Source organism: Formosa agariphila KMM 3901, from assembly GCF_000723205.1.
Classification (GTDB): Bacteria; Bacteroidota; Bacteroidia; order Flavobacteriales; family Flavobacteriaceae; genus Formosa; species Formosa agariphila.
This window is the reverse complement of the sequence record NZ_HG315671.1, coordinates 1-57,671: the sequence shown is the minus strand read 5'-3', so window position 1 is coordinate 57,671 and position 57,671 is coordinate 1. Positions and strand designations below refer to the sequence as shown.

Here is a 57,671-nt window from a genome sequence, read left to right as displayed (position 1 = left end):
CCCTTCGACTTGGCTCAGGACAGGAAAAATCTAGGCTTACGAAACTTTATCTAAATTTTAGATAATTATAAAATCTTCACTTCAAATCATTTATAAAATCAAGATTCCGATATTTTCTTTCCTTCTCATTTCTTCAATAAAATCAACACATTCAGCTAAGAATCAGTACTCAAAAGTAGATTTCCAAACATTTATTTTTCTATTATATTTGATTAAATGTAAAGTATTATATACTTTTATATAAAAATAATAGAATATGAACATTCAAATACTTCCCAATTGGTATAAAAAAATAGGCATCTTAATTTTTATCACATTTGCAATATTAGCTGGTAGCGATGACTTTAGAGCGGGATGGAATAGCGTAGAATACACTAGTCCGTACAAAAGCCCTCTTAATAATCACGAAGACACAACTCAAGGAGAGACTAAACCCGAGACACATCATTTTTATTTTGGAAAAGAAACAACTCACTTATTTAGTATTTTAAGTATTGCGGGACTATTTATCTATATGCTATCTAAAGAAAAAATTGAAGACGATTATATCAATAAATTGCGAGCAGATTCATTTCAGCTTTCTATCTTAATTTTTCTATTGGTTTCACTTGGAATTTATGCGTTCCAAGGCAATTTAAATATGCCTTTGGATTATTTTCTATTCCTTTATATGATGCTATTCCTCATTATTTTTTCAATTAAAAAACGAGTCTATTAATCGCATACTTTATAGTAAAAGCAAACATTCAACCTTTATTGCAACACACTAAATACAACTAATAAAAATTCACTAGAAATGACAATACAACTACTTCCAATATTAGTTTCATTCGTAAATTATTCATTACACGAAACCTTAAATATGCCGTTATACTGTTTAGTACTGCTTAATATCCCTATGCTACTCATTCTTTTTTATTTAAAAAAAACTTTCATTTAAGCAGCCTTCAAACCTTTTCAATAAGCAGGTTTATAACTAACTTTAAAATTCATAACATATGAACATTCAAATACTTCCCAACTGGTGTAAAAAAATAGGTATCTTAATTTTTATCACATTTGCAATATTAGCTGGTAGCGATGGATTTATTGACGGCTACAATGAAGGTAAAAACAGCAGCCCTTTAGACCAAATAGAATTAGCACCAGATGAACGAAAATACACCTCTCAACCACATGAAACTTCTGAAGTATTTTCAGATTATTTTGGAAACGAACTCATGCATGTGTTTAATATTTTAAGCATTATTGGATTGATTATTTATATGATTTCTAAGGAACAAATTGAAGACGATTACATCAATAAATTGAGAGCAGATTCATTTCAGCTTTCCATCTTAATTTTTCTATTGGTTTCACTTGGAATTTATGCGTTCCAAGGCAATTTAAATATGCCTTTGGATTATTTTCTATTCCTTTATATGATGCTATTCCTCATTATATTTTCAATTAAAAAACGAGTGTATTAATGAAAAACCTTATAAAAGTAGAACGCGCCAGACATAGTTTAACACAGGCACAATTGGCAGATAAATTAAAGGTGTCTCGACAAACTATTCACGCTATTGAAAATAACAAATTCAATCCGTCGGTAACCCTTGCGATTAAAATGGCTCGGTTTTTCGAAGTTACCGTTGAATATTTATTTGATATCGAAGAATAAAAGTTTAAAATATTAACCAAAACTCTAAAGAAAATGAACATTCAAATACTACCAAATTGGTGTAAAAAATTAGGCGCTCTGGCCTTTATAGTATTTACTTTTATAAGTGCAGCTTATTATACTGTGGACTGTAATGAATACTGTATCAACACACCACAAATAGAAAGCTCGCAAGATAATCATCCAAACACAACACAATCGGAAACGAAACCCGAAAGCCTTGATCATTCAGAAAATAATCTTTCTCATTTATTTTCTATTTTAAGCTATGTGGGGTTATTTATTTATATGCTGTCTAGAGAAAAAGTCGAAGATGATTATATCAATAAATTACGCTTAGAATCGTACCAACTTACTATAATACTATTATTGATAATTTCTATTATAACCTATGCTTTCTTTAAAGAATTAAGAATGTCTTTTGATTACTTCCTGGAAACTTTTATGATCCTATATCTCATCATCTTTTTCTTTAAAAAACGTATTTATGTATAAAGAAGAAGAAAAAAGGCTCATGATATAATCTACCTAAGAACCTAATTTTAAAGTATAGTTTTAATTAGCTTCTGTAATTCAGGCACAACTGATGCTTCGAACCACGGATTTTTAGACATCCAAAAACGGTTCCGTGGTGACGGGTGTGGAATCGGGAAATAGGTTGGTAAATACGACTCGAAGTTGGAAACGGTTTCTGTTAAATTCGATCCAGCCTCTGCTTTGAGATAATATTTCTGAGCATAATTCCCAATTAAAATCACAAGCTTTACATTCGGCATTTTATCAAATAACGCGGCATGCCATTGAGGCGCACATTCGGGTCTTGGCGGTAAATCGCCACTTTTACCTTTACCAGGATAACAAAATCCCATAGGTATAATGGCAAAATTCTTAGTATTGTAAAACTGGTCTTCGGTAACATTTAGCCAGGTTCTTAATCGCTTTCCGCTAGCGTCGTTCCAAGGAATTCCGGAATTATGCACTTTAAGTCCTGGCGCCTGACCAACAATTATAATCTTAGAATCTGGATGTGCTGTTGCAATAGGATGCAGACCTAAAGGCAAATGGTCTGCACAAATGGTGCATTGCTTAATCTCATGTAAAAGCGCATCCATAATTGCTTATTTCAGCTTTAAAGGTTCACCTTCAAACTTTAAACCTTCAAAACCCGTCTTCATAAAGTTTCTAATGTTTTGGTGGCCATCACCTTCTGGATCGCCTAAAACATCTATATAATAAAACTGACCGAAACATGATAAGGTTTCTTCTTTTGTAAACCCTTGAAGTTTTGCAAAAGCAAACAATTTACAAGAGCCTGAGTTTTCTCCTGCTTTATTTTTTAGATTACCATTTGTAAAGGCTGTTTTAGTGAATTCGTATAAAGATTCTATAGTATCTACAGTATCGGAAAACACGATAGATTTTGGTGTATTTTTTAATTTTTGTTTAAAAGCTTCTAATGTCATTATATATTTTGTTTTAATTTTTTTTCCTTCAAAATTTCTAATTTTTTAAATAATGATGCTACTTGATTTCAGTACTAAAGATTAGAAAAAAGATTTTCCGAAAGATAATCATCCCATAAATATTAATTAATACTTTTTATAATATTTACCTAAAACTTAAAGATTATAAAAAAAATTTGTACATTTTCAACAGAATTAACAATTAACCTGGTAAATATTAAATTTATGACAAAACTACTAACTAAAACCTATCAACTAACAGCCGTATGTTTAATCTTATTATTAGTAACTTCCTGTGGAAGCGACGACGACTCTCCCATCGCACCATCTAATGAAATTAAAATTTCAGCTGGGTCAGGTGCTGCAGACGAAGCTCAAGCTGCATTTATTGAAGTAAAGCCCAATGAAATTATTGTATTTGATGCTGGTGAATTCACCTTTACAAACACACTCTCTATGGATGGAAAACAAGAAGTTATTATTCGTGGAGCGGGAAGAGACAAGACATTCTTAGATTTTAGTAGTCAAACTTCTGGAGGAGAAGGTGTTTTAGTAGCTAATTCTACTAAAATTAGATTTGAAGACCTTACTATTAGAGACAGTAAAGGAGATGCATTAAAAACTAGAGATTGCGAATATATTAGTTTCGTAAATGTTGGAACCGTATGGTCTGGAGAACCAAGTGAGTCTAATGGTGCTTATGGACTTTATCCTGTGCTATGTAAATATGTGTATATCGATAATTGTTATGCCTATGGTGCATCTGATGCTGGTATTTATGTAGGACAATCGGATCAAGTTATTGTAAAAAATAGTCTTGCAGAAGGTAATGTTGCTGGAATAGAAATTGAAAACACAACCAATGCCGATGTGTATGATAACATTGCAACAGATAACACAGGAGGAATTTTAGTATTCGATTTACCTGGTTTATCCCAAACTGGTTTAAATACTAGAGTATTCAATAACAATTCATATGAAAATAACAGAACCAATTTTGCTCCAGCGGGTAACATTGTTGGTAATGTTCCTGCAGGTGTTGGTATTATGGTATTGAGCACAAAAAATGTTGAAATTTTCGAAAACACGTTAACAAATAACAATTACGCGACACTACTTGTAATGAATTATTTAGCATTAAATCCAGAGCCGCCTGCTGGTTTTAATCCTTTTCCTTCTGGCGTAAACATCCATGATAATGATATTACGATGACAGGAACTGTAAACCCAGACCAACCAGATTCTATTTCAGACATCGGATTTTTATTAGGTCAGTACGGGTTAGACCAACCTGAAATTTTAACAGACGGGATATTTATATCTCAAGGAGATTTATGTATTCAAGAAAATCCTGCTACAACATTTGTTAATATGATGCTTACAGACCCAACTGGCGGATCTTTAACTACAGACATTTCTGCTCACGACTGTACTCCTACATCGTTGCCAGCCATATCTTTTGATGCATACTAAAAACCTACACGATTAGATGAAATTAATAAAAAACATATGTTCTAGCGTATTGGTACTTTTTTTACTAATAAGCTGTGGAAGTGATGACTCTACAATTGATGTTCCTGTAGAAAATAACGAATTAGACATCCCTACAGGCGTTGGACATGAATTGCTATCTGAATACAATTTTTTTGAGGGCGACCTTAAAAATTTAACTCCAAATACAGAAGCAGGAGTTATCCCTTACGATTTAAACACCAAATTGTTTAGTGACTACGCTTTTAAAAAACGTTTTCTATATGTACCAGAAGGACAAAGCATTCCTATGGATACCACTCAAGTATTGAGTTTCCCTGTAGGGTCTGTGCTTATTAAAAACTTCTATTATACAGATAATGGTGTAGATAATATTATAGAAACGCGATTACTAATTAAAAGAACTAACGAATGGCAACCAGAAACGTATAAATGGAATGAAGGGCAAACCGATGCCGTTAAAACAATTATTGGTGCAACAGTTCCTCTAACTGTTTCTGTAAACGGACAAGAAGAATCTTTTAATTACTTAATTCCTAATCAGAATCAATGCATTAATTGTCATGCTTTAAAAGGAAAAATTGAACCTATTGGTCCTAAAATTCAAAATTTAAACAGAGACTATGCGTACCATACAGGAACAGACAATCAGTTAGATATGTGGATGGATTTAGGAATTTTAGATACGCCTAGTTTTTCTGAACCGTTACCGAAATGGCATGATATAGACGATACTAGTGCAAGTGTAAATGATCGTGCTAGAGCATATCTTGATGTTAATTGTGCCTCTTGCCATAGATTGGGAGGATCGGCCTATAACTCTGGTTTGTTTTTAGGATATTATAATGAAGACCCTAATAGTTTAGGAGTTTATAAATCTCCTATTGCTGCAGGAAATGGATCAGGCGGATTTAAGTATGTTATAGACCCTGGAAATGCAGACGAATCGATACTGCTTTATAGAATGAAATCTTCTGAAGTGGATGTTAGAATGCCAGAAATTGGAAGAGAATTAGTGCACGAAGAAGGCACAGATTTAATTGAAGCTTGGATTAACAGTTTATAAATCTAACATTCATACCTAAAAAAAATAGTGCCTGTTTTATTTAACAGTCGCTATTTTTTTTAATCTATTTTTTTCCACCAACTACAACTACTATTTCTCCTTTAGGCGGTTTATTGGTGTAATGTTCCAGTACTTCTTTTGCTGTTCCTCTAATGGTTTCCTCGTATAATTTAGTCAATTCCCGAGACACAGAAACCGGACGGTCCTCACCAAAATACTCACAAAAATGAGTCAGTGTTTTTATAAGTTTGTGTGGCGACTCGTAAAATATAATGGTACGCGTTTCTTCGGCTAAAAGTAATAATCGGGTCTGTCTTCCTTTTTTTACGGGCAAAAAACCTTCGAATACAAATTTATCGTTTGGCAATCCAGAATTTACTAATGCGGGAACAAAAGCTGTTGCTCCTGGTAAACAATCGACTTCTATACCGTGTTCTACACAAGCACGAGTTAATAAAAATCCAGGATCAGAAATAGCTGGTGTACCTGCATCACTAATTAATGCAATTACGGTTCCTCCCTTTAATTTTTGTATTAACCCTTCAACCGTTTTATGCTCGTTATGCATATGGTGCGATTGCGAATGTGTGCTAATCTCGAAATGTTTTAGAAGTTTTCCCGACGTTCTTGTGTCTTCTGCCAAAATTAAATCGGCTTCTTTAAGAACGCGTATGGCTCTAAAAGTCATGTCTTCTAAATTACCAATGGGCGTAGGTACAATATATAATTTACTCATGTTCTGAAAATTAACCACGTGTTTGTAAAACTTCTTCCCAAAGCGAAACACGAATAAAAATTAAAGGTGCAAATCTCAATAAAATTAATTGAATTTCCCTTCTATTATTTGCATAAAACGCTCTTCGAAGACTTCTTTACCTTCCCAGTTATTATAATCGGATTTAACGACATTTTGAATTAAATTCTGAGCTTCATCAAAATTACTACTCGTATTTATTTGAGAAATAACACGCTCGTAATCTTCGGCACTACCACCAAATAATTGTTTTATAAATGCAATTTTATCATTTAAACCAATATTTAATCCGCCACTTTTTAATTTATCGTTTAAAGATTTTTTAGCATTGGTAATGGTAGAATTTGTTACAGGTTCAAAAACAGGCGTTTCTTTAAAATCGGCAGTAATATCTTCAAAGTCATTTTTCTCGTAGTGCGGTTTTGGCGTAATCGCTTCAAATAAATCATCTACAGCATTGGCTTCGTGAGGCATTTGTGCAACAATATCCTTTATCTTTTCCATCACAGGTTCTGCGATATCTTCGGCATCTTCATCGGGTTGTTGCTGATCTTCTCGCAAAGAAATGGTGTCGTCTTCTTCTATTTGGTGTTCCGTTTTTTTAGTAAACGCACTATCTATCATATCGAAAAAAGAAACCTCGCTTGCATCTGATTGTTGTACATCCTGAGGATTTTCTTGAAGAAATTTTAAAACTGAAAGTTTTTCAAATAGTAGCGCTGTTTCAGCATGTAATTTACTCACATCATCCTTTCCCTCAAGCCTTAAAATTCTTAGCGCAACACTCATTAATTCTGATTCCAATTTCTTCTTCATAACTTTTAAATTTAAACTATTTTCGCCTTTTTATTTTTAATAAATTTACATCGCCTATAAACAAACGAGAGTTTGCCTAATATTAGTGTTAAAATTACAAAATGTTTCTCGAAAATACAGTAAATCATAAAGAACAATTTGGTTGGATAGAAGTTATCTGCGGTTCTATGTTCTCTGGAAAGACAGAAGAATTAATCCGAAGACTTAAACGTGCACAATTCGCCAAACAGAAAGTTGAAATTTTTAAACCTTCGGTAGATATCCGCTATAACGAAGATATGGTCGTCTCTCACGATGCTAACGAAATTCGTTCTACGCCAGTTCCTGCAGCGGCTAATATTCCTATTTTAGCCGATGGTTGCGATGTGGTTGGTATTGATGAAGCTCAGTTTTTCGATGACGAAATTGTACGTGTTTGTAACGATTTAGCCAACAAAGGTATTCGTGTTATTGTCGCTGGATTAGATATGGATTTTAAAGGTAATCCGTTTGGTCCGATGCCTAATTTAATGGCGACTGCAGAGTATGTAACAAAAGTTCATGCCATTTGTACTAGGACTGGAAATTTAGCTCAGTTTAGTTATAGAAAAGCAGCAAGCGATGCATTGGTTTTGCTTGGTGAAACCGAAAATTATGAGCCTCTTAGTCGTGCAGCTTATTACAAAGCTATGCGTAGTGAAAAATCGCAAAGCACCAACACGAACAAAATGGAGCAGTTAGATTTTAATTCTGAAGATAGCAATGCCTAAAGCTCAGGAAACCCTATTAGAAATAGATTTAAAAGCTTTAGAACACAACGTTACCTATCTTAAATCTAGATTACAACCTGCTACCAAATTTATGGCTGTTGTAAAATCGTATGCTTATGGAAATGCTGCGGTAGATATTGCTAAACATTTAGAAACACAACATGCCGATTACTTTGCTGTGGCCTATACTTACGAAGGAGAACAGCTAAGAACGTCTGGCATTACCAAACCCATTTTAGTACTTCACCCACAAGCTATAAGTTTTAACATTCTTATAGAACACTGCTTAGAACCAAACCTATACAGTTTAAAAGTACTGAAAGAATTTGTGGCTACAGCCGAAAATTTAAATCAGAAAAACTATCCTGTTCATTTAAAATTTAATACTGGATTAAATCGTTTAGGATTTTCGGAAGCAGATATTCCAGAGATACTTTCACTATTAAAAAATACTGAAGCTATTAAAGTCACCTCGCTATTTTCGCATATGGGAGCTAGTGAAGACTTAAATGAAAAGGAATTTACTGTAAAACAAATTAAAACTTTTAAACACGTTACCCATCTCCTTTTAAAGCAATTGCCTTACACGCCCATGCTTCATATGTGTAACACCTCTGGAATTCTAAATTACCCAGGAGCGCATTTCGATATGGTAAGAAGCGGAATTGGAATGTATGGTTTTGGAAATTCAGAAAAAGAAAACAGTCATTTTAAACCTATTACGACATTAAAAACTGTTATATCTCAAATTCACCAGATTCCTATTGGGGATAGTGTTGGGTATAACCGCGGCCACATTAGTAATGCGCCGTTAACTACTGCAACGCTACCATTAGGACATGCCGATGGCATTGGAAGAGAATATGGAAATGGTAAAGGATTTGTTGCTATAAACGGACAAAAAGCACCAATTGTTGGTAACACCTGCATGGACATGATTATGGTAGACATTACAACTATTGACTGTAATGAAGGTGACGAGGTTATAGTTTTTGGAGATTATCCTACAGCAGAAGAATTTGCTGCCACCGCAAATACCATTTCATACGAACTCCTTACAGGACTTTCACAGCGCATTAAACGCATCGTTTTAAAATAGATACATCTTTTTATTAATTTTTTTTACATACTTTAGTGATTATTAATTAATCCTAAACTATATGGCATTTTTCAAAGATTTCAAGTCCTTTCTCCTAAAAGGCGATATTATAAACCTTGCAACAGCAGTAATTGTTGGGGGTGCATTTGGTAAAATAGTAACATCGTTTACTAAAGACATTTTAATGCCTCCAATTGGCATGCTCCTTGGCGATGTTAATTTTACAGACCTAAAGTATGTTTTGAAAGAAGCAACCACGAATGCCGCTGGCGCAGAGGTACCTGCAGTAGCAATTAATTACGGTAACTTTATACAAATGGTTATCGATTTCATTATTATCGGTTTCTGTATTTTCATGGTATTAAAAGCTTACGAAAATTCTAAAAAGAAAGAAGAAGCTGCTCCAGCACCACCTACAGGACCAACTCAAGAAGAACTTTTAGCTGAAATAAGAGATTTACTTAAGAAGTAATAATTGTTAAATAATTAACATTTTGTTATTTGTTGTTAAATAGCCTTAGTTTGAAGAAACTAAGGCTGTTTTTTTAATTATTAATACTTAGTTTTGCCATAAATAATTAAAGACACACTTAAACTAATTGATATAATGAAAGTAGCTGTAGTTGGTGCCACGGGTATGGTTGGCGAAGTAATGCTAAAAGTTCTTGCAGAACGTAATTTTCCATTAACAGAATTAATTCCAGTAGCGTCGGAGCGCTCTGTAGGTAAAACAATTTCTTACAAGGGACAAGATTATAAGGTTGTAGGCTTAGCAGATGCAGTAGCAATGAAACCAGATGTTGCTTTATTTTCTGCTGGTGGAGATACGTCTTTAGAATGGGCGCCTAAATTTGCTGAAGCAGGAACAACAGTAGTAGATAATTCTTCGGCTTGGAGAATGGATCCTACTAAAAAGTTAGTCGTTCCAGAAATTAACGCGAACGAATTAACAAAAGACGATAAAATTATTGCAAACCCAAACTGTTCAACTATTCAATTAGTTATGGCTTTGGCTCCGCTTCATAAAAAATATAAAATGAAACGCGTTGTTGTTTCAACATACCAATCGGTTTCTGGTACCGGTGTAAAAGCTGTAAAACAACTAGAAAACGAAATTGCTGGAATTGAAGGCGAAATGGCTTATCCTTATCCAATTGGAAGAAATGCATTACCACATTGTGATGTATTTTTAGACAACGGATACACAAAAGAGGAAATGAAATTAGCCAAAGAACCTCAAAAAATCTTAAACGACACGTCTTTTTCTGTTTCTGCAACTGCAGTAAGAATCCCTACTGCTGGTGGACATTCTGAATCTGTAAACGTAGAATTTGAAAATGATTTCGATTTAGCCGATGTTCGTAAATTATTAAGCGAAACTCCAGGTGTTGTTGTTCAAGATAATACAGATACAAATACGTATCCAATGCCAATTTATGCACACGATAAAGACGATGTATTTGTTGGACGTATTAGAAGAGACGAAACACAACAGAATACAATTAATATGTGGATTGTAGCAGACAACTTAAGAAAAGGAGCTGCAACGAACACCATTCAAATTGCTGAGTATTTAATTAAAGAAAATCTTATCTAAGGTAATTTTTATCAAATAAATCATAAAAAAAGCTCTTAAGCCCTACGCTTAGGAGCTTTTTAGTTATTTTTGGCTCTCAAAAACTTGCATGTTATGAGAAAGCTACCAATCCTCCTATTTGTTTTAACCCTATTCAATTCGTGTAAAAACGAACAAGAACTTAAAAAAAATAATAATCAAATAGTGCACTATCCTATTACAAAAACAGCAGATACTGTAGACACTTATTTTGGTGTTGAGGTTAACGATCCATATCGCTGGCTGGAAGACGACAGAAGTCCGGAAACAGAAGCTTGGGTTAAGGAGGAAAATAAAGTAACGTTCGGGTATTTAGAAAACATCCCATATCGTAACGAGATTAAAGACCGTTTAACAACACTGTGGAATTACGAAAAAATTGGAGCACCTTTTAAGGAAGGCGATTACAACTATTTCTATAAAAACAACGGCCTACAAAATCAAAACGTTATTTATAGAACTAAAGGTGACGATAAAACAGAAGAAGTTTTTCTTGATCCAAATACCTTTAGCAGTGAAGGCACAACATCTTTAGGCGGATTATCTTTTTCTAAAGATGGAAGTATTGCTGCCTATTCAATTTCTGAAGGAGGAAGCGATTGGAGAAAGATTATTATTATTGATACAGAAACTAAAGCCGTTATAGAAGACACCATTATTGATGTTAAATTTAGTGGAATGTCTTGGAAAGGAAACGACGGTTTTTACTACTCGAGTTACGACAAACCTAAAGGAAGTGAATTATCTGCTAAAACAGATCAGCACAAAGTATATTACCACAAACTAGGTACTAAACAAGAAAACGACAAGCTTATCTATGGTGGTACAGACCAAGAAAAGCACCGTTACATATATGCTTCGGTTACAGAAGACGACCATTATTTAATTATTACGCCACGTACATCTACATCAGGAAACAAATTATACATTAAAGACCTTACTAAAACCAACAGTAAGCTTGTTCCAGTTTTAGTACATACAGACAGCGACACGCAATTAATAGACAATATTGGTAGTAAATTATTTTTTGTTACCAATTTAAATGCACCAAACAGACGCATTGTTACAGTAGATGCATCAAATCCGAGTCCAGAACATTGGGTAGATTTTATTCCTGAAACAAAAAATGTATTATCGCCATCTACAGGGAGTAATTTTATATTTGCTCACTATATGGTTGATGCTGTCTCTCAGGTTAAACAATATGACTATGAAGGCAATTTAATTAGAGAAGTTGAACTTCCTGGTATTGGAACAGTAAGTGGATTTTCAGGAAAAAAAGAAAATGAAACTCTATATTATTCATTTTCAAACTACACCACTCCAAGTACAAGTTTTGCTTACAACCCTAATACAGGGACTTCTGAAGTGTATGTAAAACCTAAAGTAGATTTTGATCCAAGTCAATTTGAAAGTAAACAAGTATTCTATAATTCTAAAGACGGTACTAAGGTTCCAATGATTATTTCTTATAAAAAAGGGACAGAGTTAAACGGAAAAAACCCAACAATTCTTTATGCGTATGGCGGATTCAATATTAGCTTAACACCTGCTTTTAGTATTGCCAATGCTGTGTGGATGGAAGAAGGCGGAATTTATGCTGTACCTAACCTAAGAGGTGGTGGTGAATACGGAAAAGCATGGCACGATGCTGGAACTAAGATGCAAAAACAAAATGTATTTGATGATTTTATAGCAGCAGCAGAATATTTAATAGAAAACAATTATACATCTCCTAAATACTTAGCAATTAGAGGAGGTTCTAATGGCGGATTATTAGTTGGAGCAACAATGACGCAACGCCCAGATTTAATGCAAGTGGCTTTACCTGCTGTTGGTGTTTTAGATATGTTACGTTATCACACATTTACAGCTGGAGCTGGATGGGCATACGATTACGGAACTGCAGAAGACAGTAAAGAGATGTTTGAATATTTAAAAGCCTATTCTCCTGTGCATAATGTAAAATCTGACGTAAATTACCCTGCAACCTTAATTACAACTGGTGATCATGATGACCGTGTGGTTCCTGCACATAGTTTTAAATTTGCTGCAGAATTACAAAAGCATCAAAACAACGGTAATCCTGTTTTAATTCGTATTGAAACAGATGCAGGTCACGGAGCAGGAACTCCTGTAAGCAAGACAATCGAGCAATATGCCGATATATTTGGATTTACGTTATACAATATGGGTTTTAACGAACTTCCAAAACACAAAAACACAAAAGGTTAACCTTATAATATTTCAGTAAGAGTCATTTAAATGCTTTATTTGCAATTAAATGACTCTTTTGCTTTTTACACTATTTTTGCGAATCAAAAACAAGTTATGCTTAACGTCCAAAACATATCATTTGGTTACAATACAGAAACCATTCTTCACAACATTTCTTTTTCTGTTGCACAAGGTCAGCATGTATCCATAATTGGTGAAAGTGGCTCTGGAAAAAGCACACTCATAAAACTCCTTTACGGTACTTATGATTTACCTGAAGGTGAAATTTTTTGGAACGACACTCCTATTTTAGGACCAAAATTCAACTTAGTTATTGGTTACGATTTCATGAAATATGTGGCCCAAGAATTCGACTTAATGCCATTTATTACAGTAGAAGAAAACATCGGAAAATTTTTATCTAATTTTTTTCCTGAAGAAAAGCACAAACGCACAACAGAACTTATAAAATTAGTCGATTTAGAGGCGTTTACACATGTTAAAGTAAAACAGTTAAGCGGTGGGCAAAAACAACGTGTGGCGCTTGCTAGAGCTATTGCTAGACAACCAGAAATAATCATATTAGACGAACCTTTTAGTCATATTGATAACTTCCAGAAACAAACATTACGCCGTAACTTATTTAAATATTTAAAAGACAATAATATTTCTTGTGTGGTAGCCACTCACGACCGTGAAGATGTTTTACCTTATTCTGATCACATGATTGTTTTAAATAACGGTAGAATCATAGCAAACGACACGCCCAAACAATTATACAACAATCCTGAACAGCCATTAATCGCATCATTTTTCGACGAATTCAATACGTTTCAAGAGTTTCAACTGGGGTTATCTAATTCAGATTCTAATGTATTTGTGTATGCTCACGAATTAGAAGTGTGTTCGAAATCGGAGTTAGAAGTTAAAGTTGTTCAGAATTACTTTAGAGGAAATACGTATCTCGTTGAAGTAGAATTTGAATTAAAGTCTCTGTTTTTCTATAACAAACAACCGCTAGTTTTAAACGAAACTATATACTTAAAACTTACAGAATCAGCAGAACAACGATTAGCATTAAAATAAATCTGTTATAGTAAATTCTTGATCTCTAAAACGAATACTATCGCCTACTTTTTTAGAGATTAGCAACTGACCAATAGGCGTATTAGGAGCAATGGCAAAATACTTTGTGGTGTCTATTTCAATTTCTCCAGCACTAATAGCTATAAAATAATTCGATTTATTTGTTAAAACAGCACTTCCTAAGCAAACCGTCTCAGACCGTTTTGTAACATTAATTTTAGACAACGCTTTTTTAACCAAATTAATTTCGGCCAATTGTGCACCAAACTTTTCGCGCTCCAATTGTAACATGGCTCTACCGGTTTCGTGCTTATCTCCTGCAGTACTTTTGGTTTCAGAAGTTAAAGCATGTTGCACTTCAGCAATATTATGCTGTACGTTAGCCAAACGCTTATCGATAAACGCTTCACAACTTGTTAAAAGCTCTTGTTTAATTTCAGAATTAGTTTTCATGGGTTTCAAATCGTAAAGGTCCAAAATAGTTCATTTGCTTTACAATCCAAGCTTTTCTTTTCTGAATATAGGCTGAAGCTGGATTTGCTTTATACACTCTTGGATTTGGTAAGATTGAAGCAATTGCTGCTGCTTCGTAATTTGATAATTTTTTTGCCGATGTATTAAACCAAAACTGAGCGGCAGCTTCGCAGCCATATATATTATTTCCCATTTCTATGCTATTCAAGTATACTTCCAGAATACGCGATTTACTCCAAATTACTTCTATTAATACTGTAAAATAAACCTCTAAACCTTTTCGAAACCAACTCCGACCAGGCCATAAAAAAACGTTCTTTGCCGTTTGCTGAGAAATCGTACTTCCACCACGGAGACGCTTACCTTTTTGGTTACTACTAATAGCTTTTTCAATAGCTTTAAAATCGAATCCATTATGGTTTAAAAAATTCTGATCTTCACTACAAATAACAGCCTTTTGCATGGCAATAGAAATAGTATCTAAATCTACCCATTCATGACTCCAAGTTTTTGGAACATTAGTTTCTGAGGTTTCAAAACTACGGATAAGCATTAATGGTGTTATAGGCACTGGAATAAACTTATAAATTACCACTATTAATGTAGACACAAGAATAAACCAAATTAGTATTTTAAATAAAAATCTGAATATTTTTTTCATAAGTGATCGTAGCCTCTAATTAGTGACTCACGTCTTTTTCTTCAAAATCGTTTTCAGTATTAAAAATATCTAATACCAAAACTTTTAGCTGTTCTTCAAACAATTGAATAGTCTCCTTATCTATAGCAGTAATTTTAGTCGCTTTTGGTCCGGTTTTGACTTTTTTTGTGAATTTTAGAAAACCTCCATTTAAATTTTTAAACGATATAATTCCTGCCTCTAAAGGGAACTTCAACTTCCCATCAGAAAGCATCATATAAGCATAACATAAAATCTGGAAGGGCTTACTGTATTTCTTATAATCGGTAGTAAGTTCATCCCAATCTATAATCTCTACTTGCGACTGTTCTACCTTTCCTGTTTTATAATCGATGATTCGCGTGGTACCATCGTATTCATCTACACGATCTACTTTTCCTCCAATAGTGACTGGAAAATCCAATTCAGGTATATTAATTTTAACTCTTTCAAAGTCGGCTTCTATGGCAATAATTTTAATAATTCTACCTGCCTTAACTTCTTTTAATTCTGAATTAATAAAATTAGAAACATAACGTTTAGCAATTTCAAAACTTATTAAATTTTTTCCTGTACTAATATCGCCGTCGTTATAAGTTAATTTAAAATGATGCAAAACAGTACTTGAAATTTTAGATTTCATTTCCGTTAAATGCGCTTCAGTTAACTGTTTTTTGATTAATGGTTTATAAAAATCTTCAAGGGTATTATGCACTACAGTTCCTAAAGTATTAGCGGCAACTGTTTCTTCGACCTCATCATATTCTTGAATTTTAAGGACTTTTTGATAATAGAAATCTATTGGATTACGAACATAGTTAGTTAAAGACGACGGAGAAAATCCATATTTAGCAATCTCTTTTAAACGGTCTACAACTAAACTTGTCTTGGGTACTGTTTTCAATTTTTGTTCTACCAAATTCACAACTGGAGCGGCCATTATGTATTTTGGTTTATGAATTTTTTCTAACTCGAGCTGAGTTAAAAAACGACTTTTCTCACCACCTTTCAAAGCATCTACCTCTGTATTGTAGATAATATATACATTCTTAGCGCGTTGCAATAAACGATAAAAGTGATAGGTATACACGGCATCTTTTTCTTTAAAGGTTGGCAGACCATTCTCTAATTTAACATCTAAAGGTATAAAGGAGTTATTGCTTTTACCAGCTGGCAATACACCTTCATTTACAGACGATATAATAACCGTTTCAAAATCTAGAACACGCGATTCTAACATTCCCATAATTTGTAATCCTTGCAATGGTTCGCCTTGAAAATCTAAAGTTTCACTACTCAATAGCTCTTTATAAACTTGATGTAATGCACTTATAGATTGAAAAAAATTATAGGTTGTATTTAGGCGGTCTAACTCGTTAAAAAGCTCATGAAATCTATATGTATATTCTAAACTTAATATGTGTTCATCTTTATTAATACTTAAATGTTCTTTTAAAACATAAATATAATCTCTAGACTGTTTTAAAGCCTTTGTGGCATTATTACCCCACGAATCAAACAACAAGCTAAGCACATCTTTAAAAGGCTCGCATAAGTCAACTAAATGCTTATAAGAGATAAAGACAATGTTATTGGTTTGAATTCTCTCAATTAAATTAGTCGCAAAATCGTCTCCTTCTAAAACAAATAGAGGTCGCACAAATTGATGCGATAATATTGAAATGACATCTTTATAGTAAAATGATTGCGGCTTGTTTTTATGTAAATGAAATAGACTCTCGAACAGCGAAGCCAAGGGAATCGATTTTAAAGGAAACCCCATAGTCACGTTTAACGCATTTACAGTGTCTGGAATAGAATTTAGAACTGGAAGTAAAAGATCTTCGTTTCCTAAAACCACTGCAGTATTTTCTAAAGTACTATTTTGTTTTTTAAGGTCTTTTAAAATTCCGCCTATATATTTGGCTTGCCCAACATTTTTAGGAACACCTATTATATTTATAGATTTCTCTTTTGTATAATTTTCGGTAATCCAATTAAAAGGATGCGTATTAAAATACTTCCAATTTTTAGCATGTTGCCTTGTAAACAGCCCTGCATCATGAATAGGATTTTCATAGAACGTTTTGTCTATATCCCAATAAATTAAAGCATCTGTTTCTTCTAATATGTATTGAATAATAGATTCTTCTGCTGTATTTAAAGCATTAAAACCTAAAAACACATGTTGCACTTTATGCTGCTCGACATACGTTTTCACGTTTACATTAGCTTGTCTGTAAACTAACCCTTGATACCCCAAGTTATTAGTTAATAAATGTGTTGTAAAGTGAGTATAATATTCATGAAGTTTATTCCAAAATGCAAGATAATTGATTATAAAATCTGTTTTATCTTCTGCAACAGACCAATGATTTGTTTCCTGTATAGCTGCTAAATATTCGAATATTTTTTGCTGCGGAATTAAATATCTGTCGATTTCATTAAAATCCTGAAGTAGAATTTGTGCCCACTTAGAAAACACCTCGAAAGAATCTGGATTTTCGGTAGTGTTAAGAGTTATGTAGGTGTTGTAAAATTGAAATAGTAATTCTGTATTCGAAACCGTCTTTAAACCTGAAATAGATTCAACAAAGTCTTCGATACTTAATATTTCTGGAGCAAACATGGTTTGCTTGGTAGACCTAGAAAGCTGATGCTTTAAAAAAGTCCCCGCACGTTTACTTGGAAGAATAAATTTTAATTCTGAAAGGTCAAGACCTTTCTCTTGCAGGTTAGTAATAACCTCTTCTATAAAAGTTGTCATTGTATAAAAATAAAAAACGCCCCGAATAAACGGGGCGTTTTAGATAATTATATTTTAACAGATTTAGTCTTATTTAACTAAGTTAATTTCTACACGTCTGTTGTTAGCTCTACCAGCTCTTGTTTTGTTAGAGTCGATTGGCTTTTCTTCACCGTATCCTTTAGAGAATAATCTTGAAGAGTCAATACCTTTTCCAATTAAGTAATCTTTTACAGCTGCTGCTCTTTCGTCAGATAACTTCATGTTTAAAGCATCAGAACCAGAACTATCAGTGTGACCTTCTACATTGAATTTAGCATTAGGATATTCATTAATGATAGCCGTAATGTTTTCTAAAACTTCAGCAGAGTGAGATTTGATAGAAGATTTTCCTGTATCGAATAAGATAGTTTTAGCATATTCGTTAAGTGATTTTTGAACTGCTTCAGATAATTCTGGACAACCATCGTTTGCAACTGTACCAGGTACATCTACACACTTGTCATCTTTATCAGCAACACCGTCACCATCCATATCAGTCCAAGGACATCCTTTGTTTTCAGCAGGACCTGGGTTATTTGGACACTCATCATCAGGATCAGCTACACCGTCTCCGTCAGTATCAGGACAACCGTTTAATTCAACTAATCCAGCTACAGTAGGACATTTGTCATCAGGATCAGCTACTTTATCTCCGTCAGTATCAGGACATCCATTAAATTCAGCTGTACCAGCTTCGTTTGGACAAGAATCTTTAGAATCTTCGATACCATCACCATCAGTATCAGGACAACCGTTAAAGATAGCTAAACCAAATACATCTGGACAAGCATCATCTTTATCGTATACACCATCTTGGTCAGAATCTTTTCCACCAAATTTGATAGCGATTCCAGCAGTATGTTGGAAGTGAGAACTTAAGTAATCTTCGAAAGCATGCTTATAAGCAGATTCGATTGTAAGTCCAATGTTTTCAGTAAACCAAATATTGAAACCTAATGAACCATTAACAGTACCAGCTCCAATTTCGTCTACCCAAGTGTAACCCCCACCAACTCCGATGAAAGGATTGAATACACTGTGTTGTAAGAAACCGTACTTAAATGTACCATCAATTCCGTAGTAAGACCAGTCAGAAACTTCTTGATCTCCGTAGTTTTCAATTTTGTTAATTGATCCTGTTACTCCAAAACTTAATGCATCTGTAATATTACGAGCTACAGTAATTGTAGATAAAGAAGGTAATACATTCCAGTGGTCACCAGCGTTAAAATATTCGTCTCCGAAACCTTCACCAAATGGAGAACCATCACCATTAGGATAGAAGTCTACCGCGTTTACCCCGAAACTAATCGCCCATGGGTTGTTGTCATCTTGCGCATAAGTGTTGCTAAAACCAAATACCAGCAACATTGCGAACAATAATCTGCTAAGATTTTTCATATTCAAAAGTTTAATTTTTAAGTGTTAATTGTAAACAAAAGTAAGTTGTTAAATATTATTAACAAAGACAAATATAGAAAAATATTGATAACTTCAATCAAACTTCTAAAGTTTAGAAAGGTTTTACATTACGCCAATCAAATTTCCATGAGTAGTAAATGCTTCAATAGTATTGTACGAATCCACTTAAATAAGGGATGACAAATGCTGTACGCTTATTCTTGCAATTTTATTTACCCTTCAAAGAAAATAGAATTGAAGGCTAAAAACACTCCTGTTTTCACTACAAAATAGCATCTATTTTAGTGTAAACGTGATAGATAAGTCATCATTAACGCCATTAAAAACACCTTTTTTGTTGTTTCTTTACTCCTATATATAAAGTATATGTCCTTTTTAGACCATTCTCCTATATATTATATTCTTATTATAAATTGAATAAACGTTTGCTAAACATATCTTACCTGAAGCTCTTCGTTAATATATACAAGAATTTTAGCAACAACTTTAAAATCCATTTCTTCTATACTATCTTGATAAAGCTGAAGTTGCATTTTGTGCTTATCTAATTCTGTTCCCGTTTTATAATCTATAATAGTAACTTCATTGTCTGAATTAATAATTAGTCGATCGGGCCTTAATATAGTACCATCTTTCTTTATAATGTCGCGCTCTGTATAAATAGTCTGGTCTGCATTGAAATATGCTTTAAGCTCGGGATGTTCTATAATCTGTAGAATCCGTTCTTGAAGTCCTGTAAATTGTTCGGCAGTAATAAGCCCCGATTGCTCTGCCTCTTTTAAAACAACATCGATATCTTGCTTTACCTTTATTTTAGCCATTAAATTATGGACTAAATTTCCTTTCTCGATAGCGTCTTGTTGTTTAGTATCCCATAAATAACCACTGCTAGCAACAATCTTAATATTGTGATCTTTTTTTGCTGTAGATATAAACTCTAAAACTTCCTGAATTTCCTTCTTATCTTCCTCGTCATTTTTCTTCGGTTTAGTAAGTCGCATTGGGTTCCCAAAACGATAATTAAAAGTATCGTCTTGCCACAATTGATTCTGCATAAGATAATCCATAAACAACCCACTATATTTTTTAAGGTTAATGTTCTTCCTTGCATCATAAGCTAAACTACTAATTATATGCAGTTGCTCTACAGGTCTGGTTAACGCTACATATAATAGGTTAAGACTGTCTAATTCTAATTCCGATTCGTGCTTTGTACTAATTGCAAGACCTTCGTCGCCAAATTCTTCAAAATTAGACTTATTGTAATCTAATAATGTATACGGGAAACCATTAAACTCTTCTGCATTTAAAGGGAACCACTCTTTTGGCTCTATATCTTCGTAAATATTTAAATCGGCAAACGGAAATATCACTACAGGAAACTCTAAACCTTTAGATTTATGAATGGTCATAATCTGCACTGCGTCTTGCCCATCGGGAGAAACAATACTAAGCTTATCTATTTTAGCTTCAAAATATTCTAAAAAACCAAATATGTCTGAATCTTTTTTGTGAGTGTATTCTAAAACAACATCTAAATAATACTGAATATAAGCATTAGAATATGTTACCAAATTAAATTCTCGAACCATGGTTTCAAACATATCAAACAATGGTAATTGTATTAATGCTTTGGCACTTGTAAAAATTCCAAATTGTTCGAAGCTTTTAAATAATGCATCATTGTCTAACGCAATGTGTTTAGCAAAAAAATGGTGTTTATCTTCAACCTTAAATTTTTCGGCTAAGAAGTATAAGATTTCAGATTTTATTTCTGCATTTTTAGGTTGAAATAATACTGTTGCAAGATGCGTAAGAAATAGTACTTCTGGAGCTTGCTTAATCAGTAGTAATTCTGATGATATTATTGGTACACCTTGTTTGCTTAGATAATCTGCAGTAACAACAGCATTCTTGGTTTTTCTAACAAGAATACAAATATCCTTTAACTGATAGCCATTCGTAATACATTCTTGAATTGTATTATACACTTGTTCCGGATAGAGCTCGTCTCGGTCTTCATCTTTTAAATCTAAAAACGAAATATTTACATACCCTTCATTTGGATTTTTTTGATTCTGATTGGCACGCTGATATAAGTTTCCATAGGCCTCTTCACTAAAAGCCATTCCAGAAATATGATTAAAAAACGTATTATTAAAATGAATAACCTCTTTGAAACTTCTGTAATTAGTGTCTAGAGACTGTATGTTTTTAGGAGTATTAAACGGATTATGATTAGAATTTAAATCGGATAATTCTATAAACTGTTCTGCTTCTCCGCCACGCCATCTGTAAATGGCTTGTTTTGCATCGCCCACAATCATAAGCGACCCAGAATCTTTTTCGACATCTTGTGCATCTATAGCTTCCGACACTAATGGAATTAAATTATTCCATTGCATTTTAGATGTATCCTGAAATTCATCTATAAAATAGTGATTGAACTTTTCTCCTAACCGTTCGTAAATAAAAGGTGTAGGTTGCGACGCAATTTGTTGACTTATTAAGGTATTAAATTCTGAAATCAACATTTTGTTTTCGTCTTCTTTAAGCGCTATCAACTCTTGATTGATGGCATTTAATACTGAAAGTTGTGTTAGATTTTTAGAAATTGTTTTTCTGAATTTAAATAAATAAACGGCTTGCTTAATTTTTAAATAAGTCGATTCTATTTCTGGTAAAAGGCCATCTATAAGCTCTTTTTTTGAAGCTTCAAGTGTCTTTGTATACACCTTAGCGTCTTTAATATTCGCCTCTAATTGATTCTTATAAAGTCCGTGTATTTTAAATTCTGAAGCATTTACAAAATGATTATATAACGTTCCTCTTGAAAAATCTTTAACGGTTAAATCGTTATTTTCGAATGTATTTAATATGTGTTTTGCAGCTTCAGTAATACTAGCCTCTAGAGTATTTAAATCGTTGTAGAGTTGTTTTTTAAGTGTATTAAAATCTGAAAGTTCCTTATCTTTTAAGGCTTCCAGATACGGAATATCATTTTCGTAAATAAGCAGTTTTGCAATTTTATAGAGATCTAAGGCAATATTCCAACTTTTATCATCGTCTGCTTTTTCTATAGCAAACCGCACCAAGACATCGGTAATTTCTTTATCGGTACCTGCTTTTGCAATTAATTGGTCTACCGCTTTATTTAGTAAACTTTCGGAATCTAAATCGACTTCGAAATTTAAAGGTAATTTTAAATCGTGAGCAAACGTTCTTATAATTCTATGCGTAAAACCATCGATTGTAGAAATCTCGAAAGCCGCATAATTATGAATAATTGTATGCAGCAACATTTTAGATTTACTATGTAAAGCTTCTGGTTGCATTTGCAACTCTTCGCATAACATATAAAACATATCATTTCCGTCTACTAGCACATTTTCATTAGAAAATTCTTTAAGCGTGTTAATAATACGCTCTTTCATTTCGAAAACAGCCTTATTTGTAAATGTTATAGCTAAAATATTTTTAAACTGAAAATGACTTTTAGATTTAAATAAGATTGTTAAGTATGCTTTTACAAGCGTGAATGTCTTTCCACTACCCGCAGAAGCATCGTAAATAGAAAAAGTCGCTTTACTCTCCATGTCTATTAAATAATTTTTGTAGACAAGATAAAAACTATCAATGGTTTGATAACAATTAATTATTTTTAATTGACACGTATTATCCTTAAATTTGAGGAAGAAATTTTTATTAATCTTAAAAAACACAATATTATGGCTTTCGAATTACCGAAATTACAATATGCTTACGATGCATTAGAACCAAACATCGATGCTCGTACAATGGAAATACATCATACTAAACATCACCAAGGATATACTACCAAATTAAACGGCGCTATTGAGGGTACTGAATTAGAAGGAAAATCTATTGAAGACATTCTTACTAGTTTAGACATGAGCAATGGAGCAGTTAGAAATAACGGTGGTGGATTTTATAACCACTCTTTATTTTGGGAAATAATGAACCCTGAAGGTAAAGGTCGTTTATCTGGAGATTTAAAAGCAGCTATTGAAGAGGCTTTCGAATCTGTTGATGCTTTTAAAGAAGCTTTTAGTAATGCTGCTGCAACACAGTTTGGTTCTGGTTGGGCTTGGTTATGTGTACATAAAGGAGGTAAAGTTTCTGTATGTTCTACACCAAACCAAGACAATCCATTAATGCCAGGTGTTAATTGTGACGGAACTCCTATTTTAGGATTAGATGTTTGGGAACACGCTTACTACTTAAACTACCAAAATAGAAGACCAGATTATATTAATGCATTTTTTGATGTAATTAACTGGAATGAAGTAGAACGTCGTTATGCTGAAGCAAAATAAAACGTTTTAAATTTTATATTGAAATCGGGCTATATTAATTTATAGTCCGATTTTTTTTAGAAACCATTTTAAAATGAAAAAGGTGAACTGTTAAGTTCACCTTTTTGCCCCAAATCTACCATGAACTTAACCTACTTATGTTATGGTGATACAAATATATACTGCGCTACTACTTCACTAAAAGAAAACTAGTTTAAATACCTAAAAATTAGTCTAACGGGAAAAAAGGGTGTTAAATGGCACCTTTTTTTGAACATCCTTGAATTATAAAACCATTTATTTACATAAATATCATTATAATACTAAAGTGATTGAAGCAACTAATTAGATATAAGATTAATGTTTACAAGAAGAGTTTTGATGTAAACTATGATGTTAATTTTTACCTATTGAAAGACACTTTTTGTGTTAAGGATAGAAACGGCATCCTTTTATTTTTTTAAAAATAAAAGATATAGTGGATAGCCTGACTTTTGCTTTTTTGCAAAAGTAACACCATAAAAAAACTCCGAAATAAATTCCGGAGTTGCTTTGTTTTAATCTTCTTTTGGAGGTTTTTCCATTACGAAATCTTCCATAAATTTTGTGGTATAGTTCCCAGCAATATAATCTGGGTGATCCATTAACTGTCTATGGAACGGAATTGTTGTCTTTATACCTTCTATTACGAATTCGTCTAAAGCACGTTTCATTTTACTGATGGCTTCTTCACGAGTTTGCGCTGTTGTAATTAACTTTGCAATCATAGAATCGTAATTTGGTGGAATACTATATCCTGCATAAACATGCGTATCTAGACGCACACCATGACCACCTGGCGCATGTAATGTTGTAATTAAACCTGGCGACGGACGGAATCCGTTGTAAGGATCTTCAGCATTAATACGACATTCGATAGAATGTAAGTTAGGGGTGTAGTTTTTACCAGTAATAGGCACTCCAGCAGCAACAATAATTTGCTCTCTTACTAAGTCGAAGTCTATAACTTGCTCTGTAATTGGGTGCTCTACTTGAATACGCGTATTCATTTCCATAAAGTAGAATTTACGGTGTTTGTCTACCAAAAATTCGATAGTTCCTACACCTTCATACTTTATATATTCTGCTGCCTGAACAGCTGCTTTACCCATTTCGTCTCGTAATTTCTTAGTCATAAACGGCGAAGGCACCTCTTCTGTTAGTTTTTGGTGACGACGCTGAATAGAACAATCACGTTCTGATAAATGACAAGCTCTTCCGGTAGAATCTCCTACGATTTGAATCTCGATATGGCGAGGTTCTTCTATAAGTTTCTCCATATACATACCATCATTTCCGAAGGCAGCTTTAGCTTCTTGACGTGCAGAATCCCACCCGTCTTTTAAGTCTTCTTCTTTCCAAATGGCACGCATTCCTTTACCACCACCACCTGCTGTTGCTTTAAGCATTACAGGATATCCGGTTTCTAGAGCTATTTTTTGACAAGTTTCAAAGTCTTCTATAATACCATCACTTCCTGGCACACATGGTACACCGGCAGCTTTCATGGTTTCTTTTGCAGTAGCTTTATCACCCATTTTAGAAATCATCTCGGCAGACGCCCCAATGAATTTAATATCGTGTTCCTCGCATATTTTAGAAAATTTAGCATTTTCTGAAAGAAACCCGTATCCTGGGTGAATAGCATCTGCATTTGTAATTTCTGCAGCTGCAATTATATTAGACATTTTTAAATAGGATTCACTACTTGGTGCTGGGCCAATACACACGGCCTCGTCTGCAAATTTTACATGCAAACTTTCTGCATCGGCTGTAGAATACACTGCAACCGTTTTAATTCCCATTTCTTTACAGGTTCTAATAACACGTAGTGCTATTTCTCCTCTATTGGCTATTAGTATTTTTTTAAACATAACATGTACAATTTAAAAATCTCAAATTCCAAATTCCAAGTCTATTGGGATTTGTTTTGGAATTTTAAAATTTGTTATGATGGATCTACCAAAAATAACGGTTGATCAAATTCTACTGGTGACGCATCGTCTACAAGAACTTTAACAATTTTACCAGATACCTCTGATTCAATTTCGTTAAAAAGTTTCATTGCTTCAATAATACAAAGTACATCGCCTTCGTTTATAGTTTGTCCAACTTCTACAAACAGTGGTTTGTCTGGAGAGGGTTTTCTATATAACGTTCCAATGATTGGAGATTTAATAGTAATGTATTTTGAATCTGGGTCTGCGACAGCTGGCGCTGCTGCAGCTTCAGGAGCGGCTGTTGCTACAGGTTGTGCAACAGGAGCCTGAGCCACGGGTGCGCCTACAGGTATTTGTTGTACATAAGTAGTAGTTTCACCTTTATCGTCACCACCTGTTTTAATGGTAATCTTTACATCGTCTGTTTCTAATTTAACCTCGCTTGCTCCAGATTTGGCAACGAATTTGATTAAATTTTGAATGTCTTTTAAATCCATAATAAATTAGATTTTAAATAAGTTATTACTAGTCAATTAAGAGTTGTATGCCCAAGTTAAATAAATAGATCCCCATGTAAAACCACCTCCAAAAGCTGCAAAAACTAATTTATCGCCTTTTTTAAGTTGTTTTTCATAATCGTTAAGCAATAATGGTAATGTAGCAGAAGTGGTGTTACCATACTTTTCTATATTAGTCATTACTTTTTTCGAATCTAAATCTATTCTATTAGCTGTAGCATCAATAATACGCTTATTTGCTTGGTGTGCTACTAGCCAAGAAATTTCGTCTTTAGTCAAATTATTTCGTTCTAATATTTTTACGGCAACATCTGCCATATTAGATACTGCATTCTTAAATACTGTTTTTCCATCTTGAAACACAAAGTGCTTTCCTTCTGCTACTGCTTCTGGAGTAATAGGAAAAGATGATCCGCCATATGTAGCTTGTAGAAAATCTCTACCACTACCATCGCTTCTTAAATACTCGTCGTGTAACCCGAAACCTTCTTCATTAGGTTCGAATAACACTGCACCGGCACCATCACCAAAAATAATACATGTTGCACGGTCTTTATAATTAATCATTGAAGAATTTTTATCTGCTCCAATAAGTAATATTTTTTTATAACGTCCAGATTCAATGTAACTAGACGCTGTTGACATTCCAAATAGAAAGCTTGAACATGCTGCTTCTAAATCGTAAGCAAATGCATTTACGGCTCCAATTGCTGTTGCAGTAAAAGATGCTGTTGCAGCGGCTTTCATGTCTGGTGTCGCTGTCGCTACAATTACTAAATCGATTTCCTTTGGATCTACTCCAGATTTGTCTATTAGGTCTTGAGCTGCATTTATTGCTAGAAAAGAAGTTCCTTTTCCAACTTCCTTTAAAATACGACGTTCTTTAATACCTGTTCTTGAGGTAATCCATTCATCATTTGTTTCAACCATAGACTCTAACATCTTATTAGTTAAAACGTGCTCTGGCACATATGCTCCTACAGCCGTAATAGCCGCTGTTATTTTACTCATAACGTATAAATTATTGAACCAAAACTTAGATAATTAGACCTGAAACATCAATTTTACGGCCAAATTACTTAATTTTTAGTTTAATTAGATGCAAATTAAGTTGTTTTTGACTTATAGAAAACTATATGACAAAAAAAACGCTCACAAATGGAGCGTTTTTTTATATGCGTGCATAATACTTATGCTAGATTTTCCTCTACCTCTGAGTTGTCAATTAATACTTGACCTCTGTAGTATAATTTACCTTCATGCCAGTGAGCTCTGTGATATAAGTGAGCTTCTCCTGTTGTAGGACAAGTAGCAATTTGTGGCGCAGTTGCTTTATAATGTGTTCTTCTTTTATCTCTTCTTGTTTTCGAGATTTTTCTTTTAGGATGTGCCATTTTCTATTTATTTATTATCCGTTAATAGTTGCTTTAATGTATTCCAACGAGGGTCTGACTCCTCCTGGTCTTTTTTTTCTTCCTTTATTTTAGGACTTAATTCTTCTAACTTATCGAGTATCTCTGACTTTAACGTTCCATCTTCAATTCCTGGATGAACACGTTTTGTTGGAATTGCCAATACTATTAGTTCGTAAATATACTGTTGTATATTTAACTCGTATTCCCCATGAGGAATAACTAGTAAGTCAATTTCTTCGTCATTATACTCGTCACCAAAATTCACTACCAAATCAAATTCATTTTGAATAGGTTGATCGTAAGGTTCATTTGTGACATCACAATAGACATTTACAATTCCCGAAATTTCAAAATGCAATTCTAATAAGGTGGTCTTTTTTTCGAAAAGCACATTTACTTGAATGTTAGCATCATTAAAATCTTCATACCCAAAATGTGTAAAGAACTCTTGTCCAATTTGATATTCGAATTGATGTTTTCCTAATTTTAATCCAACGAATTGAATTGTAAATTCTTTCAACAGCTTCATTTCTATATCTAATTTGAGCCTGCAAATATATGAATTTTTATTTTACACAAGCTTACTTATAAACATTTTTTTGTTTATATCTTTTTTATTTAATATTTTACACTCTTTTTACTAGTTTATCGTATTCCAAACGGTGCTTATAAATCTGAATTCCAGAATATAAGGCTTCTTTAAATGAAGACTCATTTGCAATACCTTTTCCTGCTATTTCAAAAGCTGTACCATGATCAGGTGATGTTCTTACCTTATTTAAACCCGCAGTGTAATTTACACCTTCACCAAATGATAAGGTTTTAAACGGAATTAATCCTTGATCGTGATATGATGCAATTATAGCATCGAAATTCTTATAATTATTAGATCCAAAAAAGCTATCTGCTGCATATGGCCCAAATACCAGCTTCCCACTTTCTTTAATTTTATTTAAAGTTGGACGTAAAACAACATCATCTTCAGTACCAATAACCCCATTATCTCCTGTATGCGGATTAATACCTAAAACAGCAATTTTTGGTTTAGAAATTTGAAAATCTTGTTGTAACGATTTGTAAACAGTATTAATTTTCTTCTCGATTAATTCAGGAGTAATATGGTTTGCAATTTCACTAACTGGAACATGATCAGTTAAAAGTCCGACTTTTAAAGTGTCAGTAATCATAAACATTAAACTTTCTCCTTCCAATTCTTGTGCTAAATAATCTGTATGTCCAGGGAATTTAAATTTTTCTGACTGAATATTATGTTTATTAATAGGTGCTGTTACTAACAAATCTACTCCTCCTGTTTTTAAAGCTTCGGTAGCCAACTCTAAAGATTTAATAGCATATTCACCAATTTTAAAATCTTCCTTTCCAAAGTTAATAGACACATTTTCCTTCCAACAATTTAAAACATTAACCTTACCAATAACCAATTGATTTATCTGATTTATTCCGTTAAAGTTTATATCCATTTTAAAGTGATTCTTATAAAATGACATCACTTTAACTGAAGCGAAAATCACTGGTGTACAAAACTCTAGAATTCTTGGGTCTTCGAAAGTTTTTAAAACAATCTCTCCTCCAATACCATTCAAGTCTCCAATTGAAATTCCAACTATAATATTTTCTTCTTTCTTCATTAAACTTGATAACTATTTTGTTCGTAATTTTACAACTACAAATTTAACCAAATAAATGAATTAATATGTTTACAGGAATAATAGAAAATTTAGGTCGTGTTGCAAATCTAGAATCAGATCAAGATAATCTACATGTAACCATAGAAAGTGCTTTAGCTTCAGAATTAAAAATTGATCAAAGTATAGCTCATAACGGTGTTTGTTTAACAGTTGTAGAAATTAAAGACAACACTTATACGGTTACTGCAATTCAAGAAACATTAAACAAAACAAATTTAAGTACACTTAAAACAAACGACCTAGTAAACTTAGAACGCGCCATGTTATTAGGAGACCGGTTAGACGGACATATTGTACAAGGGCACGTAGACCAAACGGCAGAGTGTATTGATATTAAAGAAACTTCTGGAAGCTGGTTATTTACTTTTGAATATGATAAAAGCCTCAAAAATATCACTATTGAAAAAGGGTCTATTACAGTAAATGGAACTAGTTTAACGGTTGTAGATTCTAAACGCAATCAGTTTAGTGTAGCGATTATCCCATATACTTTTGAGCACACAAATTTTAAATACTTTAAAATAGGAGATACTGTAAATTTAGAATTCGATGTATTAGGAAAGTACGTAAAGCGTTTATTAGAATTCGATATTAAGTAAGAAAGATTACTTAATAGATTTTTTTACCCCATAATATGCACCAGCTGCCATAAGAATAACTAAACCACCATCTATAGGAAGTCCTGGAGGATTTGGAGCTCCTGGTAACGGAGGACCGTCTGGAGCATCAATATTAGTTTGAGCAATAGACACGGCACCTATTAATAAGAAAGTAAATATAAAAAGTTTTATTTTATTTGGCATCACTTCTATTTAATGGCTAAGTAACTTAACCAAAATAATTTATAAAAAATTAAAATCTAATATAGGTTTTAATCTCAATTTTTATACGGCTGTAAATTTAATATAAAAAAAATTACCTAAACAACTAATCTTACTACTATTTTACTAGATATGTTTGATTTTATTAAAGAATGAGTCGTTTGCCTCTTTTTTAAAATTAATTTAATTAAACACCTGCGTTACAATATTTTCAGCGAAGACTTATTTTATAATAATATTAAAACGTTAAAGATGTAGGCTATTTTTATACTTTTACAATAAGACTCACGCTTTACAGTTTCAATTTTACAAATTTAAATACACTATGAAACAACGCATCACATTAAAGCAAATTGCTAACACTTTTAATGTATCCATAGCTACCGTATCTAAAGCTTTAAAAGATAGTCATGAAATTAGTAATGCTACTAAATTAAAAATTCAAGAATACGCATACACACACAACTACAGACCTAATAGTATTGCTTTGAGTCTATTAAATAAAAAGACCAAAACTATAGGTGTTATCATGCCTTCCATATTAAATCCTTTTTTCGTAAAAACATTTAGTGGTATAGAACAAGTGGCTAACGACAAAGGTTATAATGTGATTGCAATAGTTTCTCATAGTAAATTAGAAAAAGAAATAGCTTCTATACATATGCTAGAAAATGGGTTAGTAGACGGCTTACTCATTTCACTAAGCGAAGAAACCGAAGCTAAGCAACAGTTTAATCATCTAAAATCCTTTATTGACAATGCTGGCCCAATTGTTATGTTTGATCGAGTTTCAGATTCAATCAACACAGATAAAGTTATTGTAGACGATTTTAATTGTGCCTACAAAGCCACCGAACACTTAATAAAAACAGGCTGTAAACATATTGCTGTGGTCTCTACATTAGATAATGTAGGAATTATTAAGTTACGTATAAATGGTTACCTAAAGGCTTTAGAAGACTATAAACTTCCTGTAAATAAAAAAATAATTAATCTTATAAAACCAAGGTATGATTTTGAAACAGAAATTAAAACCATGTTAGATTACCAAGATGTAGATGCTATTATAGGACTTGAAGAGTTTTCGGCTGTAGAATCGATGGTAATAGCACAAGACCGTGGTTATAACATTCCAGATGATATTTCTATAATAAGTTTTACAAGCAGCGATTTTTTTAAATATACCAAACCTTCAATTACCTGTATAAATCAGCATAGTGTGTTTATGGGAAAAACTGCTGCTGAAATTTTAATTTCGAAAATAGAACAACCTTTAGGTACTGAAGATGTTTTTGAAACCAAAACAATTAAAACGACTTTAGTAGAACGAAAAAGCACAAAATCATTAGCTAATAGCTACTAATTTTGTGCTTTTTTAAATTGTTTATAAAAAAGGGATTTATACTACTTTTTAGTCCATAAATCATTCATTTCTTCTAATGTTTTACCTTTTGTTTCAGGAATAAATTTCCACACAAAGAAAGCGGCTAAAACCCCCATTAAACCATAAATCCAATATGCAAATCCGTGATTAAACTGCTCTATTAAATAGCTGTTTTTATCCATCATAGGAAACGTCCAAGACACTAAATAATTCGCAATCCATTGGCAAGCTACTGCTACGGCTAGCGCTTTTCCACGAATGTTATTTGGAAACATTTCCGACAACAACACCCAAGTTACAGGTCCCCAACTCATTGCAAATCCTGCAACATACACTAACATACAAATTAGAGAGAATAGCCCTAACGAATGCATAAAGAATGAAGTTCCTAAAGCAAACATAGCTACAGCCATAGCTATTGCTCCTATAATCATTAATGGTTTTCTTCCAAATTTATCTACTGTTTGCATAGCCAATACCGTAAATAACAGATTTATAGCACCTACAATAATAGTTTGCATTAAGGCAATATCTGTCCCAGACCCCATACTTTTAAAAATTTCTGGAGCATAATACAACACTACATTTATTCCAACAAATTGCTGAAAAACAGATAGTAGAATACCAAATATAATTACAGGCACACCATAAGAAAACAGTTTTCCTGAATTTGCTGTAACTGTATTTTTAATATCAGCTAAAATAACTTTTGCTTGTTCGGCTCCATTTACACGCGTTAATACGCTTAATGCTTTTTCAGGTTTAGACTGCAATACTAAAGATCTTGGTGTATCTGGAACAAACATTAAAAAGAATAAAAACAAACTTGCTGGAATAATTTCTGAAGCAAACATATAACGCCAACCTACTGTATTTAACCAATTATCATCTCCTAATCCAGAAATATAATAATTTACAAAATAAACAATTAACATCCCGAATACAATGGCAAACTGATTCATAGATACCAAACGCCCTCTACTTTCTGCGGGAGCAATTTCAGCAATATATAAAGGAGAAAGCATAGATGCCAGACCAACACCAACACCACCAATAATACGGTAAACAATAAAAAAGTACATAAATGTATGATCACCCTCTCCTACAGGTCTCATAAATAATTCGGGAGCTGAAGACCCTATAGCCGATAATAAAAACAATAAAGCAGCTAAAATCAATCCGTTTTTTCTACCTAATTTTCTACTAATAAAACCACCAGAAATCCCACCAATTATACAACCAATTAACGCGCTAGAAACTAAAAACCCTAATCGAGCATTTGCTGCCATTTCAGACAAACCGTAGGGCATGACAAAAAACTGCTCTAAAGAACTTACTGTGCCTGAAATGACTGCAGTATCGTACCCAAAAAGTAATCCCCCTAAGGTCGCGACCAAAGTTAAGCGCCATAAAAAGGCTGAATTGTGTGAAGCTGACATAATTTTATAGTTTGTTTAGTTTATAAAAAAAATAGTGATAATGAAAATTGCAAAAAACTGTATCGCAATTTGGTTGAATTAACGATACAGTTTTGGTGTATTGAAATTTTATTCTAATATATTAAATATATTGATTGATTATATTTTCAAACAGTTCTTGTTTACCGCTTTGCAGTTCTAATTCACCATTTTCTTGAGCGATTATATATAAATCTTGAAAGTTTAATTTTCCGTTTTCAAAATCTTTGCCTTTTCCTGAATCGAAACTACTGTAACGCTCTGTTCTTAATGCATCGTAAGCCGAAGATGCAATAATTTTATCTGCTGTTAATAAAGCTCTAGCGAAGGTATCTGCTCCACCAATATGCGCATGGAATACATCTTCCATATCTGTTGAATTTCTTCTGATTTTAGCATCGAAATTCACACCTCCACCTTGTAAACCACCTGCTTTTAAAAACACCAACATGGCTTCTGTAGTCTCTTGAATATTATTTGGAAACTGATCTGTATCCCAACCGTTTTGGTAATCTCCACGGTTTGCATCTAAACTTCCTAACATACCTGCTTTTGCTGCTGTAGCAATTTCATGTTGGAAAGTGTGTTGTGCTAAAGTTGCATGATTAACTTCTATATTAATTTTAAAATCTTTATCTAAACCATATTCTTTTAAGAATCCAATAGCTGTAGCCGAATCAAAATCGTATTGATGTTTCATTGGTTCCATTGGTTTAGGTTCGATAAAGAAGTTTCCTTTAAAACCTTGTGCTCTTGCATAATCTCTAGCCATACCTAAGAACTGTCCCATATGGTCTAATTCACGACCCATATCTGTGTTTAATAAGCTCATATAACCTTCACGACCACCCCAGAACACATAATTTTCACCACCTAAAGCAATAGTTGCGTCTATAGCTAATTTTATCTGACCACCAGCTCTTGCAAGTACATTAAAATCTGGATTAGTAGATGCGCCATTCATATAACGCGGATTAGAAAAACAGTTTGCTGTTCCCCAAAGTAATTTTACACCTGAAGCGGCTTGTTTTTCTTTTAAATAGTCGGTAATCGTTGCCAATCTACTTTCTAACTCTCCAAAAGTAGACCCTTCTCTCACTAAATCTACATCGTGAAAACAGTAGTAATCGAAGCCCATTTTGGTAATAAATTCAAAAGCGGCATCTGCTTTTGCTTTTGCTGCTTCAATTGCATCTGATGGTTCGTCCCAAGGAAAATTTAATGTTCCTGGTCCAAATGGATCTCCTCCTGTTCCGCAGAATGTATGCCAATACGAAATAGCAAATCTAAAATGCTCACGCATTGTTTTTCCTGCTACAACTTGTTCCGGATTATAATATTTAAATGCTAACGGATTATCGGATTCTTTTCCTTCAAATTTTATATCACCAATACCTTTGTAATACTCCTTATTTCCTAATGTTGCCATAATTTATTTGTGTTTTAATATCATTTCTAATTCTGTTTTCCATTGTTTGTATGCTGCTTCATACGGTGCTTTATTTTGCAAAGGCAGATACGTCATTACATGATCGTTATTGGTAATATTCTTCCCAAATTTATCAAAGTTACCATCTGTTAAACCGGCAGCTCTTGCAGCTCCAACAGCTCCTGTTGTATTATATATTTCTATATCATGATCAATTAAGGTTGCAACTGTATTTGCAAATATTTCTGAACGGAATAGATTATCATTTCCTGCACGTATCACTTTAATTTCTCCTATATCTTTTTTCAAAATTTCAACTCCATAAACAAAAGAAAAGGCAATACCTTCTAAAGCCGCACGAAATAGGTGTGCATTATTATGCAGATTTAAATTCAAATTTAAAATATGGGTCCCGACATTTTTATTCTCTAGCATACGTTCTGCACCATTACCAAACGGAATAACAACAACACCATTAGAACCCACTTCAATTTTTGACGCTTTGCGATTCATGTTTTCATAAGAATCTACACCACTATTATTTCGTAACCAACGGTATTGAATCCCGGCACCGTTAATATTTAAAAGAGTTCCAATTATAGGTTTTTCTTTAGTGTAATTAACATGTGCAAAATGATTTACTTTTGAAATCTCTTGAGGTTTTAAATTATTGGAAACCGCATATACAACACCTGAAGTTCCACCTGTAGCAGCAACTTCTCCCGGATTAAAAATATTAAGTGACAAAGCATTGTTTGGCTGATCGCCAGAACGGTATGTTACCTGAACACCTAAGGGCAGCCCTGTTTCTTTTGAAGCTTGCTCGTTTACAACACCTTGGCTTGTAAAATTCTCGACAATTTCTGGAACTAGATTTTTATCGATACCATAGTATTCTAATAACGCTGTAGCAACATCGTCTTTTTTATAATCCCATAAAATACCTTCAGACAATCCGTTTTTTGTGGTTGCCATTTTACCTGTAAGTTTATACGCGATATAATCGCCAGGCAGCATGAATTTATAAATCTTTTTATAGATTTCTGGTTCGTTATCTATAACCCATTTTAGTTTAGAAGCTGTAAAATTGCCCGGAGCATTTAGCATGTGCGTCCCACAAATATCTTTTCCTAAATCGGTTAGTGCTTGTCTTCCTATTTCAACAGCACGGCTATCACACCATATAATTGAATTTCTTAACGGGTTTCCATCTTTATCTACAATAACTAAACCATGCATTTGATAAGAAATACCAATATTTTTTATTTCAGAAAGGTTAACATTAGCCTCTACAATAACACGCTTTATAGCATTACAAACATGCATCCACCACATCTCTGGATCCTGCTCTGCCCAATCTGGATTAATAGCAACTATCTCCATCTCGTTTGGAGGTTCAAGAAGTGATATTATTTTTTTTCCACTTTCAGCATCAACTAAAGCTACTTTGACTGATGAACTTCCTAAATCTATTCCTAAATGATACATTCTTTCTTAAAAAATATGTTTGGTTAAATAACTTTTAAAACATTGTATTAAAATGAATGTTAAACATCTACAGCTAAACGCATTTATTAGTAATTGTTAACCATCACATCCATTTAAATGTGAAATTATAAATTTTTAGACTAATTATTTAGTTATGCTTAAACATCTCTTAATTTAAATTATTTATACATGAATCCTATTTTTAATGACAATCAGATAAAAATGATTGAAAACTTCAATAAAACAAGCCCTTTACAACGTGTTTAAAATTTGAACAGCGTTATTTTAAAATTCACTTAAAGGTTTAAGTAATTTCTTGGTTTAACTGAGTGTAAAAACCCATATAATAAAAAAACCTCCAAGAACTTTTAGTTCCGGAGGCTTTAATTAAAATTGTTTGTTTTTTATGTCTTGATCTCGCGCTATTACTTTAGCTGAACTTTTGCAGAATAATCTAAAGCGTTATTCGCCTTTTTTTCTATATTAAGTAAATATAGATGTAATCGTTTACTGGTATTTATAACTATTTTTTGTAGTAGATTTACTCCTTTTAAATTTGAGTTAGAAATTGTATTGTTATCTTTATTAATAATTTTAATATTATTTTCAGTAGTAATTTTTTTACCACTTACAATATTTTTAATTATCAAGTTTCTTAGTGTATCTTCATTAATAACTGCCCCGATTCCCACATTTACAATAACATTTCCTGTAGCGTTATTAATTACTGCATTTAAATCTTGATTTTCTACTTTTTCTTTAGATTGATAAATAGAAACTCTATCTCCTAAATCGTTTTTGGCTTCATGAATCCAACTCCAAGTATCATCACTATTAGTATTACCTATTGCTAAAATTTGCAATTTGTGTTCTGGGTAATCGCTTTTTGCAAGGCTAATTAAAGTGTTATAAACGTGTTTCCCTTCGTTATTAGCACTTACCACAGCTGTAACCGATGGTAAATTTTCATCTTCTACAACTTGCTTAGTTTTGTCTTTTAAATATAAATATAATTTAGAAAGATAAATTACTCCGCTAAATGCTAACCAGCTATTAAGCAATATAAAAAAAGCATAAAATAAAGGATTATATAAAGGGTTTAATAAGATATCATTGAAAGCTTGGTAAAAAGCAAAAATTCCGCTTGCTGCAACCATCATTAATAGCAAAGTTGCTACAAAAGTAATTACGCTTTTAAGAACTGTATCTTTACCAGGAACAGATTGATTATTAAAAATCATCTTATTTAAGATATCAGAACCGCTAAAAGCGATATCTGAAATATTAAGTTGTGATGTGTTTGAAGTTATAGTGTTCATATTATATGTATGACTAAATTATCTATCTTTTTTACAGATCTACCAATTTATAAATTGATAGACGCTAATAGATAAGCAATAGACATGCCACCACCACAACACCAATAAAAACAAGGGTTTACACAATTTTACCCTAAAAATAAGTGTATACTTTTTACACACTTAACATTTTCTTGTATACTAATTATACAACATTTAGGATACACTTTTTTACACACCTAAAGAAATTCAATAAAGCAATACCCAACAATACATAGCTAATAAAAATATAGAACGCAGACTATTTGATTTTATTTTTATAACGTTTCAAAATTTGATGAATGAATTCTAGCTTAGTTTTTACCACATCTGAAATCACGAAAGGATAAACATCTGTAATTCCCATAGATCTATTTATACTATTTACAACATAGAATAAAGGAGACACTTCATTAAGTATGGTTTTAAAAGGCAAATCGTCTTTATACGGATAAATAGCTTTAATACGCATATGCTCAGAATTATTAAAATTTGGATTCCCTTCTAAACCAAAATAGAATGCCGTTTCCATAGCATCTAAAATATGTAGATAGTGCGCCCAAGTTTCTGCCCAATCTTCCCACGGATGAGATGATGCATAAGTACTTATAAAATTTGTTTTCCAATTTTTAGGAGCACCATTCTTATAATGTGCTTGCAAAGCTTCTCCGTAGTCTTGACTTTCATCTCCAAAAAGTGCTCTAAAATCTTCTAAAAACTCATCGTTATCTCGAAAAATTCTATCCCAATAATAGTGACCCACTTCATGCCTAAAATGTCCAATTAAAGTCCGATATTTTTCATTTAAAGATATTCGGGTTTGTTCACGGCTTACAGTATCTGCTTCTGCTAAAAGAATAGTAACCACACCATTTGCATGTCCTGTCATTATTTTTTTACCATCAACCTCAGCATCTTCTTTAGATAAGAAATCGAAAAACAATCCCGTTTCCGGATTATCAAATTTACTAATTACTGGTAAATCAAGACGTTGTAAAGCATAAATAAGTCTATGCTTTGCAATTTCCATTACTTGCCAACGTTCGTTATATTCTGGCACAGATAAATCTGGAATAGTTCTATTTAATTCGCAAGATGTACAAAACCCATTTTCATCGTCTATAGGCATTAACCAATTGCAAGCATGCAAGCTTTTATTCTTACAGTATATATAATCTACACCTTTAACATTCCACTTTAAATGCCCGGTATTATTGGCTAATATTTCATTTTCAGAATCTAAATACCCTAAAGCCGACCCACAACTTTCGCAAATTGTATTTTCAAAAAAAACTGGGAAATCGCAATGACTACATTGAAATATTTTCATAATAAAACATTTATAGATTAATAAATTGGAGGCTGTAACTATTTTACGGCATCGGCAAATATAACCTAATATTTGTTCAGAAAAACGTTCAACATTAGCTTGTTAACAAGTTCGTATAAAACACAAAAAAAAGTCAGATAACACCGGTGATTGCAACGTGCTAAATGACTCTTTTTCCCTTTTGTAATTGATAACTTTTTCAAAGCTATACTTTTTAACCCTATTTGTTTTACGGGAAACCACAATTAAATCAAAACATTTTAAATAAGACCTAAATCTTTTACAATTGCTACTAAGTGTATCACATTAGCGGCTTTAAAATCATCTTTTAATTTATTTAAACGTTTTTCTATCGAGCTTAAACTTCTGGGTTTAATGCCTTGTTTTTCTAATAATGCACTAATTTCATTTTGTGATAAACCTTGCGATAAATATTTTATAAGATTAATATCGTAATCCTGAATTTCTAAAGACGATTGCGGATTTAAAGCATTTTCTACTTGTGGAGAAAGAAACAGTTTATGTTCTTGAATCTCTTCAATAGCTTGTCCTAGCTCTAAAATACTTCTACGGCCTTTACACACATATGCGTTGATGTTGTATTTATTTACCAGCGTTCTAACGCGCTGCAACCGATCGTCTGTAGAAAACACAATTATTGGAATATTAAATTCGTCTGCTCTAACCGCCGCAACAAGCTCTTCTCCAGACTTAAGTTCACCTGCTTTATAATCTGTTTTAAAAGATAAATCGGTAATTAATAAATCGAACGGATTATGATCTTGTCTAGCCGTTTTAAGTTTAAGTAAAGCAGAATCGCAGTATTGCGATTTTTCTACATCAAAAATATCGTTGTCACTAAGCATTTGAAGGATTCCTTCGTTTACAATGTCGTAATCGTCTACTATTAAAACTTTTTTAAACATACCTATATGATTATTTTAGCCTTAAACCCCTTGTTAGGTTTCGTGTCAAAATTAATAGTTCCATTTGTAGATTTTATACGGGTTTCCATATTTTGAAGTCCAGAACCCTTATTTATTTCACAACCAACTCCATTATCTGAGTAATTAATTTCAATTTTCTTCTTAACTCTACTAAATTTAAAAGCGACTACCGAGGCGTTACTATGCTTTTTCATGTTTACTAAAAGCTCTTGAATTACTCTAAAAACGGTGATTTTCTTATACGATTCGACTTTATCCCAATTAATTTCGGAAACTGTTCGTGTAATTATATTGACTTCGGAAGTTTTATACCCTTGTAACAAATCATTTAACAATTCATAGAAGTCGCTTTTTACATCTAAATTTCCGTTTTCTTTAGAAATATCTCGAGTACGCATATAAATACGATCTAAATCATCTATAATTCCTTCGTTTATATTAGGCACAAGCTCTAATTTATTTAAAACTAAATGCAAATCGTTGGCAACTTCATCATGAATTTTTTTAGAAATACGCTTCTCAGTACTATAAACTTGTTGCGTTCGTTCTTTACCATATTTTAATTTCTGAAAAATACTAAATACACCAGACATTAAAACAAGGATAACACCCAAAGATAAATATGTAATTTTCCATCGTTTTTCTCTCTCTGTTATTAATTCCATTTCTTTAGTGACTTTCTCGTTTTGAGAATAATCGTATTTAACTTTAGCATACTTATTTTCTTGTAATTGCTGAATTACAGATAAACTATCTGAAATAATTAAATAATCCTGCGCGTATTCATCCCCATTAATTGCAATTAGTTTTGCTAAGGCCTGTTTTATTAATATTGGACTATTAATTAGTTTTGCCATCTCGTAGCTTTTGTCTGCATAATATTTAGCTTGTTTAAGATCCTTCTGCTCGCTGTAATATTCAGATAAATTAGAGTAACTCCAATATAAACCCGTAGAGTTATTTAGAGCTTTCTTTAACTCTAGTGCTTTTAACATATTAGTTAAGCCCTCTGGTTTGTTTAATTTAGATTGTACAAATCCTAAATTATTTAAAGCCTTGTTGGTTTGAAACTCATCATCTAGGCCTAAGCTATTTTCGTATACAGCCTTAAACTCCTGTTCAGCTAACTCAAATTTTTTCTGCTTCACATAAATCAATGCCTTATTATTTTGAATAATATTAAGGTATTCTTGATCTTTTGCTAAAGCAGAAGCTAGATTGTAATACCGGATTGCATTATTGTAATCTAACCGTTTAGATGATATCTTTCCAAGGTCATTAAGAAAGCTTAATTTAAAATTTAAATACTTTGCTTCATCGTATATAGATAATACACTTAAACCTTCTACCACCTAATTTTCACTTCCAAAATAATCGCCTAAACTATATTGTATCTTAGATAAATTTTGCAAACTTAACAACACATTACTGGTGTCTTGTATTTTATAACTTTCGTTTTTAAGTGTCTCAAAATATAAATAAGCACGACTTAAATTAGTTATATTTTGAGGATTGGATGCTGTCTCAATATAATAAGACAAACTATCTATAATCTTTTTATTCTGACTATAAGCAAGATTAAATTGGGACAATAATATTATGGTACAAACCCAGAATATTGAGTTTGCGTTTTTTAATAAATTCATATTATAAATTTAAGAAGATCATTTAGTACTTCACTAATAAAAAGATAGTAAATATTAGTTCTAAATTACGTACTTAAATAAGTGGAGTCGCTCTATTCTGCTGCTTTTTATTATAATAAAACACGATACAAGTTATTGTTATAAGTTGAGCAACTATTGATAAATATGACCCTTCGAAACCAAACATTCCTCCGTTAATTAAATTAGGGGCCGTTATTTTAAATTCGACAATAGAATATGAATCTAGACCACTTACATTAAAACCTAAAAGCGTTTGAAATAAATTCCAACTAAAATGTAAACCAATAGGAAACCATAAATTCTTGGTGTAGATATAAGACATTCCTAATAAAATGCCAGCTAAGAACAAGTTTAACAACGCAAAAAAATCAATATTAGGATTAAATCCATGCATTGCCGCAAACAAAACAGAAGATAAAAACAAGGCCACATATTTATTAAATGATAACATAAAATTTCTCAAGACATAACCTCTTAAAAACATCTCTTCTGTTACAGAAACTATTATAAAAAGAAGAATAGAAATAATTAATTCTTCGATATCGAAATTTAAATTTACAAAGCGGATTTCTCCAGAATACACTAAAATTGTATACCCAATTACCATAATTATTAGCCCGATAATTATACCTAACACAAAATCTTTTAATCTGTTTTTAGTCTGAAAACCAAGATTTATAAAAGGTTCGTGATCTATATTTTTCATAAAAATCCATATCACGAAAAAAGTCCCTAATAACCCAAAAAATGCAATGCTTAAATCTTGTATTGAATTCGAATTAAATTCTTCATTCATTAAGTTCGCACCAGAAATAAATCCACCTATAAGTTGAAATAATCCTACAATTATAAAATAGGGTATAATTAATAACAACACCCTTAACCAAGCATGCTTATCACCTTCTTTAATTTCCATACTTGACTGCATTTTTTTTAATTTCATATAACATATAAATAAAGATAATAAAATGATTAACTTGAAATCTAAGCACTTTAAAATTAAACGATTTTCTTAATTTTATATATGTATTAACTCTAAAACTAGTGCCTTTAAAAGAACTAAAATTATTTAATTTATATCAGGTAATAAAATTAGTGTTTGGTGTGTTTAACAATCCGCCAATTATTTAAATTAGATAATTAATTCAAACTAGAACTCATATATGCAACCAGAACATTTAAATTTCTATTCATTTTTCAATAAGTATTCCCTTATGGAAGAATATGGATTTAGTTCAGGGATATTGAAACGCATATATAGAAAAATACTGCCAAGTATTCCAGACACAGACACTGTAGAATACCTTTTGCTTAAAACCGATGAATCGATTCCAGACTTAATATCGCAAATGGATTTTAGTACCATATCCGATAGTGATATTTCTAGACAATTAGATTTAAGTATTAAAGCACTATGTACTAAAGTGATTGCTTTTGGCTTAGATAGTAACATTAAAGCAAAATATAATTTCATTGAATTAAATTCTAAACCATTTGAAATTTTACTTAATAAAGTAAATAAATTATCTGAGTTTGATGAAGAAGAAATTTCACAGCTTTTTAATTCTCTTAAAGCCATACAACTGCTAGTAATCGATTTAAGAAAAAACAAAAGTAAGATTGGAGCAAACTTTCATCTTACATTGACAACACGAAGAATTTTAGAGTACACAAAGCGGATTGAAGAATTAATACAGTTGAAATTGAATATTTCTTCAAAAATGCATTGGGAAAATATATTTTCTGAATACATTGAATACGCTAAACATAAAGATAGTATTAGGCGTTACCTAAGCAGGCACGCCGATTTAGTTGCTATAGAAATTGTTGAACACACCTCTAACAAAGGAGAAAAATACATTGCTGAAACAACTAAAGAATATTGGAAATTCTTTTACCGCTCTTTATTTGGAGGAGGTATAATTGCAATTTTTGCACTCTTTAAACCCATTATTTATACTTACGGATTTTCAGACATTACCAATGCTTTACTCTTTAGTATAAATTATGCATTGTGTTTTATAATTGTAAATCAATTGGGCGGTATTATAGCCACAAAACAACCCGCAATGACGGCAACTACTCTCGCCAAAAACATAGATAGAGAAGGTACGCTTAAATACGATTCAATAAAAAGTATTACCATAATTGTAAGAAAAGTGTTTAGGAGCCAGTTTATATCGGTTATGGGGAACTTTCTTATGGCCATATTATCGGCCTGTATTTTTATGTTTTTAATACAATTATTCAGTACAACAGATATGGCAGAAGTCGTTAAACCAGAATATCTAATTTATAATATTGTACCAACACCACAACTGGTTTTCTTTGCCGCTATTGCGGGGTTCTTCCTAGCTCTTTCTGGTTTAATTTCAGGATTTGTAGATAATAAAGTGATTGCTTCAAAAATATCTCATCGTATTCGAAACAACCGTTTTTTATTAAGAAATGACAAATTAGCAACATTTATAGATAAAAAATGGGGAACCATGTTCGGGAACATCAGCCTTGGATTTTTTCTTGGCTCGACATTTTTATTAAGTTATATTTTACCTTTTAAAATAGATATTAGACACGTCGCTTTTAGTTCGGCTAACTTGGGATATTCTATTATGAATTACGATTTTAGTCGGAATACCATTCTACTGGCCGTTATTGGAGCTTTACTAATTGGTTTGGTAAATTTTATCGTTAGTTTTTCTATAACCTTGTATCTCGCTTTACGATCTAGAGGTGTTAACTTCAGTCTGCTTCCTAAAATAATCTTCAATATATTTAAAGACTTTTTAAGTAATCCGTTTCACTACTTTATTAAAATAGAAAAGGAACCTTTAACAAAGAAAGATAAAGAAGATTAACATATAAATTACCAGTGTTTTTTTTCTGTATGTGACATGTACTTGTTCACTAAAAAAACACTGATAATTATAATTATTTATAGTACTAGTTTTTCTTATTATTTAATAAATCCATTAAGTCTACATCATTTCCTAATAAGATTTCATTCGGATTGATACGACCTTCCATTGAATCGTTTTCTAATTTTAAAACACCTCTTGGACAAACTGCAGAACATATACCACAACCCACACAACTAGATCTTACAATATTTTCTCCTTTTTGCGCATAGGCTCTCACGTCTATACCCATTTCGCAATATGTAGAACAGTTTCCACAAGAAATACATTGTCCACCATTGGTTGTAATTCTAAACTTAGAAAATAAACGCTGTTGAAATCCTAAAATAGCAGCCATCGGACAACCAAAACGACACCAAGAACGGTTTCCTAAAATAGGATAAAATCCTGTCCCAATAACTCCAGAGAAAATAGAACCAATGTATAAACCATAAGCTGCTCGTAAACTACCTGCTTTTATAAAAAACAAGTGTTCTGTTGTTCCCGTAAAGTGCATGATTAATAATAACGCGATAACTACGGCGTAACCAATAGCTCCCATTTTGGCATCTTTACCAAATTCATGTCTTTTAAAGTACATAACACCAACAAATACCACTGTTAATAACCCAATGACTAACGAGATAAACACATCTCTTGTTAACCAGAAATCATTTTTATCGTAGCCTAAATATGAATACACCATGGCTACCGTCATTACCACAGAAAAGACTAAAACCGTATGAATTAACCAACGCTCAATCTTCCAAGCATACATTTTTTTGGATGATAATTGTCTGAACGAATCACCAGCAGTTTCGGCTAAACCTCCACAACCACAAACCCAAGAACAATACCAACGTTTACCGTATTTGTAGGTTAAAATAGGCGTAATTACAAAGATGGATAATAGCCCAAATATTAATAATGCTACCCCTATATTTCCTGCTGAAAGAAATCCGTTTACAGACCATTCGTCAAAAATATAGTAGTTAAGTGGCCATATACTTTTAAGATCGTAATATGGTAAATCGTTATTCATAACATACATAAATTCTGGTATCAAAAAGGCAAAACCCAATTGAAAAAACATAACCGACCCTGTACGTAATTGCTGATAACGGTTATGTCTGTATTTTAATAAGAACTTATATCCAAACGCTAATATAGCGACTGTATAAAGCACTCCATAAACAAACCATTGGCTAGCATCTCTTCCGCTTAACAAATGACTTAAAGGATCGAAAAGCGCTATTAAACCTGTGTTTGCTTCGCCGTCTGTTCCTAATCCTAAATACTTCGGAAAGAAATATAAAACAATGTAAAACGTTGTTAAAACCACACCAAGTATCCATCCTAAAATACCACGAGACGAAATAGATTTAAACCAAACACCATCGTTTTTTATCCCTTCTAACTTATTAAGATAAGCTTCTCTAGAATACATTATTACCCCTCCAAATATAGCGACTAATGAAAGTGTAAGAAACAAAGCTTTATTTGGAAAGTCGGTATTAAGAAGTGCTAAGACCATTATAAATAAACCAATAACACCAATGGCGAGTCCTATTTTTTGCTTGTTCGTTATATTTAAAGCATCGGGATTAGCCAATGACATACTTGTGTTAATTTTATTACTCATTTTATACCGTTTGTAATTGGTTAGTGTAGGCTTTTAAAATATCGGTTTCAAAAGTTTTGTAGAATTCAGGATCAAAATTAGCTTCGGCCAAATGATGCATGACATAGTCTACATCGCGTGCTTCGGTAAGCCAACGGTCGAATACTTCATGACGCATACGTATTCCAAAAGTATTAATCCCTAAAAATAGGTTCGTGTTTTTATGGTAGGCTACAGTAATACATTTGGTATCGTCTACATGCTTCCAATGAAAATTTGCTTCGTGTTCAGATTTACTCCTTTCACTAAACACCCATCCATAGGTTTGATATTCGATATCTAAAAATTTCGCCGAATTAAACCAATGTCCTGGTTTGTATTCCATTTTATTGCCACAAATAGTTTGCGCTAATACTTCTCCCATCATACGACCAGTATACCAAACAGCTTCTATTGGACGTCTGTTCCCGATAGCTTCGTGTTGCTCGGCACAATCGCCAATAGCATAAACATCTGCTACGTTAGTTTCTAAAAACCGATTCACTTTTACACCACGACCTATTGCTACACCAGAGTCTTTTAGAAAGTCGATATTTGGAGCAACTCCAGCTGTAAGGCCCACTACATTACACGGAATTTCCTCTCCTGTTTCTTCAATAATTACAGATTTTACTTTGCCGTTTTCGTCTGAAACAATTTCCTTTAAGTTTGTAGACAACCTAAGGTCTATATGATGGCTTTTTATATGACGGTTAATCATTTCACTTTCGCCTTTAGGTAACACACCATTCCAAAAACTATTTTCACGCACTAAAAATGTAACCGGAATATTTCTGGAATTTAGCATTTCTGCCATTTCAATACCAATTAATCCGCCTCCAACAATAACGGCTCTATTACATGTTTCCTTATTAGGCGCATAGGTTTCTAAGCTTTCTAAATCTTGTTTATGATACATGCCCATAACACCTTTAAGGTCCTGCCCTGGCCATCCAAACTTATTAGGTTTACTTCCTGTTGCAATGACGAGTTTATCGTATTTAAGCGTATCGCCTTCTGCAAAATGAAGTGTTTTTGAAGTGGTATCGACCTGTTTTACGAAGCCTTTCTTGAGCTCGATTCTGTTCTTATCCCAAAACCAATCTTCGTAGGGCTTTGTATTTTCAAACTTCATATGTCCCATGTAAATATACATGAGCGCTGTGCGTGAAAAAAAATGTTCTGTTTCTGAAGAGATTATAGTTATCCTTTTATCCGAATTTTTTCTGATATGTCTCGCAAGCGTCACACCCGAAATTCCGTTTCCTATAATGGCAATGTGTTCCATAAATTGATTGTTAACTACTATTAGGTCGTACTTAAAGATAATAACTTATACGCAGTATATTATTTAGAAGGTTTTTAAACTGTGGTATTTTTGTAAGGTCAAAAAAATAACCCTCAGAGAATGGTATTCTCTGAGGGTTAAAAATTATTAGTGTTTAAAATACCGGTTATTTAGAAACCACTATTTTATTAACAACTCTGCTGCTAGCATTTGAAATTTCAACAAAATATAAACCTGGGGATAATGAAGACACGTTAAGCTCTTCTTTAGCCATTGATCCGTTTAATGCTTTCGATAAAATAGTTTTACCAGAAACATCGTAAATTCTTAAGGTATCAAAATTACCAGATTGTTTACTTAAATACAGAACTCCGTTTGTAACTGGGTTTGGATACAATTTCAGACTGTTTTTAGTTATATCTGTTGTCGACAAGGTTGTTGACTCTCCGTAAAACTCAATCTCTCCTATAGCAGACCAAGCGCTTTCTCTCTTATCTCCATCGGCATTAAATCTTCCATATCCTATTAATTTTACATAACGTGCATCGGCATCAACTATATACTGATTAAAATCTGTTGTACCTGTTGCTGTAAACTCTAAGTCTCCAGCACTTGGAACGATTTTAGAAAAGTCTGCATCATCTGTACCTGTTGTAGATACCCAAATTTGGATTCCGAAGGCATCGTCTTTATCTGTAGTATTTAATTGAATAAAGTCTAATGTATAAGGACTTCCTAAATCGTATATAATATACTCCCCATCACCTTTATAATCGTCTATTAAAACACTACCATCTTGCGCGGCCCATACCGTGTTTAAATTTTTATCTAAAGTGTTTGTAGCAACTTCGTCTTTAGAACTATTATCACTAGAAAAAGAATTTACAGATACAGGATCATCTGCCCCACCTGTGTTAATTAAATTCTCACGCGCTTTGTCTCCGAAAAATTCAATTTCTCCAATTGCAGTCCACGCACTAGATCGACTATAATCTGCAGTAGCTCTATCTGAATCATCTACTTCTTTAAATCTTCCGAAACCTATAACCTTAACATATTTAGCTTTAGCATTAACATCGTACTCGTTATACGCGGTAGAGTTTGTTGCGGTAAATAATAAATCGTCTTCAGTAGGTAAAATCATTGAAAAATCTGCATCATCTATACCAGTTGTAGATACTAACACTTGATACCCGAATGCTTCACTTTTATCGGTAGTGTTAAACTGCATAAAGTCTAAATTATAAGTACCTCCTAAATCAAGAATAACATATTCTCCATCGCCTTTATAATCTCCAGCAACAATATCTCCATCGTCTGCTGTCCAAACAGTACTTAAATCTTTATCCAACATATTTGTCGCAACTTCATTCTTAGAACTATTTTCTTTAGAAACAAAGGCAATAGAAACCCCTTCTATTAAATCGGTTCTAGGTCCACCATCTTGAGTTACAACTAATTCTCTTACAATACCATCTCCGCCATCTACTTGTGTAAATGTTACAGACCCTTCTCTGCTTGTTAATTCTGTGTTTTCGGTTACCGAAACCACAACAGTTGCATCGCCATCGGCTGCATCTGGTTCGATAGTTATCCAATCGTTATTAGATACTGCAGTCCATCCTACATTAGCCGTAACAGTAACATCTGCACTACTAGCTTCATAAGGAAATGTTGGAATACTACTCACAATTATAGATTCCGGGATTTCGATAGTACAGTTACCATCTGTGATACCATTACCTTCATTATTTAAGAAACAAGCTCCAATACTGTGCCCTACCATACTGTCTGTAGCAGGTTGGTAAGCCCCCATATCTGCACCTTTACCATCTGCACCTGCAAACGTAAAGATTTCACCATTTTCTGTTGCAGTAACTTCTGTTCCTTCAGTAAAACCATCGTTAGTTACACCTAAAGTTGTTCCTGTGTAAACGTTTCCTAAATAGCTTAAAGCTGTACCAAGGTTTTCGTAAGCATTATCTGTATCTCCAGAAATTACTTCTGAAATATTAGCATTATCTGTGGTAAAATAAATTAAGTTATCTGATACTGCTCCTGTTGGATCTGTAGACCCTTTATCTGTGTTGTAAAATAAAGGTGCATTTGTATTTACAATTGTATTTCTAGATACCGTGATATTCTCTGTTTGTTGATATCCGTTTGAAACTTTTGTAGATGAGCAATTAACCGCAGCATCATCTCCACCACCTATAAATGTGATTCCATTATTCCACTTGGCTTGATCTAAAACAGTAATACAATCTTGGATGTAATTATTAGTAATTGTATGGTCACTATCTGTAATTCTAATACCTCCAGTACCATCTACATTTTCACCTAAAAAATAATTTCCTTCTACAGTAGCATTAGAACCATGACGCAAAACTAAAGATCCTCTAGATCTTCTAAACGTGTTATTTATATAAAAGTTATTTTTACTTTTATTGGTAATAATTTCATTCTCACCATCGGCTTCCACAAAATAATTATTACTTACTACAGCACCACTATTTACATTTTGGTATTCACTTGTTCCAATACGAATGGTTTCACTATCTCCAGCATTTTCAAAAGACTGATTCTTTTTTTCGTACTTATAAAAGTAATTATTACTAATGGTGTGTCCTACTAAGTCGCAACGCGTATTATTTGCATTATCATCGTCGTCGTCTCCGTAAGGTGGTCCTACAGCATTATATGAATATTCTGCTAATATTAAAGCACCTGCACTTTTCTTATTCATAAATGAACAGTTTAAAACACTGTTGTAAGTTCCATACAATACAATCCAACGGTGTTTTGCATAAACTCCTTCTTCTATATCGTCTGGTTCGATTTCCAGTCCATCGATAGCACAATTTTGAATGGTACTATGGTGTGCAAAGTCGTAACCATTTCTAAACTCTATAAAATTGTTAGCGCCGTAACCGCCTTTCCAATAAAGACCATCTACAATTAAATATTCTCCTGTTGCAATTTTTTCACCAGTATCATCGTCTGTTTCTCCACCAATGGTTAATCGTGCACCACCAGTAAGAATAACACCTCCAGGTGTTTCTGCTCTAAAGATAACAGGATTTTCTGCGGTACCAGAACCCAGAAATCGCATACGCTCATCTGTATCGTAAACCCCATTTTTTAGGATAATTTCATCACCTGGCTGATAAAATACATCCCGCAACGACTCAGGGTCATCGATAAAGTAGGTTTTGTTTTGTGCCATTACTGTCATGGTACACAGTAATAGAAAAAATAGTGTAATTTTTTTCATTAGTTAAATCTGTTTTAGTTAATTGTTTATTTCTATCTGGTAAACCAGATTGGTAAACCAAACTTACGCAAAAGTTAAAAATTTAACAAATAAAAACGCATATAAAACTCTAATACTAAATAATGCAGAATCAATATGTTATAAATGAAATGAAATGTACTCACAGTATTAGAATGCTTATTTTTAAGAACCTCCGCTGTAACCTCTTATACGTTATAAGCAAAGACAATTTAGTACCATGAAACAGATTTAAAATAAATTTATAACTTACAGCAAATTAATAATCAACACAATACATCTGTTTTCAAATTAAAAACATAATCTATTACGGTGTTAAAAATGATAGCACAAAACCGACATATTCAATTTTACACAGTAATACTCGTGGTTTTACTTTTGTGCGCTTGCAAGAAAAACAATATTAAAAATACGTTTAGACACGATAATTTAGAACGCACTTATGTCCTGTATAAACCCGACAATTTATCGAAAAATGCGCCTTTAGTTTTTGTACTGCATAGTTATGGCCGTTATGCCAAAGATTATAAACAAAGTTTACGATTAGACAGTCTTGCTTCTCTTAACAATTTTATGGTGTGTTATCCACAAGGTACTCTGGATAGTAATACTGGAAAACCCTACTGGAACTGCGACTTACAAGCATCTACTATAGACGATACGGGCTATATTACTGAGCTCGCAAAACACTTACAAACCAAATATGAGCTAAACCCAAAACGGACTTTTGTATGTGGTATATCTAACGGAGGCTTTATGAGTTATACTTTGGCCTGCGAATCACCAAAAGTATTTAAGGCCATAGCCTCTATTGGTGGCACAATGTCTGGCGCTACTTGGAAGAACAGAGAGGCCCATGCTTTCCCTATTTCAATATTACAGATATCTGGAACCCAAGACAAGGCCGTTCCTATTGATGGTAGTATGTCTACCGCATATGGTTGGGGCGGAGCTCCTGCTATGGATACCATAATAGAGTACTGGTCAAAATTAAATAGATGTACGGAAAAAGACAGTCGGTCTTATCCGAACATTGAAGCACACCACTACAAGAAAGGCATAAATAATAATCAGGTATGGTATTATAAACTTGATGGATTTGGACACGATTTACCAACAAAAGCCAATTCTGGATTAGCCTCTGATGTTTTAATTTGGGATTTTTTCAGCAAACTCTAAAGTCAAAAACACCGATTTCATTTTGAATACACGACGATAACACCTTGTGCATTATTTCCTTCTATTAATATCTAACCAATAGGTAACTTTTAAATACAATCCTCTTTCTACAAGTTCGAAAGGATTGGTATTATCTGTATCTGTAAATGTTAAGAATACATCTGATAGTGGCGCATATCTCCATTGCAAACGGGAGACCAATAAGAAACTATCCGATTGCGAGCTGTATTGCACATCGGTATTAAAGAATAATGTTTTAGAAAACGTCACATTAAGTGTTGGCCCCAAATACCAAATCTGACCAGAAGAATAAGGTTCCGGTAGTTTAATATCGTCGTATTGAATTTGTACAGAAACAAAAAATAACGGCTGATATCTATATTGAAACGTAACATCTGCACTAAACTTATCGCCAGTGTAAAAAGAGCCATAAGTCGCTGTACCCTCAAGCCAAAATGCCTTACGTTTATCGGTATTAAAATCTAGATCAAAATCTATAGTATTATAACCTCCAACCGGCACAGGTTCTCCGTTACCTTTGGCTCCTACGGGATCAAAAGGGGTGTATAAATATTCGTAGTTTTTATTACCCGTTAATGAAACTAAAGCACCACTTGTAAAGTTTATTTCGGCACCTAAAGCCGTATATCCTTCCCTAAGATCATTCCCGCCAGAAGCTCTCCAATACCCATTATAACTACCACTAAATATAATAGTATTTATAGCATCAGATTTTGGATATAAATTATACTTAACTGAAGGATTTGCTCTTAATATATCACTACGTTTTATATAGCCAAGATCCGACACGAATCCGTTATCCACATATTGTGTAGTAAGACCTAACGAATAAGTTCTTTTTTCTACATTTAAATCTGTTCCCGCAGAAATTGCATCACCATCGATTCCGGGAGTAAACGATTTATGAAAAAACGCCTTACCATCGACACTATTATTTTTAGAAAAGAAATTAAAGTCTGTACCAGCAACACGGTTGTATTCTGTACCAGAGCTTTCTTCATTAAAATTCGTTGCTTGCCTATTAATAAAGAACATTGAAATATTCGATTTATTAAAAACCTTTTGTTCGGCAGCAATAATTAAATTATTATTAGAAGGTATATACTCTCCTTTATCTTCTTCGGTTTGGACATCTAATATCCCAATTCTTAATTTGTTATTGATTTTCCCAGTAAATTTCGCTCCTACCGAAAGTGGCACTACAACATCCTGACCCTCTTTGTCTTTTGCAAAACCAACACGTCTCGAATAAAAAGGCAAGGCATTGTCTGTATTTCCAAATCCGTTAAACAAATCGCCATTATCAATAAAAAACAATCGAGTTTCGTCCTGTTTTATTTCAAATTGAGTGACATTATTAGTTCCTGATACCACATCGTCACTAGAAAAATCTGGTAACACCGTTAAGTCTAACATTAAACTACTTTTAATAGGAATTTTAGCATCGAAACCAGCTTTAAAATCGAAAGACTTTTCACCTTCATAATTTCTATTCGTAAAAGAAGGGGTAACATAAGGAATTACAGAAATAGGATTTCTTGTTTTCTGTAGTGGTTTTTCAAAAATTAAATCTCCAAAATACCCTAAGTTAAGCTGATTTTGATTTTGAGGAACTCTAGACCATGAACTCTTTGTATTAGATTGTGTATCTGATCGCATTGCAGAGAATTTCCACTTTGTTATACCTGCTTTAAATTTAAATGCAGACATCGGGATTTTAAGTTCAGAAATAAAATAGCCATCATAAATTTGAGACTCTCCTTTCCACTTTGTATTCCAGTTTAAATCTAAATCTCCCGTTACTCCTCCTCTATAAATAACACCTTCTCGTTCTACACCAAACGGATTTATTCCAAATAAAAAGGCATTGGTTCTATCGCTATACGTATCGAACATCAGGTTAACAATATCTGCTCCACTTATACTAAAATCTCTTTCGTAAGATGGCGTTTTATAGTTCTTACCTGGCGCATAGCCTTTTACAGCAATATATAAGAAGCCCTCATTATACAACATTCTTAACTCGGTTTGGTATTCTGCAGGCTTACTATCTGTTGGAAAATATTCTGTAAAGTCTCCAGTAGGAATTGCTTGTTCCCACATGGCTTCATCTAAAACACCATCAATAATAAAATCATCATTCTCAACATAGTTTACTGAAATACTTTTGTCACTATTCTGACTGTATAATTGAGATTGCGTTACAAATAGTACACAAAATAGTAAGACTCTATACACTGTAAAGTTTCTGCTAAAAAAAGACAACGGCATTTTAACCCTACTTAAATGTCCGGGCTCTTTTGATGATTTTGATGTCATGAATGGATTTTTTCAATTACAAAAATAAGATGTCTTTGCTTACTAAAGTGCTTAAATCCATTTTTTGTTAAGAGGAATTGGGAATTTGCAATCTATAGTGACTGTAATTAAAAGTTATCTAATAGTTTATAATTTAAAGTGGAATAGTGAAAATTTAAACACTTTTTTCTTGATTGTGTTACAATTAAAAGTGATGGCTGTAATATACTAACTTCAAGTTTTGTACACTTTAGATTCAGTTTTTTAGACATCAAAATTAAATATTAAAAATCATGAAAACCATAACATTAAACGACGGAAACACCACTCCTCAACTCGGATTCGGAACTTATAAATCTACAGAACAAGAAGGCATAGCTGCTGTAAAAACCGCAATTAAAAAGGGTTATCGATTAATAGATACAGCCGCAGCCTATGGCAATGAAGCCGAAGTTGGCAAAGGAATAAAGGAAAGTGGTATCTCTAGGAAAGAATTGTTTGTAACCACTAAATTATGGCGAGAGTCTTTGGGTTACGAATCTACCAAAATAGAACTTGAAGCCTCCTTAAAGCGATTAGATTTAGAGTATATAGATCTGTATTTAATTCATTGGCCAGCGAATCAGAAAAACTATACCAATTGGAAGAAAACCAATGCAGAAACCTGGAAAGCGATGGAAGAATTACAAGCTGAAGGCAAAATAAAATCTATTGGAGTAAGTAATTTTTTTGAATCGCATTTAGATGCTTTATTAGAAACTGCTAAGGTTGTACCAGCGGTGAACCAGATTGAATTTCATCCGGGCTATTGGCAACCCGAATTAGTGGGCTATTGTAAATCTAAAAATATAGCAGTGGAATCTTGGTCGCCATTAGCCAGAGGAAAAGTGTTCGACAATCCCGAGCTTAAATCCATTGCAGAAAAACACAACAAATCGGTATCTCAAATCTGTTTACGTTGGATTCTGCAACATCAAGCGATAGTGATTCCTAAATCAAGCAATCCAGACCGCATAGCCGAAAATATAGATGTGTTTGACTTTGAGTTAAGCAATACAGACATGGAACTCATTAATACTTTACCAGAATTTGGTTTTAGTGGCGAATTACCAGATATGTGGCCAGATAAGTCTTAAAATAGCTTACTAAGGTTATATTAATGACTATTATAACGTTATTCCCAAAATAGAGAATTCTATAATTTTCATATAATTCAGAATTAATTCACCTAAATTTGTTTTAACTAACCTCTAAAAACGAATACAATATGAAAAAACTAATTTATCTCATGGTAATTAACGTGTTGATTTGGTCTTGCGATAACAAACCTAAGTCCGTGGATGCATCTATTATTGATGATACTACAGTAGCGATTTCATATGATTCTTACGGTGAAAAAATTAATGATTCTGATGTTTTAACCTCAGACGCAATGATGGCGCATTATAAAAATTTAAAATTAGGAGACACCATTAGCTCTAAACTGAAAGGAAAAATTGTTGAGGTTTGCCCTAAAACAGGCTGTTGGATGACATTAGATGTTAAAGGAGATAAGACCGTATTGGTTAGATTTAAAGATTATGGTTTTTTTATGCCTCTAGATGCTAAAGGAGAAGCTATAGTTGATGGAAAAGCTTTTGTTACCGAAACTTCTGTAGAGGAATTAAGACATTATGCAGAAGATGCGGGTAAGTCTGCTGAAGAAATTGCAGCCATAACAATGCCTAAAATGCAATACCGCTTTGAGGCTGAGGGTGTACTATTAATACAGTAATCTTGTTTAAATAGAATAGATTATATTAGAAATACTCAATACAGTAGCAAATTATCCAAAACAAAAAAGCCTCTCGATTTCTCGAAAGGCTTGCCATTATTGAAGTGGTCCCACCTGGGCTCGAACCAGGGACCACCTGATTATGAGTCAGGTGCTCTAACCAACTGAGCTATAGGACCTCAAAATTGGAGTGCAATATTACTATTATTTTTAATGTTCTGCAAACCTTTTTTAATTACTTTTTTTAATATTTTAATTATGAAACATACAAACTCACCCTCAGGCTCGTAGTAGGCTGTGAATTAATTATTTTATACTTTTATAAACTCAAGTAAATTTTAATACCAAAAAGTAAGATTATCTTTAAATATCAACTATTTTTGCAGCATGGAAAGTAATAGACAGAAAAAAATAGGCTCAGTTTTACAACGTGATTTAGTAGATGTACTTCAAAATGCTGCTACCCAAGGTGGCATGAAAGGGATTTTAATTTCGGTATCTAAAGTGAATGTCACTGTAGATTTGTCTATTGCCAAAGTGTATCTTAGTATTTTCCCGAACGACAAAGCCAAAGAGTTATTGGTTGGTATTCGTTCTAATACACCTTTAATTAGACATGAGTTGGCACAACGTACAAAACACCAATTGCGTAGAATGCCTAATTTAGAATTCTTTGTAGACGACTCTTTAGAGTACATCGATCAAATTGAAAAATCTCTAAAAGGTGAAGACGACCCTATTAACAATCCAGACCTTTTAGGAAAACATAAAAAGTCGTAGATTGAATTTTCCGCTGTATATTGCCAAACGTTATTTGCGCTCTAAAAGCAGTAACAATGCCATTAATTTTATAACTATTATTGCTGCTATAGGTGTTATTCTAGGAGCAGCTTCTTTATTTATTGTCCTTTCTGGATTTTCTGGTCTAAAGGTTTTTACATTACAATTTTCTAGTATTATAGACCCCGATTTAAAGGCTGTACCTAAATCTGGAAAATCGTTTATGCTATCTTCTAGTCAATTTAAAGCCATGAATAATTTAGACGGTGTAGCATCCTATTCTAAAATTATTGAAGAACGTGTTATTCTAGCTTACGATGGTAAAAATTTCCCCGCATTTATTAAAGGTGTCGACGAAAATTACAATCAGGTAAACGCTATCGATTCTGTTATTATTCAAGGGAGTTGGTTACGTCCAAATACAGATCAAATGGTTGCCGGGTGGGGTGTTTCTAATCATTTATCGCTTGGTGTTTTAGATTACGGGAAATCGGTTACCATTTATGTACCGAAACCAGGAACAGGACAAATAACCTCAACAAAAAGCGCATTTAATGCCATACATTGTGTAAATGTTGGTTTGTTTGATATTAATGAATCTTTAAACGAAACGTATATATACACAGCATTCGAAAAATCTCGTGAACTTTTAAGTTATAAGCAAAATCAAGTTTCAGCTTTAGAATTTAAATTGAACCCTAATATAGACGAAGATTTAATTAAACCTCAACTACAAGCTATTTTAGGTGAAAGTGTACTTATTAAAAACCGTGTTCAGTTAAATGATGCGCTTTATAAAATGTTGAATACAGAAAATCTAGCCGTGTATTTAATCTTCACCTTAGTTTTAATTATTGCACTTTTTAATGTGATTGGCTCTATAGTCATGATGATTTTAGACAAAAAGAAAACATTAAGTACACTTTATAAGCTAGGAGCTTCTGTAAAAGATATACGACGCATATTTTTCTTTCAAGGAAGTTTAATGTCTATTTTCGGCGGTATTGTAGGCTTAATACTTGGACTTATAATTGTTGGCTTACAACAAGCCTTTTCTTTAGTTATGATTACGCCTAGCCTACCTTATCCTGTGGCAATTACTATTCCGAATATTATTGTTGTATTACTAACAATTTCTGTTTTAGGAATCATCGCTTCAAAAATTGCTTCGGTTCGGATTTCGAAATCTTTAATTAAAACGATTTAAAACAGGAGTATCTAGACTGATTATACTTCATTATAATCCTACATCAACCTAAATTGTTTCAAGGCTTCTTTTATCATTCTATTAATGATTAATAAG

The 57,671-nt window shown here is 33.0% G+C and carries 50 protein-coding genes and 1 tRNA gene; 21 read left to right on the top strand and 30 right to left on the bottom strand.

The window, feature by feature from the left end; genetic code table 11:
- Positions 1–256 precede the first annotated feature (256 nt).
- The 4 genes from BN863_RS00255 (at position 257) to BN863_RS00240 (ending at position 2,158) form a co-directional block, all read left to right on the top strand.
- Positions 257–718, top strand: a complete 462-nt coding sequence (locus BN863_RS00255; RefSeq protein ID WP_038526017.1) for a hypothetical protein — start codon at positions 257–259, stop codon at positions 716–718.
- Between the two features lie 280 nt (positions 719–998).
- Positions 999–1,469 (top strand): hypothetical protein, encoded by a 471-nt coding sequence (locus BN863_RS00250; protein ID WP_038526014.1) that lies wholly within the window; start codon positions 999–1,001, stop codon positions 1,467–1,469.
- Entirely contained in the window at positions 1,469–1,663 is a 195-nt protein-coding gene (locus BN863_RS00245) for a helix-turn-helix transcriptional regulator (RefSeq protein WP_038526011.1), read from the top strand. Before BN863_RS00250 ends, BN863_RS00245 begins: the two co-directional genes overlap by 1 nt.
- 33 nt (positions 1,664–1,696) lie before the next feature.
- On the top strand, positions 1,697–2,158 hold the full coding sequence (locus BN863_RS00240) for a hypothetical protein (RefSeq protein WP_038526008.1): 462 nt from the start codon (positions 1,697–1,699) through the stop codon (positions 2,156–2,158).
- A 47-nt stretch (positions 2,159–2,205) separates the two neighbouring features.
- Here the strand turns inward: BN863_RS00240 and BN863_RS00235 are convergent, their stop codons facing one another.
- Both BN863_RS00235 and BN863_RS00230 read right to left on the bottom strand, forming a co-directional pair.
- Complete coding sequence (locus tag BN863_RS00235; protein WP_038526005.1) at positions 2,206–2,775, bottom strand: uracil-DNA glycosylase family protein; 570 nt, start codon at positions 2,773–2,775, stop codon at positions 2,206–2,208.
- 6 nt (positions 2,776–2,781) lie between these two features.
- A complete protein-coding gene (locus BN863_RS00230) occupies positions 2,782–3,126 on the bottom strand; it encodes a HopJ type III effector protein (RefSeq protein ID WP_038526002.1) in 345 nt (114 codons plus the stop codon).
- 225 nt (positions 3,127–3,351) lie between these two features.
- On the opposite strand from BN863_RS00230, the gene BN863_RS00225 reads away from it, so the two are divergent.
- Together BN863_RS00225 and BN863_RS00220 are read left to right on the top strand one after the other, a co-directional pair.
- Complete coding sequence (locus BN863_RS00225) at positions 3,352–4,599, top strand: parallel beta-helix domain-containing protein (RefSeq protein WP_051774399.1); 1,248 nt, start codon at positions 3,352–3,354, stop codon at positions 4,597–4,599.
- Between the two features lie 16 nt (positions 4,600–4,615).
- A complete protein-coding gene (locus tag BN863_RS00220; protein ID WP_038526000.1) occupies positions 4,616–5,683 on the top strand; it encodes an SO2930 family diheme c-type cytochrome in 1,068 nt (355 codons plus the stop codon).
- A 64-nt stretch (positions 5,684–5,747) separates the two neighbouring features.
- On the opposite strand, the gene rsmI is transcribed toward BN863_RS00220, so the two are convergent.
- Both rsmI and BN863_RS00210 read right to left on the bottom strand, forming a co-directional pair.
- On the bottom strand, positions 5,748–6,419 hold the full coding sequence (rsmI, locus tag BN863_RS00215; protein ID WP_038525998.1) for a 16S rRNA (cytidine(1402)-2'-O)-methyltransferase: 672 nt from the start codon (positions 6,417–6,419) through the stop codon (positions 5,748–5,750).
- An 84-nt stretch (positions 6,420–6,503) separates the two neighbouring features.
- Positions 6,504–7,253 (bottom strand): hypothetical protein, encoded by a 750-nt coding sequence (locus BN863_RS00210; protein WP_038525995.1) that lies wholly within the window; start codon positions 7,251–7,253, stop codon positions 6,504–6,506.
- A gap of 101 nt (positions 7,254–7,354) precedes the next feature.
- Here BN863_RS00210 and BN863_RS00205 point away from each other — a divergent pair, with 101 nt between their 5' ends.
- The 6 genes from BN863_RS00205 (at position 7,355) to BN863_RS00180 (ending at position 14,019) form a co-directional block, all read left to right on the top strand.
- Positions 7,355–8,002, top strand: a complete 648-nt coding sequence (locus tag BN863_RS00205) for a thymidine kinase (RefSeq protein ID WP_038525991.1) — start codon at positions 7,355–7,357, stop codon at positions 8,000–8,002.
- On the top strand, positions 7,995–9,101 hold the full coding sequence (gene alr, locus BN863_RS00200; protein ID WP_038525988.1) for an alanine racemase: 1,107 nt from the start codon (positions 7,995–7,997) through the stop codon (positions 9,099–9,101). Before BN863_RS00205 ends, alr begins: the two co-directional genes overlap by 8 nt.
- Before the next feature lie 61 nt (positions 9,102–9,162).
- On the top strand, positions 9,163–9,573 hold the full coding sequence (gene mscL, locus BN863_RS00195) for a large-conductance mechanosensitive channel protein MscL (protein WP_038525985.1): 411 nt from the start codon (positions 9,163–9,165) through the stop codon (positions 9,571–9,573).
- 135 nt (positions 9,574–9,708) lie between these two features.
- Positions 9,709–10,698 carry an aspartate-semialdehyde dehydrogenase gene (locus BN863_RS00190; RefSeq protein WP_038525983.1) on the top strand — a complete coding sequence of 330 codons (990 nt, stop codon included), beginning with the start codon at positions 9,709–9,711 and terminating at the stop codon, positions 10,696–10,698.
- 93 nt (positions 10,699–10,791) lie between these two features.
- On the top strand, positions 10,792–12,951 hold the full coding sequence (locus tag BN863_RS00185; RefSeq protein WP_038525980.1) for a prolyl oligopeptidase family serine peptidase: 2,160 nt from the start codon (positions 10,792–10,794) through the stop codon (positions 12,949–12,951).
- Between the two features lie 96 nt (positions 12,952–13,047).
- A complete protein-coding gene (locus tag BN863_RS00180) occupies positions 13,048–14,019 on the top strand; it encodes an ABC transporter ATP-binding protein (protein WP_038532943.1) in 972 nt (323 codons plus the stop codon).
- Here the strand turns inward: BN863_RS00180 and BN863_RS00175 are convergent.
- From BN863_RS00175 to BN863_RS00155, 5 genes are all read right to left on the bottom strand, one after another.
- Positions 14,011–14,472, bottom strand: a complete 462-nt coding sequence (locus BN863_RS00175; protein ID WP_038525977.1) for a 3-oxoacyl-ACP synthase — start codon at positions 14,470–14,472, stop codon at positions 14,011–14,013. The two genes, BN863_RS00180 and BN863_RS00175, sit on opposite strands and share 9 nt — an antisense overlap.
- Positions 14,462–15,154, bottom strand: coding sequence for a monofunctional biosynthetic peptidoglycan transglycosylase (mtgA, locus tag BN863_RS00170; protein WP_038525973.1), 693 nt, complete (start codon positions 15,152–15,154; stop codon positions 14,462–14,464). The genes BN863_RS00175 and mtgA overlap by 11 nt, the downstream gene beginning before the upstream one ends.
- 19 nt (positions 15,155–15,173) lie before the next feature.
- Positions 15,174–17,939, bottom strand: a complete 2,766-nt coding sequence (locus BN863_RS00165; RefSeq protein ID WP_038525971.1) for a PD-(D/E)XK nuclease family protein — start codon at positions 17,937–17,939, stop codon at positions 15,174–15,176.
- A gap of 69 nt (positions 17,940–18,008) precedes the next feature.
- On the bottom strand, positions 18,009–19,361 hold the full coding sequence (locus BN863_RS00160) for an OmpA family protein (protein WP_038525968.1): 1,353 nt from the start codon (positions 19,359–19,361) through the stop codon (positions 18,009–18,011).
- A 449-nt stretch (positions 19,362–19,810) separates the two neighbouring features.
- The gene (locus tag BN863_RS00155) at positions 19,811–22,978 is read right to left on the bottom strand and encodes a UvrD-helicase domain-containing protein (protein ID WP_038525966.1); all 3,168 of its coding nucleotides are present in this window, start codon (positions 22,976–22,978) and stop codon (positions 19,811–19,813) included.
- Between the two features lie 132 nt (positions 22,979–23,110).
- On the opposite strand from BN863_RS00155, the gene BN863_RS00150 reads away from it, so the two are divergent.
- Positions 23,111–23,719 (top strand): superoxide dismutase, encoded by a 609-nt coding sequence (locus tag BN863_RS00150; RefSeq protein ID WP_038532941.1) that lies wholly within the window; start codon positions 23,111–23,113, stop codon positions 23,717–23,719.
- Between the two features lie 536 nt (positions 23,720–24,255).
- Here the strand turns inward: BN863_RS00150 and accC are convergent.
- The 6 genes from accC to pdxA form a co-directional block, all read right to left on the bottom strand.
- Positions 24,256–25,611 (bottom strand): acetyl-CoA carboxylase biotin carboxylase subunit, encoded by a 1,356-nt coding sequence (gene accC, locus BN863_RS00145; RefSeq protein WP_038525963.1) that lies wholly within the window; start codon positions 25,609–25,611, stop codon positions 24,256–24,258.
- A 74-nt stretch (positions 25,612–25,685) separates the two neighbouring features.
- A complete protein-coding gene (gene accB / locus BN863_RS00140) occupies positions 25,686–26,174 on the bottom strand; it encodes an acetyl-CoA carboxylase biotin carboxyl carrier protein (protein WP_038525959.1) in 489 nt (162 codons plus the stop codon).
- Positions 26,175–26,210: 36 nt separating this feature from the next.
- Entirely contained in the window at positions 26,211–27,206 is a 996-nt protein-coding gene (locus tag BN863_RS00135) for a beta-ketoacyl-ACP synthase III (RefSeq protein ID WP_038525956.1), read from the bottom strand.
- Positions 27,207–27,385: 179 nt separating this feature from the next.
- Entirely contained in the window at positions 27,386–27,589 is a 204-nt protein-coding gene (gene rpmF / locus BN863_RS00130; RefSeq protein ID WP_007647175.1) for a 50S ribosomal protein L32, read from the bottom strand.
- 7 nt (positions 27,590–27,596) lie between these two features.
- The gene (locus BN863_RS00125; RefSeq protein WP_038525950.1) at positions 27,597–28,139 is read right to left on the bottom strand and encodes a YceD family protein; all 543 of its coding nucleotides are present in this window, start codon (positions 28,137–28,139) and stop codon (positions 27,597–27,599) included.
- Positions 28,140–28,236: 97 nt separating this feature from the next.
- Entirely contained in the window at positions 28,237–29,259 is a 1,023-nt protein-coding gene (gene pdxA, locus BN863_RS00120) for a 4-hydroxythreonine-4-phosphate dehydrogenase PdxA (RefSeq protein ID WP_038525946.1), read from the bottom strand.
- A gap of 65 nt (positions 29,260–29,324) precedes the next feature.
- On the opposite strand from pdxA, the gene BN863_RS00115 reads away from it, so the two are divergent.
- Positions 29,325–29,918: a riboflavin synthase gene (locus BN863_RS00115; RefSeq protein ID WP_038525943.1), complete on the top strand. Its 594-nt coding sequence runs from the start codon at positions 29,325–29,327 to the stop codon at positions 29,916–29,918.
- A gap of 6 nt (positions 29,919–29,924) precedes the next feature.
- Here BN863_RS00115 and BN863_RS00110 read toward each other — a convergent pair whose 3' ends face one another.
- Positions 29,925–30,122, bottom strand: coding sequence for a PID-CTERM protein-sorting domain-containing protein (locus BN863_RS00110; protein ID WP_038525940.1), 198 nt, complete (start codon positions 30,120–30,122; stop codon positions 29,925–29,927).
- A gap of 343 nt (positions 30,123–30,465) precedes the next feature.
- On the opposite strand from BN863_RS00110, the gene BN863_RS00105 reads away from it, so the two are divergent.
- Positions 30,466–31,503: a LacI family DNA-binding transcriptional regulator gene (locus tag BN863_RS00105; RefSeq protein ID WP_038525937.1), complete on the top strand. Its 1,038-nt coding sequence runs from the start codon at positions 30,466–30,468 to the stop codon at positions 31,501–31,503.
- Between the two features lie 41 nt (positions 31,504–31,544).
- On the opposite strand, the gene xylE is transcribed toward BN863_RS00105, so the two are convergent.
- From xylE to BN863_RS00060, 9 genes are all read right to left on the bottom strand, one after another.
- Positions 31,545–32,963 carry a D-xylose transporter XylE gene (xylE, locus tag BN863_RS00100; protein WP_038525934.1) on the bottom strand — a complete coding sequence of 473 codons (1,419 nt, stop codon included), beginning with the start codon at positions 32,961–32,963 and terminating at the stop codon, positions 31,545–31,547.
- A 121-nt stretch (positions 32,964–33,084) separates the two neighbouring features.
- On the bottom strand, positions 33,085–34,410 hold the full coding sequence (gene xylA, locus BN863_RS00095) for a xylose isomerase (protein ID WP_038525931.1): 1,326 nt from the start codon (positions 34,408–34,410) through the stop codon (positions 33,085–33,087).
- 3 nt (positions 34,411–34,413) lie between these two features.
- Positions 34,414–35,898 carry a xylulokinase gene (locus BN863_RS00090; protein WP_038525929.1) on the bottom strand — a complete coding sequence of 495 codons (1,485 nt, stop codon included), beginning with the start codon at positions 35,896–35,898 and terminating at the stop codon, positions 34,414–34,416.
- A gap of 425 nt (positions 35,899–36,323) precedes the next feature.
- A complete protein-coding gene (locus BN863_RS17870; RefSeq protein WP_051774397.1) occupies positions 36,324–37,217 on the bottom strand; it encodes a glycosyltransferase in 894 nt (297 codons plus the stop codon).
- A 280-nt stretch (positions 37,218–37,497) separates the two neighbouring features.
- Positions 37,498–38,565 (bottom strand): zinc-binding metallopeptidase family protein, encoded by a 1,068-nt coding sequence (locus BN863_RS00080; RefSeq protein ID WP_038525926.1) that lies wholly within the window; start codon positions 38,563–38,565, stop codon positions 37,498–37,500.
- Positions 38,566–38,825: 260 nt separating this feature from the next.
- Complete coding sequence (locus BN863_RS00075) at positions 38,826–39,491, bottom strand: response regulator (protein WP_038525923.1); 666 nt, start codon at positions 39,489–39,491, stop codon at positions 38,826–38,828.
- Positions 39,492–39,493: 2 nt separating this feature from the next.
- Positions 39,494–40,864 carry a tetratricopeptide repeat-containing sensor histidine kinase gene (locus BN863_RS00070; RefSeq protein WP_038525920.1) on the bottom strand — a complete coding sequence of 457 codons (1,371 nt, stop codon included), beginning with the start codon at positions 40,862–40,864 and terminating at the stop codon, positions 39,494–39,496.
- The gene (locus tag BN863_RS00065) at positions 40,865–41,158 is read right to left on the bottom strand and encodes a hypothetical protein (protein ID WP_038525917.1); all 294 of its coding nucleotides are present in this window, start codon (positions 41,156–41,158) and stop codon (positions 40,865–40,867) included.
- A gap of 73 nt (positions 41,159–41,231) precedes the next feature.
- A complete protein-coding gene (locus BN863_RS00060) occupies positions 41,232–42,122 on the bottom strand; it encodes a CPBP family intramembrane glutamic endopeptidase (protein ID WP_242404052.1) in 891 nt (296 codons plus the stop codon).
- 220 nt (positions 42,123–42,342) lie between these two features.
- Between BN863_RS00060 and BN863_RS00055 the strand changes: the two genes are divergently transcribed.
- A complete protein-coding gene (locus BN863_RS00055) occupies positions 42,343–44,037 on the top strand; it encodes a hypothetical protein (protein WP_084817433.1) in 1,695 nt (564 codons plus the stop codon).
- A gap of 85 nt (positions 44,038–44,122) precedes the next feature.
- On the opposite strand, the gene BN863_RS00050 is transcribed toward BN863_RS00055, so the two are convergent.
- The 3 genes from BN863_RS00050 to BN863_RS00040 form a co-directional block, all read right to left on the bottom strand.
- Entirely contained in the window at positions 44,123–45,718 is a 1,596-nt protein-coding gene (locus tag BN863_RS00050; RefSeq protein ID WP_038525912.1) for a 4Fe-4S binding protein, read from the bottom strand.
- A gap of 1 nt (position 45,719) precedes the next feature.
- Positions 45,720–47,024: an NAD(P)/FAD-dependent oxidoreductase gene (locus BN863_RS00045; RefSeq protein WP_038525909.1), complete on the bottom strand. Its 1,305-nt coding sequence runs from the start codon at positions 47,022–47,024 to the stop codon at positions 45,720–45,722.
- 166 nt (positions 47,025–47,190) lie between these two features.
- Positions 47,191–50,298, bottom strand: coding sequence for a chondroitinase-B domain-containing protein (locus tag BN863_RS00040; RefSeq protein WP_158408957.1), 3,108 nt, complete (start codon positions 50,296–50,298; stop codon positions 47,191–47,193).
- A gap of 339 nt (positions 50,299–50,637) precedes the next feature.
- Between BN863_RS00040 and BN863_RS00035 the strand changes: the two genes are divergently transcribed.
- Positions 50,638–51,495, top strand: coding sequence for an alpha/beta hydrolase family esterase (locus BN863_RS00035; RefSeq protein WP_051774392.1), 858 nt, complete (start codon positions 50,638–50,640; stop codon positions 51,493–51,495).
- A 51-nt stretch (positions 51,496–51,546) separates the two neighbouring features.
- Here the strand turns inward: BN863_RS00035 and BN863_RS00030 are convergent, their stop codons facing one another.
- Complete coding sequence (locus BN863_RS00030) at positions 51,547–53,835, bottom strand: DUF5916 domain-containing protein (protein ID WP_051774389.1); 2,289 nt, start codon at positions 53,833–53,835, stop codon at positions 51,547–51,549.
- 272 nt (positions 53,836–54,107) lie between these two features.
- Between BN863_RS00030 and BN863_RS00025 the strand changes: the two genes are divergently transcribed.
- Together BN863_RS00025 and BN863_RS00020 are read left to right on the top strand one after the other, a co-directional pair.
- Entirely contained in the window at positions 54,108–54,950 is an 843-nt protein-coding gene (locus BN863_RS00025; protein ID WP_038525906.1) for an aldo/keto reductase, read from the top strand.
- Positions 54,951–55,081: 131 nt separating this feature from the next.
- Positions 55,082–55,588: a DUF4920 domain-containing protein gene (locus BN863_RS00020; protein ID WP_038525903.1), complete on the top strand. Its 507-nt coding sequence runs from the start codon at positions 55,082–55,084 to the stop codon at positions 55,586–55,588.
- Between the two features lie 105 nt (positions 55,589–55,693).
- Here the strand turns inward: BN863_RS00020 and BN863_RS00015 are convergent.
- Positions 55,694–55,767, bottom strand: a tRNA-Ile gene (locus BN863_RS00015).
- Positions 55,768–55,975: 208 nt separating this feature from the next.
- Between BN863_RS00015 and rbfA the strand changes: the two genes are divergently transcribed.
- Together rbfA and BN863_RS00005 are read left to right on the top strand one after the other, a co-directional pair.
- Positions 55,976–56,368 (top strand): 30S ribosome-binding factor RbfA, encoded by a 393-nt coding sequence (gene rbfA / locus BN863_RS00010; RefSeq protein ID WP_038525900.1) that lies wholly within the window; start codon positions 55,976–55,978, stop codon positions 56,366–56,368.
- A gap of 1 nt (position 56,369) precedes the next feature.
- Positions 56,370–57,575 carry an ABC transporter permease gene (locus BN863_RS00005; RefSeq protein ID WP_038525897.1) on the top strand — a complete coding sequence of 402 codons (1,206 nt, stop codon included), beginning with the start codon at positions 56,370–56,372 and terminating at the stop codon, positions 57,573–57,575.
- The last annotated feature ends 96 nt before the right edge of the window (positions 57,576–57,671 follow it).

Bases quoted from the DNA above. Each gene is read 5' to 3' on its own strand.
- BN863_RS00255 (WP_038526017.1), top strand. From the start codon at position 257: ATGAACATTCAAATACTTCCCAATTGGTATAAAAAAATAGGCATCTTA.
- BN863_RS00250 (WP_038526014.1), top strand. From the start codon at position 999: ATGAACATTCAAATACTTCCCAACTGGTGTAAAAAAATAGGTATCTTA.
- BN863_RS00245 (WP_038526011.1), top strand. From the start codon at position 1,469: ATGAAAAACCTTATAAAAGTAGAACGCGCCAGACATAGTTTAACACAG.
- BN863_RS00240 (WP_038526008.1), top strand. From the start codon at position 1,697: ATGAACATTCAAATACTACCAAATTGGTGTAAAAAATTAGGCGCTCTG.
- BN863_RS00235 (WP_038526005.1), bottom strand. From the start codon at position 2,775: ATGGATGCGCTTTTACATGAGATTAAGCAATGCACCATTTGTGCAGAC.
- BN863_RS00230 (WP_038526002.1), bottom strand. From the start codon at position 3,126: ATGACATTAGAAGCTTTTAAACAAAAATTAAAAAATACACCAAAATCT.
- BN863_RS00225 (WP_051774399.1), top strand. From the start codon at position 3,352: ATGACAAAACTACTAACTAAAACCTATCAACTAACAGCCGTATGTTTA.
- BN863_RS00220 (WP_038526000.1), top strand. From the start codon at position 4,616: ATGAAATTAATAAAAAACATATGTTCTAGCGTATTGGTACTTTTTTTA.
- rsmI (WP_038525998.1), bottom strand. From the start codon at position 6,419: ATGAGTAAATTATATATTGTACCTACGCCCATTGGTAATTTAGAAGAC.
- BN863_RS00210 (WP_038525995.1), bottom strand. From the start codon at position 7,253: ATGAAGAAGAAATTGGAATCAGAATTAATGAGTGTTGCGCTAAGAATT.
- BN863_RS00205 (WP_038525991.1), top strand. From the start codon at position 7,355: ATGTTTCTCGAAAATACAGTAAATCATAAAGAACAATTTGGTTGGATA.
- alr (WP_038525988.1), top strand. From the start codon at position 7,995: ATGCCTAAAGCTCAGGAAACCCTATTAGAAATAGATTTAAAAGCTTTA.
- mscL (WP_038525985.1), top strand. From the start codon at position 9,163: ATGGCATTTTTCAAAGATTTCAAGTCCTTTCTCCTAAAAGGCGATATT.
- BN863_RS00190 (WP_038525983.1), top strand. From the start codon at position 9,709: ATGAAAGTAGCTGTAGTTGGTGCCACGGGTATGGTTGGCGAAGTAATG.
- BN863_RS00185 (WP_038525980.1), top strand. From the start codon at position 10,792: ATGAGAAAGCTACCAATCCTCCTATTTGTTTTAACCCTATTCAATTCG.
- BN863_RS00180 (WP_038532943.1), top strand. From the start codon at position 13,048: ATGCTTAACGTCCAAAACATATCATTTGGTTACAATACAGAAACCATT.
- BN863_RS00175 (WP_038525977.1), bottom strand. From the start codon at position 14,472: ATGAAAACTAATTCTGAAATTAAACAAGAGCTTTTAACAAGTTGTGAA.
- mtgA (WP_038525973.1), bottom strand. From the start codon at position 15,154: ATGAAAAAAATATTCAGATTTTTATTTAAAATACTAATTTGGTTTATT.
- BN863_RS00165 (WP_038525971.1), bottom strand. From the start codon at position 17,939: ATGACAACTTTTATAGAAGAGGTTATTACTAACCTGCAAGAGAAAGGT.
- BN863_RS00160 (WP_038525968.1), bottom strand. From the start codon at position 19,361: ATGAAAAATCTTAGCAGATTATTGTTCGCAATGTTGCTGGTATTTGGT.
- BN863_RS00155 (WP_038525966.1), bottom strand. From the start codon at position 22,978: ATGGAGAGTAAAGCGACTTTTTCTATTTACGATGCTTCTGCGGGTAGT.
- BN863_RS00150 (WP_038532941.1), top strand. From the start codon at position 23,111: ATGGCTTTCGAATTACCGAAATTACAATATGCTTACGATGCATTAGAA.
- accC (WP_038525963.1), bottom strand. From the start codon at position 25,611: ATGTTTAAAAAAATACTAATAGCCAATAGAGGAGAAATAGCACTACGT.
- accB (WP_038525959.1), bottom strand. From the start codon at position 26,174: ATGGATTTAAAAGACATTCAAAATTTAATCAAATTCGTTGCCAAATCT.
- BN863_RS00135 (WP_038525956.1), bottom strand. From the start codon at position 27,206: ATGAGTAAAATAACAGCGGCTATTACGGCTGTAGGAGCATATGTGCCA.
- rpmF (WP_007647175.1), bottom strand. From the start codon at position 27,589: ATGGCACATCCTAAAAGAAAAATCTCGAAAACAAGAAGAGATAAAAGA.
- BN863_RS00125 (WP_038525950.1), bottom strand. From the start codon at position 28,139: ATGAAGCTGTTGAAAGAATTTACAATTCAATTCGTTGGATTAAAATTA.
- pdxA (WP_038525946.1), bottom strand. From the start codon at position 29,259: ATGAAGAAAGAAGAAAATATTATAGTTGGAATTTCAATTGGAGACTTG.
- BN863_RS00115 (WP_038525943.1), top strand. From the start codon at position 29,325: ATGTTTACAGGAATAATAGAAAATTTAGGTCGTGTTGCAAATCTAGAA.
- BN863_RS00110 (WP_038525940.1), bottom strand. From the start codon at position 30,122: ATGCCAAATAAAATAAAACTTTTTATATTTACTTTCTTATTAATAGGT.
- BN863_RS00105 (WP_038525937.1), top strand. From the start codon at position 30,466: ATGAAACAACGCATCACATTAAAGCAAATTGCTAACACTTTTAATGTA.
- xylE (WP_038525934.1), bottom strand. From the start codon at position 32,963: ATGTCAGCTTCACACAATTCAGCCTTTTTATGGCGCTTAACTTTGGTC.
- xylA (WP_038525931.1), bottom strand. From the start codon at position 34,410: ATGGCAACATTAGGAAATAAGGAGTATTACAAAGGTATTGGTGATATA.
- BN863_RS00090 (WP_038525929.1), bottom strand. From the start codon at position 35,898: ATGTATCATTTAGGAATAGATTTAGGAAGTTCATCAGTCAAAGTAGCT.
- BN863_RS17870 (WP_051774397.1), bottom strand. From the start codon at position 37,217: ATGAACACTATAACTTCAAACACATCACAACTTAATATTTCAGATATC.
- BN863_RS00080 (WP_038525926.1), bottom strand. From the start codon at position 38,565: ATGAAAATATTTCAATGTAGTCATTGCGATTTCCCAGTTTTTTTTGAA.
- BN863_RS00075 (WP_038525923.1), bottom strand. From the start codon at position 39,491: ATGTTTAAAAAAGTTTTAATAGTAGACGATTACGACATTGTAAACGAA.
- BN863_RS00065 (WP_038525917.1), bottom strand. From the start codon at position 41,158: ATGAATTTATTAAAAAACGCAAACTCAATATTCTGGGTTTGTACCATA.
- BN863_RS00060 (WP_242404052.1), bottom strand. From the start codon at position 42,122: ATGAAATTAAAAAAAATGCAGTCAAGTATGGAAATTAAAGAAGGTGAT.
- BN863_RS00055 (WP_084817433.1), top strand. From the start codon at position 42,343: ATGCAACCAGAACATTTAAATTTCTATTCATTTTTCAATAAGTATTCC.
- BN863_RS00050 (WP_038525912.1), bottom strand. From the start codon at position 45,718: ATGAGTAATAAAATTAACACAAGTATGTCATTGGCTAATCCCGATGCT.
- BN863_RS00045 (WP_038525909.1), bottom strand. From the start codon at position 47,024: ATGGAACACATTGCCATTATAGGAAACGGAATTTCGGGTGTGACGCTT.
- BN863_RS00040 (WP_158408957.1), bottom strand. From the start codon at position 50,298: ATGAAAAAAATTACACTATTTTTTCTATTACTGTGTACCATGACAGTA.
- BN863_RS00035 (WP_051774392.1), top strand. From the start codon at position 50,638: ATGATAGCACAAAACCGACATATTCAATTTTACACAGTAATACTCGTG.
- BN863_RS00030 (WP_051774389.1), bottom strand. From the start codon at position 53,835: ATGACATCAAAATCATCAAAAGAGCCCGGACATTTAAGTAGGGTTAAA.
- BN863_RS00025 (WP_038525906.1), top strand. From the start codon at position 54,108: ATGAAAACCATAACATTAAACGACGGAAACACCACTCCTCAACTCGGA.
- BN863_RS00020 (WP_038525903.1), top strand. From the start codon at position 55,082: ATGAAAAAACTAATTTATCTCATGGTAATTAACGTGTTGATTTGGTCT.
- rbfA (WP_038525900.1), top strand. From the start codon at position 55,976: ATGGAAAGTAATAGACAGAAAAAAATAGGCTCAGTTTTACAACGTGAT.